Origin of the sequence: Rhizobium sp. Root491 (assembly GCF_001427205.1) — a bacterium.
Taxonomy (GTDB): Bacteria; Pseudomonadota; Alphaproteobacteria; order Rhizobiales; family Rhizobiaceae; genus Agrobacterium; species Agrobacterium tumefaciens.
In genome coordinates, this window is the sequence record NZ_LMFF01000015.1 from 284,930 (window position 1) to 339,504 (window position 54,575).

Annotated in this window: 57 protein-coding genes and 1 other RNA gene (2 of these 58 running past the window's edge); 31 read left to right on the forward strand and 27 right to left on the reverse strand. The window is 59.0% G+C overall.

Annotated elements, in window-relative coordinates; genetic code table 11:
* The 3 genes in view from gcvA to ASD46_RS18015 are tightly spaced (at most 46 nt apart) and all read left to right on the forward strand, a layout consistent with a single transcriptional unit that may run on beyond the window.
* Nucleotides 1-607 carry the 3' portion of a transcriptional regulator GcvA gene (gene gcvA / locus ASD46_RS18005; RefSeq protein ID WP_060642551.1) on the forward strand. Its footprint begins 296 nt before the window's first position, so only the last 607 of its 903 coding nucleotides appear in the window; its start codon lies off the left edge, out of view; it ends in the stop codon at nt 605-607.
* Between the two features lie 43 nt (nt 608-650).
* Nucleotides 651-1,259, forward strand: a complete 609-nt coding sequence (locus ASD46_RS18010) for a 3'-5' exonuclease (RefSeq protein WP_013636498.1) — start codon at nt 651-653, stop codon at nt 1,257-1,259.
* 46 nt (nt 1,260-1,305) lie between these two features.
* Complete coding sequence (locus tag ASD46_RS18015; RefSeq protein ID WP_003513184.1) at nt 1,306-1,797, forward strand: CreA family protein; 492 nt, start codon at nt 1,306-1,308, stop codon at nt 1,795-1,797.
* 213 nt (nt 1,798-2,010) lie between these two features.
* On the opposite strand, the gene ASD46_RS18020 is transcribed toward ASD46_RS18015, so the two are convergent.
* Nucleotides 2,011-2,478, reverse strand: a complete 468-nt coding sequence (locus ASD46_RS18020; RefSeq protein WP_003513183.1) for a chemotaxis protein CheW — start codon at nt 2,476-2,478, stop codon at nt 2,011-2,013.
* 85 nt (nt 2,479-2,563) lie between these two features.
* Between ASD46_RS18020 and ASD46_RS18025 the strand changes: the two genes are divergently transcribed.
* The 3 genes from ASD46_RS18025 (at nt 2,564) to ASD46_RS18035 (ending at nt 4,577) form a co-directional block, all read left to right on the forward strand.
* On the forward strand, nt 2,564-2,860 hold the full coding sequence (locus tag ASD46_RS18025) for a hypothetical protein (RefSeq protein WP_236742452.1): 297 nt from the start codon (nt 2,564-2,566) through the stop codon (nt 2,858-2,860).
* 143 nt (nt 2,861-3,003) lie between these two features.
* Complete coding sequence (gene sco / locus ASD46_RS18030; RefSeq protein ID WP_003513179.1) at nt 3,004-3,603, forward strand: cytochrome oxidase assembly protein Sco; 600 nt, start codon at nt 3,004-3,006, stop codon at nt 3,601-3,603.
* A gap of 95 nt (nt 3,604-3,698) precedes the next feature.
* A complete protein-coding gene (locus ASD46_RS18035) occupies nt 3,699-4,577 on the forward strand; it encodes a 50S ribosomal protein L11 methyltransferase (RefSeq protein ID WP_025594029.1) in 879 nt (292 codons plus the stop codon).
* A 150-nt stretch (nt 4,578-4,727) separates the two neighbouring features.
* Here ASD46_RS18035 and ASD46_RS27490 read toward each other — a convergent pair whose 3' ends face one another.
* Nucleotides 4,728-4,901, reverse strand: coding sequence for a hypothetical protein (locus tag ASD46_RS27490; protein ID WP_003513176.1), 174 nt, complete (start codon nt 4,899-4,901; stop codon nt 4,728-4,730).
* 338 nt (nt 4,902-5,239) lie between these two features.
* On the opposite strand from ASD46_RS27490, the gene ASD46_RS18045 reads away from it, so the two are divergent.
* Entirely contained in the window at nt 5,240-7,081 is a 1,842-nt protein-coding gene (locus tag ASD46_RS18045) for an aminopeptidase P family protein (protein WP_035198587.1), read from the forward strand.
* Here the strand turns inward: ASD46_RS18045 and ASD46_RS18050 are convergent.
* Both ASD46_RS18050 and ASD46_RS18055 read right to left on the reverse strand, forming a co-directional pair.
* Nucleotides 7,078-7,392, reverse strand: a complete 315-nt coding sequence (locus ASD46_RS18050; protein WP_025594027.1) for an AzlD family protein — start codon at nt 7,390-7,392, stop codon at nt 7,078-7,080. The genes ASD46_RS18045 and ASD46_RS18050 overlap by 4 nt on opposite strands.
* Nucleotides 7,389-8,108 (reverse strand): AzlC family ABC transporter permease, encoded by a 720-nt coding sequence (locus ASD46_RS18055; RefSeq protein ID WP_025594025.1) that lies wholly within the window; start codon nt 8,106-8,108, stop codon nt 7,389-7,391. Before ASD46_RS18055 ends, ASD46_RS18050 begins: the two co-directional genes overlap by 4 nt.
* A 181-nt stretch (nt 8,109-8,289) precedes the next feature.
* Between ASD46_RS18055 and ASD46_RS18060 the strand changes: the two genes are divergently transcribed.
* Nucleotides 8,290-8,526, forward strand: coding sequence for a DUF2164 domain-containing protein (locus ASD46_RS18060; protein ID WP_025594024.1), 237 nt, complete (start codon nt 8,290-8,292; stop codon nt 8,524-8,526).
* Between the two features lie 7 nt (nt 8,527-8,533).
* Here the strand turns inward: ASD46_RS18060 and pncA are convergent, their stop codons facing one another.
* On the reverse strand, nt 8,534-9,160 hold the full coding sequence (pncA, locus tag ASD46_RS18065) for a bifunctional nicotinamidase/pyrazinamidase (protein ID WP_013636493.1): 627 nt from the start codon (nt 9,158-9,160) through the stop codon (nt 8,534-8,536).
* Nucleotides 9,161-9,615: 455 nt separating this feature from the next.
* Between pncA and ASD46_RS18070 the strand changes: the two genes are divergently transcribed.
* A complete protein-coding gene (locus ASD46_RS18070; protein WP_025594022.1) occupies nt 9,616-10,902 on the forward strand; it encodes a DUF2778 domain-containing protein in 1,287 nt (428 codons plus the stop codon).
* A 52-nt stretch (nt 10,903-10,954) separates the two neighbouring features.
* Here ASD46_RS18070 and ASD46_RS18075 read toward each other — a convergent pair whose 3' ends face one another.
* The 4 genes from ASD46_RS18075 to ASD46_RS18090 all read right to left on the reverse strand — a co-directional run bounded on the left by ASD46_RS18075 (nt 10,955) and on the right by ASD46_RS18090 (nt 13,735).
* Complete coding sequence (locus ASD46_RS18075; RefSeq protein WP_003513163.1) at nt 10,955-11,380, reverse strand: DMT family transporter; 426 nt, start codon at nt 11,378-11,380, stop codon at nt 10,955-10,957.
* Nucleotides 11,377-11,859, reverse strand: a complete 483-nt coding sequence (locus ASD46_RS18080) for a DMT family transporter (RefSeq protein ID WP_003513161.1) — start codon at nt 11,857-11,859, stop codon at nt 11,377-11,379. The genes ASD46_RS18075 and ASD46_RS18080 overlap by 4 nt, the downstream gene beginning before the upstream one ends.
* 110 nt (nt 11,860-11,969) lie before the next feature.
* Nucleotides 11,970-12,800, reverse strand: coding sequence for an alpha/beta fold hydrolase (locus ASD46_RS18085; protein ID WP_025594021.1), 831 nt, complete (start codon nt 12,798-12,800; stop codon nt 11,970-11,972).
* Complete coding sequence (locus tag ASD46_RS18090) at nt 12,797-13,735, reverse strand: choline ABC transporter substrate-binding protein (protein ID WP_025594019.1); 939 nt, start codon at nt 13,733-13,735, stop codon at nt 12,797-12,799. Before ASD46_RS18090 ends, ASD46_RS18085 begins: the two co-directional genes overlap by 4 nt.
* Nucleotides 13,736-13,836: 101 nt before the next feature.
* On the opposite strand from ASD46_RS18090, the gene betI reads away from it, so the two are divergent.
* On the forward strand, nt 13,837-14,433 hold the full coding sequence (gene betI, locus ASD46_RS18095; protein ID WP_013636490.1) for a choline-responsive transcriptional repressor BetI: 597 nt from the start codon (nt 13,837-13,839) through the stop codon (nt 14,431-14,433).
* 163 nt (nt 14,434-14,596) lie between these two features.
* Here betI and ASD46_RS18100 read toward each other — a convergent pair whose 3' ends face one another.
* The 3 genes from ASD46_RS18100 to ASD46_RS18110 all read right to left on the reverse strand — a co-directional run bounded on the left by ASD46_RS18100 (nt 14,597) and on the right by ASD46_RS18110 (nt 18,499).
* On the reverse strand, nt 14,597-15,409 hold the full coding sequence (locus ASD46_RS18100) for a glycosyltransferase family 25 protein (RefSeq protein WP_025594018.1): 813 nt from the start codon (nt 15,407-15,409) through the stop codon (nt 14,597-14,599).
* Nucleotides 15,410-15,512: 103 nt separating this feature from the next.
* On the reverse strand, nt 15,513-17,987 hold the full coding sequence (locus ASD46_RS18105) for an ATP-dependent helicase (RefSeq protein ID WP_025594016.1): 2,475 nt from the start codon (nt 17,985-17,987) through the stop codon (nt 15,513-15,515).
* A gap of 101 nt (nt 17,988-18,088) precedes the next feature.
* Nucleotides 18,089-18,499 carry a carboxymuconolactone decarboxylase family protein gene (locus tag ASD46_RS18110; RefSeq protein WP_060642552.1) on the reverse strand — a complete coding sequence of 137 codons (411 nt, stop codon included), beginning with the start codon at nt 18,497-18,499 and terminating at the stop codon, nt 18,089-18,091.
* A 225-nt stretch (nt 18,500-18,724) separates the two neighbouring features.
* Here ASD46_RS18110 and ASD46_RS18115 point away from each other — a divergent pair, with 225 nt between their 5' ends.
* The 4 genes from ASD46_RS18115 (at nt 18,725) to ASD46_RS18130 (ending at nt 28,382) form a co-directional block, all read left to right on the forward strand.
* Nucleotides 18,725-19,891: an efflux RND transporter periplasmic adaptor subunit gene (locus ASD46_RS18115; protein ID WP_013636486.1), complete on the forward strand. Its 1,167-nt coding sequence runs from the start codon at nt 18,725-18,727 to the stop codon at nt 19,889-19,891.
* Nucleotides 19,888-23,037 (forward strand): efflux RND transporter permease subunit, encoded by a 3,150-nt coding sequence (locus ASD46_RS18120; protein ID WP_013636485.1) that lies wholly within the window; start codon nt 19,888-19,890, stop codon nt 23,035-23,037. Before ASD46_RS18115 ends, ASD46_RS18120 begins: the two co-directional genes overlap by 4 nt.
* A 130-nt stretch (nt 23,038-23,167) precedes the next feature.
* A complete protein-coding gene (locus tag ASD46_RS18125) occupies nt 23,168-24,580 on the forward strand; it encodes an FAD-binding oxidoreductase (protein WP_013636484.1) in 1,413 nt (470 codons plus the stop codon).
* Between the two features lie 91 nt (nt 24,581-24,671).
* Complete coding sequence (locus ASD46_RS18130; RefSeq protein WP_060642553.1) at nt 24,672-28,382, forward strand: AsmA-like C-terminal region-containing protein; 3,711 nt, start codon at nt 24,672-24,674, stop codon at nt 28,380-28,382.
* Between the two features lie 119 nt (nt 28,383-28,501).
* Here ASD46_RS18130 and ASD46_RS18135 read toward each other — a convergent pair whose 3' ends face one another.
* The 5 genes from ASD46_RS18135 to ssrA all read right to left on the reverse strand — a co-directional run bounded on the left by ASD46_RS18135 (nt 28,502) and on the right by ssrA (nt 30,755).
* Complete coding sequence (locus ASD46_RS18135) at nt 28,502-28,831, reverse strand: hypothetical protein (RefSeq protein ID WP_013636482.1); 330 nt, start codon at nt 28,829-28,831, stop codon at nt 28,502-28,504.
* Nucleotides 28,832-29,067: 236 nt separating this feature from the next.
* Nucleotides 29,068-29,277: a ribbon-helix-helix domain-containing protein gene (locus tag ASD46_RS18140; RefSeq protein ID WP_013636481.1), complete on the reverse strand. Its 210-nt coding sequence runs from the start codon at nt 29,275-29,277 to the stop codon at nt 29,068-29,070.
* 115 nt (nt 29,278-29,392) lie between these two features.
* Nucleotides 29,393-29,596, reverse strand: a complete 204-nt coding sequence (locus ASD46_RS26630; protein WP_025594009.1) for a DUF4169 family protein — start codon at nt 29,594-29,596, stop codon at nt 29,393-29,395.
* Between the two features lie 44 nt (nt 29,597-29,640).
* Nucleotides 29,641-30,153 carry an SspB family protein gene (locus tag ASD46_RS18150; protein ID WP_003513127.1) on the reverse strand — a complete coding sequence of 171 codons (513 nt, stop codon included), beginning with the start codon at nt 30,151-30,153 and terminating at the stop codon, nt 29,641-29,643.
* A 229-nt stretch (nt 30,154-30,382) separates the two neighbouring features.
* Nucleotides 30,383-30,755, reverse strand: a transfer-messenger RNA (tmRNA) gene (gene ssrA, locus ASD46_RS18155).
* A gap of 141 nt (nt 30,756-30,896) precedes the next feature.
* Between ssrA and ASD46_RS18160 the strand changes: the two genes are divergently transcribed.
* The 7 genes from ASD46_RS18160 (at nt 30,897) to ASD46_RS18190 (ending at nt 37,453) form a co-directional block, all read left to right on the forward strand.
* A complete protein-coding gene (locus ASD46_RS18160; RefSeq protein WP_025594008.1) occupies nt 30,897-31,205 on the forward strand; it encodes a DUF2853 family protein in 309 nt (102 codons plus the stop codon).
* 93 nt (nt 31,206-31,298) lie between these two features.
* Nucleotides 31,299-32,093 carry a thymidylate synthase gene (locus ASD46_RS18165; protein WP_013636479.1) on the forward strand — a complete coding sequence of 265 codons (795 nt, stop codon included), beginning with the start codon at nt 31,299-31,301 and terminating at the stop codon, nt 32,091-32,093.
* A complete protein-coding gene (locus tag ASD46_RS18170) occupies nt 32,090-32,617 on the forward strand; it encodes a dihydrofolate reductase (RefSeq protein WP_025594005.1) in 528 nt (175 codons plus the stop codon). The genes ASD46_RS18165 and ASD46_RS18170 overlap by 4 nt, the downstream gene beginning before the upstream one ends.
* Before the next feature lie 143 nt (nt 32,618-32,760).
* Nucleotides 32,761-33,882 carry an FtsH protease activity modulator HflK gene (gene hflK / locus ASD46_RS18175; protein WP_003513120.1) on the forward strand — a complete coding sequence of 374 codons (1,122 nt, stop codon included), beginning with the start codon at nt 32,761-32,763 and terminating at the stop codon, nt 33,880-33,882.
* A 1-nt stretch (nt 33,883) separates the two neighbouring features.
* Nucleotides 33,884-34,807 carry a protease modulator HflC gene (gene hflC / locus ASD46_RS18180; protein ID WP_003513118.1) on the forward strand — a complete coding sequence of 308 codons (924 nt, stop codon included), beginning with the start codon at nt 33,884-33,886 and terminating at the stop codon, nt 34,805-34,807.
* A gap of 262 nt (nt 34,808-35,069) precedes the next feature.
* The gene (locus tag ASD46_RS18185; RefSeq protein WP_003513113.1) at nt 35,070-36,614 is read left to right on the forward strand and encodes a Do family serine endopeptidase; all 1,545 of its coding nucleotides are present in this window, start codon (nt 35,070-35,072) and stop codon (nt 36,612-36,614) included.
* A gap of 89 nt (nt 36,615-36,703) precedes the next feature.
* Nucleotides 36,704-37,453: an SDR family oxidoreductase gene (locus ASD46_RS18190; protein ID WP_025594003.1), complete on the forward strand. Its 750-nt coding sequence runs from the start codon at nt 36,704-36,706 to the stop codon at nt 37,451-37,453.
* Between the two features lie 24 nt (nt 37,454-37,477).
* Here the strand turns inward: ASD46_RS18190 and ASD46_RS18195 are convergent, their stop codons facing one another.
* Nucleotides 37,478-38,050, reverse strand: coding sequence for a GNAT family N-acetyltransferase (locus tag ASD46_RS18195; RefSeq protein ID WP_025594002.1), 573 nt, complete (start codon nt 38,048-38,050; stop codon nt 37,478-37,480).
* On the reverse strand, nt 38,047-38,937 hold the full coding sequence (serB, locus tag ASD46_RS18200) for a phosphoserine phosphatase SerB (protein WP_003513107.1): 891 nt from the start codon (nt 38,935-38,937) through the stop codon (nt 38,047-38,049). Before serB ends, ASD46_RS18195 begins: the two co-directional genes overlap by 4 nt.
* On the opposite strand from serB, the gene miaA reads away from it, so the two are divergent.
* On the forward strand, nt 38,936-39,832 hold the full coding sequence (gene miaA, locus ASD46_RS18205; RefSeq protein ID WP_025593999.1) for a tRNA (adenosine(37)-N6)-dimethylallyltransferase MiaA: 897 nt from the start codon (nt 38,936-38,938) through the stop codon (nt 39,830-39,832). The genes serB and miaA overlap by 2 nt on opposite strands.
* 9 nt (nt 39,833-39,841) lie before the next feature.
* Here the strand turns inward: miaA and ASD46_RS18210 are convergent, their stop codons facing one another.
* On the reverse strand, nt 39,842-41,848 hold the full coding sequence (locus ASD46_RS18210) for an ATP-binding protein (RefSeq protein ID WP_013636475.1): 2,007 nt from the start codon (nt 41,846-41,848) through the stop codon (nt 39,842-39,844).
* 381 nt (nt 41,849-42,229) lie between these two features.
* On the opposite strand from ASD46_RS18210, the gene ASD46_RS18215 reads away from it, so the two are divergent.
* The 4 genes from ASD46_RS18215 (at nt 42,230) to ASD46_RS18230 (ending at nt 45,639) form a co-directional block, all read left to right on the forward strand.
* Nucleotides 42,230-44,023: an acetolactate synthase 3 large subunit gene (locus tag ASD46_RS18215; protein WP_013636474.1), complete on the forward strand. Its 1,794-nt coding sequence runs from the start codon at nt 42,230-42,232 to the stop codon at nt 44,021-44,023.
* 19 nt (nt 44,024-44,042) lie between these two features.
* The gene (gene ilvN / locus ASD46_RS18220) at nt 44,043-44,615 is read left to right on the forward strand and encodes an acetolactate synthase small subunit (protein ID WP_025593996.1); all 573 of its coding nucleotides are present in this window, start codon (nt 44,043-44,045) and stop codon (nt 44,613-44,615) included.
* 132 nt (nt 44,616-44,747) lie between these two features.
* Nucleotides 44,748-45,116 (forward strand): ArsR/SmtB family transcription factor, encoded by a 369-nt coding sequence (locus ASD46_RS18225; protein WP_003513097.1) that lies wholly within the window; start codon nt 44,748-44,750, stop codon nt 45,114-45,116.
* Nucleotides 45,109-45,639 carry an SRPBCC family protein gene (locus tag ASD46_RS18230; protein ID WP_003513094.1) on the forward strand — a complete coding sequence of 177 codons (531 nt, stop codon included), beginning with the start codon at nt 45,109-45,111 and terminating at the stop codon, nt 45,637-45,639. Before ASD46_RS18225 ends, ASD46_RS18230 begins: the two co-directional genes overlap by 8 nt.
* A 154-nt stretch (nt 45,640-45,793) precedes the next feature.
* Here ASD46_RS18230 and ASD46_RS18235 read toward each other — a convergent pair whose 3' ends face one another.
* On the reverse strand, nt 45,794-46,639 hold the full coding sequence (locus tag ASD46_RS18235) for an aldo/keto reductase (RefSeq protein ID WP_013636471.1): 846 nt from the start codon (nt 46,637-46,639) through the stop codon (nt 45,794-45,796).
* Between the two features lie 162 nt (nt 46,640-46,801).
* Here ASD46_RS18235 and ASD46_RS18240 point away from each other — a divergent pair, with 162 nt between their 5' ends.
* Nucleotides 46,802-47,395 carry a LysE family translocator gene (locus tag ASD46_RS18240; protein WP_025593995.1) on the forward strand — a complete coding sequence of 198 codons (594 nt, stop codon included), beginning with the start codon at nt 46,802-46,804 and terminating at the stop codon, nt 47,393-47,395.
* A 59-nt stretch (nt 47,396-47,454) separates the two neighbouring features.
* Here ASD46_RS18240 and ASD46_RS18245 read toward each other — a convergent pair whose 3' ends face one another.
* The 3 genes from ASD46_RS18245 to ASD46_RS18255 are packed head-to-tail and all read right to left on the reverse strand — an operon-like array spanning nt 47,455 to nt 49,161.
* Nucleotides 47,455-48,243 (reverse strand): anti-sigma factor family protein, encoded by a 789-nt coding sequence (locus ASD46_RS18245; protein WP_003513088.1) that lies wholly within the window; start codon nt 48,241-48,243, stop codon nt 47,455-47,457.
* Entirely contained in the window at nt 48,240-48,797 is a 558-nt protein-coding gene (locus tag ASD46_RS18250) for an RNA polymerase sigma factor (RefSeq protein WP_003513086.1), read from the reverse strand. Before ASD46_RS18250 ends, ASD46_RS18245 begins: the two co-directional genes overlap by 4 nt.
* Complete coding sequence (locus tag ASD46_RS18255) at nt 48,781-49,161, reverse strand: hypothetical protein (RefSeq protein WP_075807749.1); 381 nt, start codon at nt 49,159-49,161, stop codon at nt 48,781-48,783. The genes ASD46_RS18250 and ASD46_RS18255 overlap by 17 nt, the downstream gene beginning before the upstream one ends.
* Nucleotides 49,162-49,294: 133 nt before the next feature.
* Between ASD46_RS18255 and ASD46_RS18260 the strand changes: the two genes are divergently transcribed.
* Together ASD46_RS18260 and ASD46_RS18265 are read left to right on the forward strand one after the other, a co-directional pair.
* Nucleotides 49,295-49,654, forward strand: coding sequence for an ArsR/SmtB family transcription factor (locus ASD46_RS18260; RefSeq protein ID WP_025593992.1), 360 nt, complete (start codon nt 49,295-49,297; stop codon nt 49,652-49,654).
* Nucleotides 49,651-50,133, forward strand: coding sequence for an SRPBCC family protein (locus ASD46_RS18265; RefSeq protein WP_025593990.1), 483 nt, complete (start codon nt 49,651-49,653; stop codon nt 50,131-50,133). The genes ASD46_RS18260 and ASD46_RS18265 overlap by 4 nt, the downstream gene beginning before the upstream one ends.
* A gap of 6 nt (nt 50,134-50,139) precedes the next feature.
* Here the strand turns inward: ASD46_RS18265 and ASD46_RS18270 are convergent, their stop codons facing one another.
* Both ASD46_RS18270 and ASD46_RS18275 read right to left on the reverse strand, forming a co-directional pair.
* Nucleotides 50,140-50,622, reverse strand: coding sequence for a DUF2269 family protein (locus ASD46_RS18270; RefSeq protein WP_035198571.1), 483 nt, complete (start codon nt 50,620-50,622; stop codon nt 50,140-50,142).
* Complete coding sequence (locus ASD46_RS18275; RefSeq protein ID WP_025593989.1) at nt 50,622-51,908, reverse strand: SDR family oxidoreductase; 1,287 nt, start codon at nt 51,906-51,908, stop codon at nt 50,622-50,624. The genes ASD46_RS18270 and ASD46_RS18275 overlap by 1 nt, the downstream gene beginning before the upstream one ends.
* Before the next feature lie 124 nt (nt 51,909-52,032).
* On the opposite strand from ASD46_RS18275, the gene ASD46_RS18280 reads away from it, so the two are divergent.
* Nucleotides 52,033-53,160, forward strand: a complete 1,128-nt coding sequence (locus ASD46_RS18280) for an ATP-dependent DNA helicase (RefSeq protein WP_003513075.1) — start codon at nt 52,033-52,035, stop codon at nt 53,158-53,160.
* A 107-nt stretch (nt 53,161-53,267) separates the two neighbouring features.
* On the opposite strand, the gene ASD46_RS18285 is transcribed toward ASD46_RS18280, so the two are convergent.
* Nucleotides 53,268-53,963 (reverse strand): MerR family transcriptional regulator, encoded by a 696-nt coding sequence (locus tag ASD46_RS18285; RefSeq protein WP_003513073.1) that lies wholly within the window; start codon nt 53,961-53,963, stop codon nt 53,268-53,270.
* A 233-nt stretch (nt 53,964-54,196) separates the two neighbouring features.
* Between ASD46_RS18285 and ASD46_RS18290 the strand changes: the two genes are divergently transcribed.
* A protein-coding gene (locus ASD46_RS18290) for a pyridoxine 5'-phosphate synthase (RefSeq protein ID WP_003513071.1) crosses the window boundary here: on the forward strand, nt 54,197-54,575 show its 5' portion. It continues 377 nt past the right edge of the window; the window shows 379 of its 756 coding nt (coding positions 1-379); it begins with the start codon at nt 54,197-54,199; its stop codon lies beyond the right edge, outside the window.

A 54,575-nucleotide genomic window follows, 5' to 3' on the forward strand; every position in this document is an offset into this window, starting at 1 on the left:
CTGCACGCCAACTTTTGCGGTGCAATGGCTGATGCCGAGATTGCCCGGCTTTCAGCAACAACATCCGCAAGTGGATGTTCGTATCAGCGTGACGAACCGGCTGGTGGATTTCTCAAGGGACGATGTCGATCTGGCCGTGCGTCACGGTTTTGGTCGCTATGAAGGGCTGGAAAGCATCCGATTCATAGACGACAGCACCTTGCCGGTCTGCTCACCACAACTTTTTGAAAAATATGGCCCGCTTCGGGTGGCCGGTGATCTGCAATGCGTGCCGCTTCTGCACGATGAAAACCGCAACGAGTGGCGGCGCTGGCTGGAAACGGCGGGCGCTACAGAGGTCGATGCTTCCGGGGGCACCGTGTTCATCGACAGCAACGGCGCGCTGGACGCGGCCAAGGCCGGGCATGGTGTTGCGCTGACGCGGCGATCGCTTGTTTCCCGCGAACTTGCCGAGGGAGCGCTGATAGCTCCCTTCGGCACGGACATTGCAAGCACGCTTGCCTATTTCCTGGTTTATCCGCGGCGCATGCTTGATAATCCCGATCTTGTGAGGTTGCTTGACTGGATGCTTGCGGAAGCGGGATCTACCGAAGCCGGTTCTCTTTGACGCCAATCCGGTCTATGCCGGAATGAAACAACGGGAATCACTCTTGAAAACCATCGCCATCGATTTCGAGACCGCCAATGAGGAACGGGGTAGCGCCTGCTCCATCGGGCTTGCGTGGATAGAAGACGGTGAGATCGTTCGCGTCGAGGAACGGCTCATCCGGCCGAAGGACATGCGGTTCTCGCCCTTCAATATTGCCGTGCACGGTATTCGCCCTGCCGATGTAGAGGATGCGCCGGAATTCCCTGATGTGATGGAAGAATTTATCGACGATTTCCACGGCGCCACGATGATTGCCCACAATGCCGCCTTCGATTTCAGCGTCATGCGGGCATCCTTCGACAAATACCGGCAGTCCTATCCTGATCTTTCCTATCTGTGCAGCGTCAAGATTGCCCGCCATGTCTGGCCGCAGCTGGCGTCGCACAAGCTGAATGTGATTGCCCATCACCTCCAGCTGCGTTTCGTGCACCATAACGCCGCCGAAGATGCCGTCGTCTGCGCTGCGGCATCGATTGCGGCGGCCAGGGCGTTGCGCGTTGACCATATCCGCGACCTGCCGGAAAAGATCGGCATGGTTGCCGGCCGTCTCACTTCCACGGGCTATCAGCCTTGCAGCATGAAAAAACGTGTTGTCTCGCGGGTTGCGTAACCGTTCCCCACACCTATGTCTGAAGTAGCATAACGGAGAACATGCGATGACGATGAAAACGCTCTCGGGTTTGTTTGCAGGCTTTCTGGTGTTGTTTCCGGTGACGGTTGCGCATTCGGAGGTCGTCGGTAAGGTCGGTGTCGATTGGATCGGCAACGATATCGTCATCGAGGCTATTGCCGATCCCAAGATCAAGGGCGTGACCTGCCATGTCACTTATTTCGATCGTGGCGTCATCGATCGGCTGAAGAATGGCAATTGGTTTGAGGACCCTTCCAACAACGCCATTTCGTGCAGCCAGACGGGACCGGTCGAAATCGGCGACATCGATCTGTCGAAGGGCGGCGAAGAGGTGTTCCGGCAGGGCATGTCGCTGGTGTGGAAGAAGCTGGTCGTCAGTCGCGTTTACGACAAGGCGAATGACACGCTGATCTATCTGGTCCATGCGCGCGAGCTGAAGGATGGCTCGGCCAAGATGGCGATTTCGACGGTGCCTCTCTATAACCAGCAGGTGACGTGGGAAAAGGGCAAGCCTTGAGGCTTTGCCCTTGGCACTGCTGACACCGTAATTCACCCGCGACGTCATCCTCGGACCTGTCCCGAGGATACAATCACGTATCTCAAAATCGATAGGTTGTAGATGCTCGGAACAGGCCCGAGCATGACGGAGGAGAGGTTTCCGACCCTGCCGTGCCCCTCAGGGCAAGCTGTGGAACCTGCGCGTTATATTATCAAAACCTCACCGGCTCTATTAAGCCGCTTCGCGCGCCAGCTCGTCGGCAATCACGGTGTCGAGGTTGAGGAAGCACACCATGCTCTTTTCCAGCGCCACGATGCCGCGGCAGAAGTTGCGCTGTTCTTCGGGAATGATGTCGGGCGCGGGCTGCAGGTCTTCGGAGCGGATGGTCATCATGTCGGAAACCTGTTCCACCAGAAGTCCGACCAGCTTGCCGCCGATATCGGTGACGATGATGGCGGAGCGCTCGGAGGGTTCGGTCATTTTCATGCCGAGGCGGCCTGCCATGTCGATGACGGGGATGACGGCGCCGCGCAGGTTGATGAGGCCGAGAACATAAGGCGGCGTGTGCGGCATCGGGGTAACCGGCGCCCAGCCGCGGATTTCGCGGATCGCCATGATGTCGATGCAGAATTCCTGACCGCCGAGATGGAAGGAAACGATTTCGAGATATGCGCCGGATTGCTTGATGGCGTTGGACATGACGGCAGGTTTCCTCTGGCGGCTCTTAGGCAGGCCCATGCATGATTGAGCTTTATGCGGTGGCCGGAGTGGACCGGGAGACATCATGTCGGAACTTAAAAACCGCTATGGCCATATTGCACAGCAAGATTTTAAACTTTCCCTAACAATTGGCGGTGCCGCGCTCGCAAAACCCAGTATTTTGGCGGTTTTCGTGCTGGTGCAAACAGGTTATAACAGACGCATGAACGCAATCGTTGCCAATCCGCTGAAGTTTATTCTTGCAAGCCTTGCGGTAGCGGCCTCGCTTGCCGTCGTGCTTCTCGCCTTCGATGGCTGGGTGCGACACGGCACGGATATTTTCCTCTCCGCCGTGCAAAGCGGCATCGCCTGGTGTCTGTAATCTGCCGTCCCGTCCCGGCTTTGTGACAAATCAGCGCGGTTTACGCAAATACGCCCAGTTGATTTGCCGTCGCCACCGCTGTTCGTTATCAGACGGTGGAGGCCCACGTCATGCGGCCGGCCTTCGGGGGTAGGATTAGGACAATGAGAAATATTCGCATCGTATTGTGGGCCGTGGTGGTCGTTCTTGTCGGTGTCGTCAGCTGGTTGACGCTCGAAATGACGAAGACCCGTGAGGAAATGGTGGAAACGGCCTATGGCGTGCCGTTCGAACTCACGGCGCAGAACGGTCAGCCGATCACCGAAAAGGCGTTTCAGGGCAAGCCCACAGCGCTCTTTTTCGGTTTCACCCATTGCCCGGAAGTCTGCCCAACGACGTTGTTCGAGCTGAACGGCTGGATGGAGAAGGTAGACCCGGCCGGCGACAAGCTGCAGGCTTATTTCGTGTCCGTAGACCCCGAGCGCGATACGCCTGAGCTCATGCAGCAATATGTCTCCAACGTCTCGAAGCGGATCACCGGAATCACCGGTCCGGCCGACAAGATTGCCGAAACGCTGAAAGGCTATCGCATCTATGCCAAGAAGGTGCCGGTCGATGACAAGGATCCGAATGGTGACTACACCATGGATCACACGGCTTCCGTCATCCTGCTTGACGCCAATGGTCGTTTTTCCGGCACCATCGCCTATGGCGAGAACCCCGATGTTGCCGAGCAGAAGCTCCAGAATCTGCTGAAGGGTTGAACGAGACGGCATAATTGTGCCTGGCTTATTGGACTGGCGGAGGTTTTGTGGCAAATGCAAGCCTTAAGAACCTTAGCTAGAGAAAGCAGCCTGCCGTGAGCGAAATCCGACTTTACGTCACCACGACCGAAATCAAGGCCGGTGAAATCCTCGATCTCATGTCGGACTATTTCGGCGAGGAGGATGTCGCGATCGCCACCACCGAGGTGGATGAGAAACGCGACATCTGGGAAGCTTCGGTTTACCTGATGGCCGAGCAGGAAGACGAATTCCGCGAGCGCATCGACACCTTGCTGGCACCGGCCTTTCCTGGCCTCGCCATCGAAAAGGAGATCGTTCCCGACATCGACTGGATCGCCAAGTCGCTCGAGGGGCTGAAACCGGTACGGGCAGGGCGCTTCATCGTTCACGGCGCGCATGATCGCGATAAGATCAAGCCCAACGATCTGGCCATCGAGATAGAGGCTGGTCAGGCTTTCGGCACTGGCCATCATGGCACGACAGCGGGCTGCCTTGAGGTGATCGAGGATGTTCTGCGGGCGCGGACCGTGCGCAATGCGCTCGATCTCGGCACCGGCAGCGGTGTATTGGCAATTGCCGTGCGCAAGATGCGCCATATTCCGGTACTCGCAACGGACATTGATCCCATCGCGGTGCGCGTTGCCAGGGAGAATGTGCGGCTGAACGGCATCGTCTCCGGGCTGGCGCTTGAAACCGCTCCGGGTTTCCACTCCGACGCTTTCCGCAAATACGGCCCGTTCGATCTCATCATCGCCAATATTCTGGCGCGGCCGCTCATCAAGATGGCGCCGCAGCTTGTCACGCATCTGGCGCCCGGCGGCACCGTCATCCTGTCGGGAATTCTCGCATCGCAGCGCTGGAAGGTGCTTGCGGCCTATAATGGCGCGCGGCTCTCCCACGTCCGCACCATCTGGCGCAATGGCTGGGTCACGCTGCATCTGCGCAAGGACTGACGCTTCAGCAGCATCCGTTTCCGGACAAAGAAAAGGCGGCGCTTTCGCGCCGCCTGAAAACCCGCGAGCATATTGGAGGAGAATCGCTCAAGCGGGTCGACGTATTCCTGTTCCTGCGCGGTGGAGGGAGGATCGCCGCGCCCGAAGTGATCAGAATACGTAGCTGGACTTTGCGGTGCGGCGAAGTTCGGCGCGGTTCATGCCGAGCGCTTCGAGCGACTTGTCGTCGAGGTTGAGCAGGGCTGCGTTGACATGACGGCTGACCTGACGCTCGCGTGCTTCAATGACGCGATCGAAAGCGGTGCGGAGGAAAGATTTTGCCATTGCTTCAAATCCTTGTTTGCCAGGAGAGTGTGTCTCTCGCTGTGTTGGCTTGAAGATAAGCGATGTGTTTTTGTTTGGTTAGGGGTCCTGCCTCAAGGTAGGTATGCGTTTTTCACATGTCTGCGGCTTTTCAATATTACTTATTTAGGGAAAATTGCTCAATTTAGCGGCGTCTTTTCTCGGCCCTTGGGGTAAATGGCAGCGCACGTGCCTGTCGTAATGGTTGATGGCACATATGGCTTGAAACCGGGTTTGCCGGCATGGCATTGTCGTTGCGCGCCAATGATTTGACGGCGTTATCGACCAGCTTTCCTCATGACAGTTCCCGAAAGATGCCCATGTTCCAGACCTTTGAAAACAAATCCGCGCCGCAATTCGGCAAGGCCCGCGTCGAGGCGCTGCGTGCCAGTTTCGACGCCCTTGGTATCGATGGTTTCCTGGTGCCGCGTGCCGATGAATATCAGGGCGAATATGTACCTGAATCATCTGAGCGTCTGTCATGGCTGACCGGATTTACCGGCTCTGCGGGCATTGCGCTGGTAACGCGCGCAGAGGCGGTGGTGTTTGTCGATGGTCGCTATACCACGCAGTTGAAGTCGCAGGTCGATCAATCGGTGTTCAGCGGTGGTGATCTGGTCGGTGCCCCGCCTTCCGTCTGGTTGTCGGAGCACGGGGCTGCGGGCTTTCGGCTCGGGATCGATCCATGGCTGCATACCGGCGCTGAATTGAAGCGGTTGGAAAAGGCGCTTGCGGGGAAGGGCGGTTCCGTCGTCCTGCTCGAAAACAACCCACTCGATGCCCTGTGGCACGACCGCCCGTCCGAACCGCTGGAGCCTGTCGTCATTCAGCCGGAAGCCTTCACCGGCAAGCTGGCGAAGGAAAAGATCGCCTCGCTGGCGGAGACGGTGTCTACCAAGGGAGCCGATGCCCTGCTGGTGACAGATCCGTCTTCCATTGCCTGGATTTTCAATATTCGCGGCAACGATGTGCCGCACACGCCGCATCCGCTTGCCCGCGCCATCATCTATGCGGATGGCAAGGCTGATATTTTTCTCGACAAACGCAAGACCGGTATCGAGGCCGAGGCCTATCTGGCACAGCTGGCGACGCAATTGCCGCCATCGAATATCGCCGATCGTCTGCACGCCATTGCCAGCGCCAAGGGCCGCGTCATGGTGGACGCCGATCTGACGCCTGTGGCGCTGACAGGGGCGATTACAGCGGCGGGTGGCACCTTGATCGAGGAGGCCGATCCCGTCCGCTTGCCGCGCGCGTGCAAGAACGCGGCGGAGCTTGCCGGCTCGGCAGCGGCACATGTGCAGGACGGCGCGGCTATGGTTGAATATCTGTGCTGGCTGGATCGTCAGCAACCGGGCAGCGTTACCGAAATCGCGGCCGTGAAGGCGCTGGAGGCTGCGCGCGCCAAGGTGGGGCAGTCTCTCCAGAATCCTCTAAAGGACGTGTCTTTCGATACGATTTCAGGCGCTGGCGAACATGCCGCCATCATCCATTATCGCGTCACCACCGATACGGACCGGACACTTGGCGATGGTGAGATGTTCCTCGTCGATTCCGGCGCGCAATATGTCAACGGCACCACTGACATCACCCGCACCGTGGCAATCGGCAATGTGCCGGAAGATCAGCGGCGTTTCTTCACGCTGGTGCTGAAGGGCGTGATCGCCATCAGCGACGCACGGTTTCCCAAGGGAACGCGCGGTTGCGATCTCGATCCCCTGGCGCGTATCGCGTTGTGGAAGGCCGGTGCAGATTATGCTCATGGCACCGGCCACGGCGTCGGCTCCTATCTTTCGGTGCATGAGGGGCCGCAGCGTATTTCTCGGCTTTCGACGCAGGAACTTCTGCCGGGCATGATTCTGTCGAATGAGCCCGGTTATTACCGCCCCGGCGCTTTTGGCATCCGCATCGAAAACCTGATCTATGTGCGCGAGGCGGCGGAAGTCGCGGGCGGCGATCAGCCGATGTTGTCCTTTGAGACCCTGACCTGGTGCCCTATCGATCGCAGGCTGGTCGTCACGGCACTTTTGACCGACGACGAACTGGACTGGCTGAATGCCTATCACGCCGGCGTTCTGGAAAAGCTCTCGCCTTTGATCGCGGATGAAGAGGTGAAGGCGTGGCTTGTTGCGGCCACGCAGCCTCTGGCGCGGAACGCTTAAAGGATAGAAAAGTGCCTGATGGCGATAACGATCGCCCAGCCAATGGTCAGCATCGTCAGGCCGGGGAAACGCAGGCAGACCAGAAGAGCGGCCACCATCGCGATCTTCACCTCGTATCCGCCTTCAAAAAAGGCGGGTGCGACAAGGGTCGTCAAAACCGCTACGGGAACGGCGTTCAATCCCGCCTCCATGCGCGGCGGGATTGATTTCATCCGCGTCATCAGAACATAACCGCCGATGCGGGTAAGATAGGTGGCGACGGTGGCGAGCGCGATCAGGATCAGCGTGTCGGCGTGCAGCAGATCGCTCATGGCGTTTCCACCTTGCTTTCAGAATTGGCCTCGCCGGTTGGTTTCGGCGGATAGACGACTGCGACGAGAATGCCGGCAAGCGCGCCGAGGCTGACATGCCAGGGCGAGCCGACGATGTGATAGGCAACGGTTGCGCCAAGAGCGCTTGCCAGCATCACCGGGTAAAAATTCTCCCGCTGGCGGAAGCTCAAAACCATGCCCATGAAATAGATCGGCAAAAGGACATCAAGGCCGATGGCTTTCGGGTCGCCGACGAGATTGCCGAGCGATGCGCCGACAATGGTCATCACCAGCCACAGAATATAGATCGGCGTGGCGAAGCCCATGTACCAGGCGAAACCGACCACGCCGGTGTTTTCGTATTTCCTGACCGACTCGGCGAATTGTGGATCCACCAGCACGAAGAACCCGATGGCCTTTTGCAGGAAAGTCCAGTTGGTGATCATTCTGGCAATGGCGGCCGAATAGAGAATATGGCGAAAATTGACGGCAAACACCGATAGAACGATCAGCCAGGGGGCTACTTTCTGGCCGAATAATTCGATGCCGACCAGCTGGCTGGCACCGGCATAGACGGTGCCGCTCATGATCGTCGCTTCGGCGACGCTCAGCCCGTTATCGACCGCGACCGCGCCGAACAGCGCGCCAAAGGGAGCGGCGGAAAGGGCTATCGGAAAGCCGCTTTTGAGGCCTTCGCGGAAATCTGCATTAGACATTGTTCAGGAACTCCTTGCCCGCCGCTCTATCGCCGTCCCGGCCGGCTGGCAAACAAATTGCATGAATGGATCGATTGATTCCCTTGAAGCTTCCGTTACGGTAACGCCGATACGCGACGTCGGACGGAAGGCCTCACCCGGTTTTTGCTCCCCGCCCAAACGATTGAATAATGGAGGATCAATGCTGGAGAAGCAGGAAAGGGCAGTGCTGGCCGCGCGTGTTCGGGAGTATCTGGCCCGGGAGACCGAAACCGAGATCGGCTTGCTGCAGGCGGAAATCTTCGTCGACTTTCTGGCCGAAGAAGTCGGATATGTCTTTTACAATCAGGGGCTCAAGGATGCGCACGCCGCGATCCTGCGGCGTCTGGAGGATGCGGCAGGCGATATCGACGTGCTGGAGAAGCCGAGGCTGCGATGACCGGCCCTCAGTCGCGTAAAATGTCGCGGCTTTTGAGGATGGTGGCGCCTTTTTCCCGCATGGCCGCAATCGACGCCTGTATACCTTGGGGATCGATGCCGCGGCTGGCATCCTCGATGAAACGGACCTTGACGCCAGGCAGCATGTCGAGGGCATCGAGCACCGAGAAACTGACGCAATAATCGGTGGCGAGCCCGCATATGTCGAGCTGGGTTACGCCTTGGCGCGTCAGATAATCGGCAAGACCTGTCGTTGCCCCCTGATCGTTGTCGCGAAAGGCGGAATAGCTGTCGACGGCGGGATTTTCGCCTTTCTGCTGGATATAGTCGAAAGCCTCCGTCTTGAGGTCGGGATGGAATTCCGCATCCGGCGTGCCCTGCACGCAATGGTCCGGCCACATCATCTGCGGTTTGCCGGAGAGTTCACCCATATCGAACGGCTTCTTGCCGACATGCTGCGAGGCAAAGCTGCCGTGATTTTCCGGGTGCCAATCCTGCGAGGCGACGATCAGATCGTAACCGCCATTGTCGATCAGGGCATTGGCGACGGGCACGATCCGGTCGCCATCGGCGACAGCCAGATTACCGCCCGGACAAAAGCCGTTCTGGATATCGATGAGCAGCAGCGCCTTCATGATTTGCCTCCCTTATTTCCGGCAGGATGCCAAGCCGGCAGCAATGGATCAAGTGCCCTTACCAGCTTTGTATGTGCTTGACGGCTGATGGCATAGATTTGCTCCGTCGCAGTCCTGCCGCATTTACAGCAAATTTCCGGCAAAGTCGGAATTTACCTGACGATGCGGCGACGTAAACTTTAAAGGCCGATGACGCCCTGCGGGGCATTTTCCGGGAAAAGGCGATGCAGATGCATGCCCAGCCCGCGCAAGTCATTGTTTTGCCTTCGCCCGATAATGCGCAGACCTTAACGAATTATTTTTGCAGGGACTCGTAAACACTTTGGTTACCATAATTCGTCATGCTTCGAACCAGTCAGTTCCGAAATCGGCCGGGTGTCCACCCGCTGTTCGGATGCCCCAAAATCCCTCCGGCTTTGCCCGGGTGTGCGTGAACGGTTCGAGTAACGAGTATCATGGCGTATTCTGCTGCGGCTTATAATGGCGCCGGTCTTGCCGGTTCGTCTTGCCTCAAGAGAGGCAAATCCTTTTCTCTTGGCCGAATGTCCGCTCTGCTTGGCGGTGGTGCCTTTGCCGGTCTGTTCGCCTTCGCTGCCTTCGCCTCGCTTCACACGATGGCGGCCGCATCGCATGGTGTTGGGCAATTTGAGAAGACGCTGGTGGCGAGGCTGGAGTCTGGCGAGGCTGCGATTTCCGGCGCAGCCGCACGCGATATCCACGTCCGCAAATTTTCCCGTCTGAGCGACCACAGCCATGGCCCGCAGAAGGCGGTTCGCCTTGCCGGCATCATGCCCGAAATCGGCGAGAAGGAGTTCCGCGAGCGTTTTGGCGCGGCTGCGAACGCGAAGGGGCAGGCGACAGTCAAGGAACTTGCACCGCTGCGCCCCTCCGCCATTGTCGATTCGGCGCTTGGACGCACCACAGAGGTCGCCTATCAGAGCGCCGCATCGCAACATCCGGCATTTGAAGTGGCATTAGGGCGCCCGCAGATCGAGGAAGAGGCGAGCAGCCTTCTTCCGGACGACGTCCCTTTGCCAAGCTTCCGGCCCGAGGTTGCGGCTGCCGAAACGGTGGAGCCATCACCCCGCCCCGCCGTTCTAGCGAAGACCGATGAACACCCGGCAGCCGTTGCTTCCGCACCTGCTTTCGATGCGCCGGTGCCTGCGCGTGCACCCCAGCAGCCGCGGCAGGGCACGGCCGGCATGCTCGCCTTTGCAAAACCTGATAATCCGGTGCGTGAGCCGAGCAAGATGGATGCGGTTCCGTGGCCGGATCGCGGCAACGGCACGGCGATCTACGATATTTCCTCCGGCCTGGTTCATATGCCGAACGGCGAAAAGCTCGAGGCACATTCGGGCATCGGCAAGATGCGCGACAACCCGGACTATGTTCATGTGAGAATGCGCGGCTCGACGCCGCCCTCCAGCTATCGTCTGACGATGCGCGAGGCGCGGTTCCATGGCGTCGAAGCAATCCGTCTGACGCCGGAAAATGGCGTCAATCCGCATGGCCGCGACGGTCTTCTCGCCCACACCTACATGCTGGCGAAACGTGGTGAATCGAATGGCTGCGTTGTGTTCCGGGATTACTCCCGGTTCCTTGCGGCCTTCAAACGCGGTGAAGTCAAACGCATGGTCGTGGTGCCGAAGCTGAATGGTGGTCGCCCGACGCTCGCAAGCAGCGGTGGCAAGAGTGGCGGCAAGACCCTGCTCAGCATGTTCTCACGCGATAGCGATACCTGATTTACGCTTCCGCGGACGTAAAACCGCTGCACATTTTTACCGGAGAAATGCCTTAGCGGCCGCGTCGCTGGGTCAGCACCATGCCGGCGAGAATCAGCAGAATGCCGAGTGCGCTCGCCCAGAGTTTCGGCGGCTGATCGCTGAAAAAGTCGAGCACGACGCTTGAGACCATCTGGCCGCTGATGACGAGAAGTGCGGTATTGACCGCGCCGATGCGGGGGATGAGCCAGCTTCCCGAGGCGATGAAGACAACACCGATGGGGCCACCGATAAAGGCAAGCCACGGCGCGTCGGCCGCGCCCGGCGGAATGAGGCCGCCGACGATGAGGCCGATGACGGTCAATACCCCGAAACCGACGATATGGTTCCAGAACGAGGCGATCAGCGGTGAGTTCGACAGGCTGAGGCGGCCGTTGACCTGACGGCTCAGTGCCACAAAGACGCCGCCGGTAAACGCCATGGCTATCCAGACGATCATGCCGTTCTCCCGACAAGGATAATAAGTGCGCTGCCACAGAGAATCAGCGCCACCGCCGCCATGTCACGCAAATCCGGCCGCCGTTTGGGCAGGCCAAACAGGCCGAAGAAATCGGCCAGAAGGCTGAAAATCACCTGTCCGCCCAACCCGAGCGCGATGGTGCCGGAGAGGGCAAGCGGCGAATTGACGGCGGTGGAGGTGAGGATGACGATGGCCGCACCAATCACCCCACCGCAATAGGCCCAGAGCGGCGCCTTCGGTTTGGCTAGCGCACCCGCCTCCGTCTTCGGGCGCATGATCGCGAGATAGATCAGCGCCGCCACCGTGCCGGTGCCGTGTGCAGTCCAGGAGGAGAAAAGCGCGTTACCGTAGTGCGCAAGCTGGCCGTTGAAATGAACCATCAATGTCAGAAGACAACCGCTTGCGAAGGCGGCGGCAAGGTGCAACGGGTTCAGGCGGGGATGGGTCGTTTCTGTCATGGCCAGCCAAAATATGATTATTCAGCGAAGCGTTACAACATCGGCACCTGAATCGAAATCGATTTGTCAGTTGTTTCCAGAAACATGTGCAACCAGCGCACTCTACCTTCTTACTTAGCGCAGTCTGACATAACATCTGCGAAAAAATCGACGATCAGCGTGGATACGCCCTTCGGGTTTTCCCAATGCGGATTGTGGCCATGCCCATCGAGCGTAACGGTTTGAGCATCGGGAAAGGCGGCGGCCAATTTTCGACGATGCGACGCGCCGAAAAGGGGGTCTTCGAAACCGGCGAGGCACAGTACCGGTTTTTTTATTCTGGACGCGCTGTGATGCAGGTTTGTATCCGCAAAGCGCTCAACGACGCCATGCCAGATGGCAGCCGGCATGTTGGCGGCATCCTGTTTCATTTTCGACAAAAAATCATCGTCGACTGGCTGACTGCACGAATACCAGCCGCGCAGAAAGCCGCTATTGGGTCCGATCGGGTCCCGAAGTGCGAGAATATCTCTGGTCAACTGGCTTTCCGCGCCAAAATCCGGCTCAAGCGTTGCCGAGATTAGGGCAAGAGCCCGGATCGTGTCGCCTCGCCGGGCGGCAAGTTCGATAGTGGTCATCGCACCCATGGAGTGGCCGAGCAGAAACAGCCGTGAAATACCCAGGAGCGTCAGAAACCGATCGACCGTTTCGGCGAAATCAGCGACATGGAGGCTCTGTCCCGCCGAGGAAACCCCGTGTCCGGGCAGGTCAGGGACGATGAGCCTGTATTCGCTGAAAAACGGCTCAAGCATGGAGAAGCTGCGGCTGGTGTCCGAAAAACCATGCAGCATCAGCAGGACTGGGCCCGGACCGCCGGTGTCGATGAAAGCCAGCTGGCGACCGCGGGGCAATTCTACATATTGCTTCCGCTTCTCCCAATCATCCTGCAATATTGCCGTCACAGGCCGATCCCCGCCTTCACGGCAGTGAGACCATCCTGCCCGTCGAACGTCGATACGCCCTTCAGCCAGGCGTCCAGTCGTTGCGGCTCATCCTTGATCGCCTGTCTTGCCGCGTCTTCCGGGGACATTCCACCGTTCATGATATAGTCCATGCCCTTGTTCTCGTACTCCACGTCGAATGCGAGATTGTCGAGCAGCTTCGCCACATTCGGGCATTCCTGCAGGTAGCCTTTGCGTACCTGCGTATCGACTGTGGCAGCGCCGAAGTCGGGCCCGTAAAATTTATCGCCGCCCGTCAGGTACTTGATGTCGAATTTGCTGTTCATCGGGTGCGGCGCCCACCCCTGGAAAACAATGAAGGACTTGTTGCGGGCGAAACGGGTTACCTGCGAAAGCATGCCCTGTTCGCTGGATTCGACCACTTCCCAATTGTGCAGTCCCAGTGCCGGATCGTTGACGGCATCCAGCATCAATTGGTTGGAGCCCGGTTCGATGCCGTAGAGCTTGCTGTCGAACTTGTCCGCGAATTTTTGCAGGTCGGAGAAATCCCTGACGCCGGCATCCCAAACGTAGGTCGGAACCGCGAAAGTGTATTTGGCGCCTAAAAGATTGGTTCGGACTTTTTCGACCGATCCGTCTTCCTTGTAAGGCTTGTAGTAGTTCACCATTGCCGGGTTCCAATAGCCCAGAAAGACGTCGAGATCCTTGCTCTTCAGGCTCGTGTAGATGACGTCGATCCCAAGAAGCTGGCTTTGCGGCTCATATCCCAGTGATTTCAACAGCGACATGGCGATGCCGGTAGTGAAAGCAAGATCGTTCCAGCCGGGTTCGGCTAGTCGCACAACCTTGCAAGTTTCAGCATCCGATGCGAGCGCGGAAGTGCCGACGGTCGTCAAAACCATCGCGGCCGAAAAAACACATGCCCATTTTTTCATTGTTCCACCTTTTTTGTCTATTGGGTCATTAGATTGACCGGTGGGACAATAATTGATCTTTACGGAAAATTTGTCAATATTGCTCACGCAAGGAGACAAAGATGCGACTGACCAAGATAAGCGATATTCGCCGGGCGGAGCTGAGGCGGGCTGCATTCGAAGTTCTTCAGCGTGAGGGAATGGCGGGTGCCACGCTTGAAAGGGTGGCGGCACAGGCAGGCGCCTCGAAAGGCATCGTGCTGCATTATTTCGCCAACAAGCAGGAACTGTTCGAGCACGCGATGCGTGAAGCCAATGTGAAGCTGAAGGAGGCCGTGGTGGCGCGCCTCAATCGGGCGGTCAGTCCGCGTGAACGGCTCGATGCGATTATCGAGGCGAATTTCGACGAGAGCTTCTTTCAGCCCTCGATCTGCCACGCCTGGCTGTCGCTTTGCGCCGAGGTTCCGCGCGAGCCGCAGCTCGCCAGGATTCAGAAAGTGATCCATGCGCGGATGCGCTCCAATCTTTTGTCGGCTTTGGTGCATCTCGTGCCGAGGCAAGACTGCGCAACTGTCGCGCTTGGGATCACTTCGCTTATCGACGGCCTCTGGTTGCGCTCAGGATTGCAGTCCGGTGGTTTGACGCGCGACGAGGCAATGGAGCAGATGCGGGATTACCTGTCTTACAGGTTACCGCAGGCAAAAGCTGGCAATCCGTAGGGAACCAGTACGCGCGCTTCGCATTATTCCACCATGAAGAAAACGACGCGCAAACCCTTGAACCGGATGACGATTTTCGTCATTTCGATTTTCACTCTCGCAGCTGTGATCGCGGCGGTCTATCTGGTTGGGTTCACGCCCGGCGAAGTGTAGGCCAGCGCAGTCAATTGCCGGTGGGAACGGTCTTGCCCTTGCCGCGCTCCGGCGCAACGGTCAGCTTGGCAACGGCAAACCGGAGGCTGCGCATGAGGAAACGGCTGGTTTCCAGAAAAGCGCGGTAGGGCAGCACGGTGAAGTAGCGCCAGCGGGGCAGACGGTATATCCGCAGATTGTTCTGGATCTGGCTTTCCCCGTCCGCATCCTGCGTGGCGCAGAGTGGGTAAATGAAGGCTGCCTTCAGGCCAGCGAGATATTCCAGGTCGAAGGCAATATCGTAGGCAAGCCGCATGGGGATCAGCTTCGAGATCCATTTGCCGGCGCGGCGGTTGACGAGATATGCGCCCGAACCCTTTTCCCGCGTCAACGCAATTGCGAGTGAGCGCCCGCCAACGAGCTTGCGGAACGGAAACTTACGACCGTTGCTGACCGTGGTCAGCCGAAGCAGATCCCAGTCGCTCCCGTTCACTATCGCCTCGTCGATCGCTTCCAGGAAATCCTTTTCGAAGACGACATCGTCTTCAAGAATGAGCGCGATATCGGCATCGCTGCTTATGAACCTGTTGGCACAGGCGACATGGCTGAGATAGCAGCCGATTTCCGGCGGCGAGGTGCGGCGGCCATGCATGAGCATGTAGGAAAGCTCGCTGAATTCCGGGATAGGATAATTCAGTTCACGGCCATTGACGCCCGGGACCCGCTCTGCCGTCATGCCGATGGCGTCGAGGCGTGCGTTCATGTCCTCGAGGCGCTTGGTGGCGCTGTCCATATTGATCAGGAAAACGGCAAGCTTGCGCCCGCTTTTCGGTAAAATATGCAAAGCAGTCCTCGCCCGGTTTCTGCACCCTGTTGCAACTCCTTTATTGCAACGGCGTGACGCGGGCTACGGAAAAAGCTGCGTTCATGCACTCATAGTTGCCGAATCAAACCTTTTCCACAAATCCATCCAGCACACGCTTTTGTCCGGCGCGGTCAAAATCGATGGTCAATTTGTTACCCTCGATGGCGGAGATGTTGCCATTGCCGAATTTGATATGGAAAACGCGGTCTCCGACCACGAATTTCGACGGTGTGTCGGCAACCGATTTGGCCACCAGTTCGCCGTCGATCGTGCGGGCGCGGGGCCCGCTTTCGCCATAACCAATCCGCTCGACCGCATGGCCGGAGCGTGTGCCCCAGTTATCGCGGGTCGCGTCGGACTTGTTGGCCTGGGCACGTTTCCAGCCGGGGGTGGAGTAGTTGTTGGCGAAGGGCTCCGCCTTGTCGAAACGGGACTGGCCATAACCGCCGCGTCCGCCGTAACCACCGTAATTGCTGTCGGATGCCGCGACATCCACGTGCGCTGGCGGCAGTTCATCGAGAAAACGCGAGGGCAGGGTGGATTGCCACAGACCATGGATACGCCGGTTCGATACGAACCAGATATGGCATAGCTTCTTGGCGCGGGTGATGCCGACATAGGCTAGACGACGTTCTTCCTCCAGACCGGAGCGGCCGCCTTCGTCCAGCGCCCGCTGGTGCGGGAACAGACCTTCTTCCCAACCGGGAAGGAAGACGGTGTCGAATTCCAGCCCCTTGGCGGAATGCAGCGTCATGATGGAGACGGCATCGAGATTTTCGTTCTGCTCGGCATCCATGACGAGCGCGACATGCTCGAGGAAACCGCGCAGGCTCTCGAAGGCCTCCATCGAGCGGATGAGTTCCTTCAGGTTTTCCAGTCGGCCGGGCGCTTCCGCCGTCTTGTCGGCCTGCCACATGGCAGTATAGCCGCTTTCGTCCAGGATCTGCTCGGCAAGCGTGGTGTGTTCGGTGTTTTCCAGAAGCCCCTGCCAGCGGCGGAAATCCTGCACCACGTCGAACAGCGCCTTGCGCGCTTTCGGTTTCAGCTCGTCGGTCTCGATGATGTCGGTCGCTGCCGCCAGCATCGGAATGTCGCGCGCGCGGGCGTAATCATGCAGATTGCGGATGGTCGTGTCGCCCAGGCCGCGCTTGGGGGTGTTGACAATGCGCTCGAAGGCCAGATCGTCGGCCGGCTGGCAGACAAGGCGAAAATAGGCCATGGCATCGCGGATTTCGAGACGCTCGTAGAAGCGCGGACCGCCGATGACGCGGTAATTGAGGCCAAGCGTGACGAAACGGTCTTCGAACTCGCGCATCTGGAAGGAGGCGCGAACGAGAATGGCCATGTCGTTCAGCTTGTGGTTCTTGCGCTGAAGCTGCTCGATTTCTTCACCGACGGCGCGGGCTTCCTCTTCGGAATCCCAGGCCGCATGCACCACGACCTTCTCATCGTCGGGGCTGCTGCGCTCGGTGAACAGGGTCTTGCCGAGACGCCCTTCATTATGGGCGATCAGATGGCCGGCGGTGCCGAGAATATGCTCGGTGGAGCGGTAGTTGCGCTCCAGCTTGATGACCTTGGCACCGGGAAAATCCTTGTCGAAGCGCAGGATGTTGTCCACTTCGGCGCCGCGCCAGCCATAGATCGACTGGTCGTCGTCGCCGACGCAGCAGACGTTTTGCGGCTCGCCTTTGGGGCGCTGGGCAAGAAGCCTGAGCCACATATATTGCGCCGTATTGGTGTCCTGATACTCGTCCACCAGAATGTAGCGGAATTTCTGGTGGTACTCCTTCAGAATATCGGGATTGCGACGGAAGATGCTGATGGGGTGCAGCAGAAGATCGCCGAAATCGCAGGCGTTCAGCGTTTTCAGCCGGTTCTGATAGGCCGTGTAAAGTTCGCGGCCCTTGCCATTGGCAAAGGCGCGGGAATCGCCCTCGGGAATATCCGGCGGCGTCAGCCCCTTGTTCTTCCAGCCGTCAATCATGCCGGCGAATTGTTTGGCCGGCCAGCGCTTGTCATCAAGACCTTCGGCCTGGATAAGCTGTTTGATCAGCCGCACCACATCGTCGGTGTCGAGAATGGTGAAATCAGACTTCAGGCCGATGAGTTCGGCATGGCGACGCAAGAGCTTGACACCGATGGAGTGGAAGGTGCCGAGCCAGGGCATGCCCTCAACCGCGCCGCCGACCAGAACGCCAATACGTTCCTTCATCTCGCGCGCGGCCTTGTTGGTGAAGGTCACGGCCAGAATCTGGCTGGGATAGGCGCGTCCGGTCGCCAGAATATGGGCGATGCGGGTGGTGAGAACGCGGGTCTTGCCGGTGCCGGCGCCCGCAAGCACCAGAACCGCGCCGTCCAGTGTCTCCACGGCTTCGCGCTGTTCCGGGTTAAGACCGGACAGATAGTCGGGCGTGGGCCGGGCCTGATCGCGTGCCGCCATGGCGCGCGCGGCAATGCCAAGCCCGCCGGCGTTGCCTGCATCGGCATTGTTCGTCGCCTTGCGCGGCGCCTCAGGTTCTTCGTCGAAGAACGGCATATCGTCAAAACTGTTGCTCATGCGGCCCAATGTAGTGATTCGGGATATAAAGGCTAGAACCGTGTTCTGCTTTTATTCCGGTATCATCCGTCAAAACGCCTATTCCAAGACGTTTTTTCGTCTCAGGCCCGCCTGTCGGCATCAAAAGCCGCGTCCACCGGCAATTGCAGCGCCACGGCCAGTTGGTTGGCCTTGGCGGCAACGGCGATGACCCGCATGAGATCGGCATGCTGTTCGCCCGTCATGCCCTTGGCTTTTGCAGCCGCGGTATGGGAGTGGGCGCAGTAGGAGCAGCCATTGGTGACGGAAACGGCGATATAAAGCATTTCCTTCACCAGCGGATCGAGCGCTGAAGGTGTGGCCATCACCGCCTTGACCTCGGCCCAGGTCTTTTCCAGAAGATCGGGGTCGAAGGCGAGGTAGAGCCACATATTGTTGATGAAATCCGATTTCCGCGTTGTGCGGATATCGTCGAACACAGCCTTGACGCGCGGGTTTGCTTCAGGATTTTCGGCTTTCGTTACGGTGCTCATGCATTCCTCCGGTCATGGCTATTTCAGCTGCAGATTACCGGATTGGCGAATGTTTGCGACAGAAATGGCCGTCAGTGCGCTTTCGACGACAATTCATCACAAATTACAATTATGTAAGGAACGGATTTGTGCGTTGCCTTCGTTAAGGCATGCGGGAATACTTCTACCGTTCCGAAAAGCTCTTTTCGGGGCGGGTTTATGCTGTGCGGATAATCGGAGAATTGTATGCGGGTGTGGAAACAGGTGGGTGTCTGTCTTGCTGTGGCGGGAGCAGGACTCTGTCTTTGGGGGCTTTATTCACCCGAAGCGCGGAATCTGCTCGCGGGTATCGGCATCGGCAAAACACCTGTTGGCGCGGTCGAGGTTGCCGCATCCGGTGCCAGAACACCCGGTTCGTCATCCGGCCAAAATGCCGGCGCCGCACGCCGCGATGGCAATGCGACCCTGGTGGCGATGGCCCCGGTCAAGCAGGGCACGGTCAATGACAGGCTGAACGCCATCGGCAGTGGCGAGGCCATCCAGTCGGTCGTCGTCATGCCGCAGACATCAGGCACGCTTTCGGAAATCCGCATTTCATCCGGCGCCCGCGTCGTAAAGGGGCAGGTGCTCGCGCGGCTCGATGACGAGGAGCAGGTGATCGAGCGGGACAAGGCGCAGGTTGCGCTACGCAGCGCCGTCGAAAAATCGAGTTCCTACAGTAACCTGAAATCCGTATCCCGCCTTGATGTGCTGGATGCGCAGATTGCCGAGGAAGCCGCCAAGCTTGCACTGAGCACCGCCGAGCTGAACCTCAGGCGCCGCGACATCGTCGCACCGATTGAGGGTGTTGTCGGGATCGTGGCCGCCAATATCGGCGACAATGTCACCACGCAATCAACGATCGTCGGCATTGATGACCGTTCTCAAATTCTGGTCAATTTCTGGGCGCCGGAACGGTTCGTCACTGCAATTACCGTCGGAATGCCTGTAGAGGCCACCTCGATTTCACGCCCCGGCGAGACGTTCAAGGGTGAGGTCGAGGCCGTCGACAACCGTGTCGACGCCGCAAGCCGTACCATCCGCATCCGGGCACGGTTTGCTAACGACAAGGATGAGCTTCGGGCCGGTATGTCCTTCGGCGTTACCATGCGTTTTGCCGGAGAGACCTATGCCTCCGTCGATCCGCTGGCCGTGCAGTGGGATGCCGAAGGTTCCTATGTCTGGCGCGTGACCGACAATAAATCGGCCAAGGTGCGTGTGCAGATCGTGCAGCGTAACCCCGACGCCGTTCTCGTGAAAGCGGAACTGGCGGAAGGCGATCAGGTCGTGACCGAAGGATTGCAGCGGGTGCGGGAAGGTGGTGCCGTCCGTGTCGCAAGCCAGCCGAAGCCCGAGGAGGTTGCTAGCCAATGACGACTCAGTCGCCTTCGGGTCAGGATTCCAAGCTCGCCTTCACCGCACTGTTCGTTCGCCGGCCCATTCTGGCAGCGGTTCTCAATACGTTGCTTGTGGTTGCCGGCCTTGCCGCGCTGGTTGGCGTTGAGGTGCGCGAGTTGCCGGATGTGGACCGGCCGTCCATCAGCGTCAGGACAACCTATGAAGGCGCGGCGCCCGAAACCATCGATCAGGAAGTGACGCAGACCATCGAGGGAGCTGTTGCGCGCGTCAGTGGCGTCAAATCCATCTCCTCCAATTCGCAATTCGGCACCAGCCGCGTAACGATGGAATTCGGCGACAATGTCGATATGGCCGTCGCCGCAAATGATGTGCGCGATGCCATTGGCCGCGTAACCAACCAGTTGCCTGATGATGCTGACGAGCCGCAGATCATCAAGGCGGATTCCGACAGCCAGCCGATCATGCGTCTTGCCGTCACTTCGTCCACGCTCAGCATGGAAGATCTGACCAAGCTGGTGGATGACGAAGTCATCGACCGCCTTGCCGCCGTCGATGGCGTGGCGGATGTGGAGCTTTACGGCGATCAGGAAAAAGTCTTCCGCGTCGATCTCAATCAGGCCGCACTTGCCAGCCGTGGTCTGACGGTGACGGATATTTCCACCGCGCTGGCCAGTGCCGCGCTTGATGTGCCGGCGGGATCGCTGAAAAGTTCGACGCAGGACATCGTCGTGCGCGCGACCGCGAGCCTCACGAAGCCTGAGGATTTTTCCAACCTTCTGATCAAGGACAATATCCGCCTGCGCGATGTGGCAACCGTGATGCTGGGTGCGGATGACGAATCCACCTCGCTGCGGTCCAATGGTGTGCAGGGCGTGGGTCTCGGCGTCATCCGGCAGGCGCAGTCCAATACGCTCAATATCTCCACCGGCGTGAAGGCTGCCGTCGAGGCCATGTCGGCCAACCTGCCGCAGGGTACGCGCATCGTGGTGACCAGTGACGACGCCGTCTTCATTGAAGGCGCGTTGCACGAGGTGGAACTGGCGCTTGGTCTTTCCGCGCTCATCGTGGTTGTGGTGCTCTACCTGTTCCTGCGTGACTGGCGGGCAACCCTCATTCCGGCGATCACCATGCCGGTGGCTTTGATCGGCACGATCATCGCCATCTACATGGTCGGATTCTCGATCAACATCCTTACGCTGCTCGCCATCGTTCTGGCGACGGGTCTGGTGGTCGATGATGCGATCGTGGTGCTGGAAAATATCGTGCGCCGCCGTGCGGAGGGCATGGGGCCGCGCGCTGCCGCTGTTCTCGGTACGCAGGAAGTGTTCTTCGCGGTGATTGCGACGACGGCGACGCTTGCCGCAGTGTTCATTCCGCTCTCCTTCCTGCCGGGCCAGCTGGGTGGCCTTTTCCGTGAATTCGGTTTCGTTCTCGCCTTCGCTGTCGGTCTTTCCTCCATCGTGGCCCTGACGCTTTGTCCGATGCTCGCTTCGCGGATGCTGAAAGACGGATTGAAGGAACCCACGGGACCGCTGGCGTGGTTCGGCAATGTCTTTGCCTCCACCTACAAGAAGACGCTTTCCGCCTGCCTCAACAACCCGCTCATCGTCATCATCGTTGCGCTCGTCTTTTCGGGCCTGTCTTGGATTGCCTTCGGCATGATCCAGAACGAACTGACGCCGCGCGAGGACCGCGCCTCGGTGATGATGCGTGTGACGGCGCCGCAGGGTGTCAGCCTCGACTATACGCGCGACCAGTTGCAGCGGATCGAGGAAAATCTCCAGCCGCTGCGCGACAGTGGCGAAATCCGCAATATTTACTCCATCACCGGTATGAACGGTTCCTCCAACACCGGTTTTCTGGTGCTGACGCTGGCGCCGTGGGCTGATCGCGACCGCACGCAGAACCAGATTGCCGCCGATGTTACCGCTGCCGCCAACAAGGTGCCGGCGCTGCGCGGTAACGCCATGCAGCCGAACAGCCTGCGCATTCGCGGTGCGGGCAACGGCCTGCAGATGGCAATGGTCGGCAGCAACTATCAGGCACTGACGGCTGCAACGCAGAAACTACTGCTTTCCATGGAGGAAAGCGGCCTGTTCGAAACGCCGCGTTTGGACAACGAGCCCAACCAGGCGCAGCTATCCGTCTCCATCGACCGTGAGCGCGCCTCCGATCTCGGCATTGATATCACCGGCCTGTCACGCGCCATGCAATCGCTGCTGGAAGGACGTTCGGTTGTCGACGTCTTCGTGGATGGGGATGCAATCCCGGTCCGGCTGCTGTCCTCCACCCGGCCGATCAACGACCCGACCGATCTGGAAAACGTCTTCCTGAAAACGGGTGACGGCAAGATCGTGCCGATATCGGTCATTGCCACCCTGAAGGAAAATGCGGTGGCGCCGCAGCTGAACCGCGAGCAGCAGCTTCCCTCCGTCGGCTTTACCGCCAATCTCAAGGACGGCGTTTCGCTCGGTCAGGCTTTGGAAAAGGTGAACGAGCTCTCACAATCCCTCCTGCCGCCCGGCGCCCGCCTTCTGCCGCTCGGCGAGGCGGCGACGCTTGAGGAGAATTCGAGCGGCATGCTGCTGACCTTCGGTTTCGCCATCGCCATCATCTTCCTGGTCCTGGCCGCGCAGTTCGAAAGTGTCCTGAGTTCGATCATCATCATGTCGACGGTGCCGCTCGGTCTTGCCTGCGCCGTCATCGCGCTGCTCGTCACCGGATCGAGCCTCAACGTTTATAGCCAGATCGGCCTTGTGCTTCTGGTGGGCGTGATGGCGAAGAACGGTATCCTCATCGTGGAATTCGCCAACCATCTGCGTGACCAGGGCGCCACCGTGCGCGAGGCCATCGAAAAAGCCACCAGCATCCGCCTGCGCCCGGTGATGATGACAATGATCGCGACCATTTTGGGCGGCGTGCCGCTGGTGCTGGCACAGGGAGCAGGGGCGGAAGCACGCATCGCGCTCGGCTGGGTCATCGTTGGCGGTCTGGGTTTTGCGACGCTGGTGACGCTTTACATCACCCCGGTCTCCTACCTGCTGATTGCCCGTTTCGCCAAACCGCAAGCCGATGAGGAAATCCGCCTCCACCGCGAACTGGAACTTGCCGCGCGTCGGAAGGCGCTGGAGGAGGACAAGCAGCTGCTTGCGGCGGAATAAACGGTCCTCGCCAAGTGTGTCCCGCGCAATCGCGATGCTGGACAAAGCCTTAACCTTATCCCATACCACGCAACGGAATTTCGTAACGGATCGAGTCCGTTACGGCGGTATCTTGCGGTGGAGATGGACGATGGCGCTGAAAGATGTGGTCGCGGGAAAACGCAACGAGGAAGGCATCGCGTCGGTGCTTGCAGCGCTGAAGCAGCAGCTGGGTGACAAGCTCCAGACTGGGCAGGCGTTTCGCGAGCAGCATGGCCATACCACCACCTATCTGACCTTGCAGGCGCCTGATGGTGTCGTCTTTGCCGAAAACGCAGATGATGTGAAAGCTGTGGTGAAGGCTTGTGCGCAGTATAAGGTGCCGGTCATTCCCTTCGGAACTGGCTCTTCACTGGAAGGGCAGGTCAATGCGCCTGATGGCGGAATATGCATCGATTTCAGCCGGATGAATCGCATCATTGAGGTAAACGCCGAAGATCTTGACGTGACGGTGGAGCCGGGTGTGACGCGCGAGGACCTTAACGTCTATCTGCGTGATACCGGCCTGTTCTTTCCGATCGATCCGGGTGCCAATGCCTCTATCGGCGGCATGGCCTCGACGCGGGCCTCCGGCACCAATGCCGTGCGTTACGGCACAATGAAGGACAATGTGCTGGCCGTTACCGCCGTTGTTGCCAATGGTGAGGAAATCCGCACTGCTCGCCGCGCCCGCAAGTCGTCGGCCGGTTACGATCTGACGCGGCTTTTCGTCGGCGCCGAGGGCACGCTTGGGGTTCTGACCTCGGTTACGCTGCGGTTGCAGGGCATCCCGGAAAAGATCGCCGGTGGCGTCTGCACCTTCGACAGTATTCAGGCGGCCTGTGACGCCGTTATCATGACGATCCAGATGGGTGTTCCGGTTGCGCGCATCGAACTGCTTGATGAAGTGCAGGTGCGGGCCTGCAATGCCTATTCCGGCCTGAACTACGCGGAAAAACCGACGCTGTTCGTGGAGTTCCACGGCACCGAAGAGACGGCGGCCCTTCAATCGCAGCAATTTGCAGAGATCGCGGCGGAATGCGGTAGCGTCGATTTCCGCTGGACCAGCGATGCGGCCGAGCGCAACAAGCTGTGGAAGGCCCGACATGACGCTTATTGGGCCTCGCGGGCGCTCGCGCCGCATCTCGACGGTTTGTCCACCGATGTCTGCGTGCCGATTTCGCGGCTGGCGGACTGCGTGGTGGAAACGCAACGGGATATCAAGGAAAACGGCTTTCTGGCGCCGATCGTCGGTCATGCCGGCGACGGCAATTTCCATGTGCTTATCCTGTTCGACGGCAAGGATGCCGAAAGTGTCGCCAAAACCGAAGCTTTCGTTGCGCGTCTCAATCGCCGGGCTATCGCCATGGACGGCACCTGCACTGGAGAACACGGCATCGGCCAGGGCAAGATGAGTTTTCTGGCCGAAGAAGCGGGAAATGCGCTGAATGTGATGCGCGCCATCAAAACGTCTCTCGACCCCGATAACATCTTCAATCCAGGCAAACTGTTCCGTCTTGTCTGATCATTCTCACAATTGATTGGTACAAAAGGCTGCTTGCCGTTAAGGCAAATAAGAATAGGTTTGCAGCGTTCGCGAAGGGAGAAGCAGTTCAGTGCTCGGGCGTATTCTGGTTTTTCTGGGCGGACTGCTGGCCGTGGTGCTGTTTTCAGCGCTGCTCATTCCCTATTTCGTTGACTGGACGGATTTCCGCCGCGATTTCGAAGATCAGGCAAGCCGCATTCTGGGCAAGAAGGTGGTGGTGCACGGTCGCGTCGAAGCCCGGCTTCTCCCTTTCCCTTCGGTGACGCTGCATGACGTGCGCGCAGGAACGGATGCGGACGGATCGCCGCTCATTCAGGTGGCGCGTTTTTCCATGGATGCCGAGCTTGCGCCTTTCCTTTCCGGTGAAGCGCGTATCTTCGACATGCGCATCGAGGAACCCAAGGCCAAGATCCGGCTTTTGAAAGACGGCACTCTGGACTGGATGCGCGGCAGCCGGGCGGAAATTCCAGCCCGCACCGTGGTTCTGGAAAGTGTGCAGATCGAAGGCGGGCAGATCGAATTCATCGACGAGCAATCCGGCCGCAACCGTGTTGTGACGGGTCTTAACGCCGACATGTCCGCCAATTCGCTGGCCGGACCATGGAAGGCGGAAGGGCGTGCTGCCGTTGACGGGCATCCAGGCTCGTTCTCGCTGTCGAGCAGCGAGCCGGATTACGCCAATGGGCGCATGGGCCTGCGGATTCGCGTGGTGCCGGATGAACATCCGGTCGAGGTCGATCTGGACGGTGCGATTGCCGCGACTGCGGGAAAGCCCGCCTATAGCGGTTCCTTCGCCTTCAGTTTCCGTGAAGACCAAAAACAGAAGCAGCAGGCCGGGCAATCGCTGTTCTCGTCGCCGCGCACCCGCGGCAGCTTCGAACTGACGAATGAAAGCGTGCGCATACCGAGCTACCGCATGGAGCTCGGTGGCAACGAAAATCCTTACGTCGTGACCGGCGAGGCAACGCTGGATACCGGGGCCAAGCCGGAATTCCTGCTGACGGCGGATGGCCAGCAGATCGACGTCAATCGCTTCGCACCGCCCGTCGTGCAGACCGGCAAGACCTCGCGCCAGCCCACCGCCTCCGTGCGCCAGCGCATCGAGGCATTTGCCGCCATGGTCGCCCGCATTCCGGTTCCGCCGGTCCCGGGCAAGGCCAGTATCAGCCTACCGGCGCTGGTTTCCGACGACACGACAATTCGTGACATCCGGCTGGACGTGCGCCCTGATGGCAGCGGCTGGCAGGTGGTTAACGCCGTGGCAACGCTGCCCGGCAGGACGCAGCTGGAAGCCAAAGGTTCCCTGACGCTGCTGGATGGTCCCGCTTTCAACGGCAATCTGCTCGTTGCCTCCAACCAGCCATCCGGGCTGGCAAACTGGCTTTCCGGTTCTGTCGATCCGGCGATCCGCCAGCTCAATGCCGCCGGTTTTTCCGCCGACGTCTCGTTGACGACGCTGAACCAGCGTTTCGACAATCTCGAGCTTGCCATTGGCGACGCCTCTCTGAAGGGAAAGCTCGAACGGCGCTCTGACGGCAAGGCCTCCAATCTTTCGATCGATCTTGCCGGTAACGAGATCGATCTCGACGCCCTGAAGGCGCTTGGCAGCCTGGCGCTCGGCGATCAGGTCGGAAGTTCTGTTCTCGACCATCGCATCGACGCCAAGTTCAAGGCCGACCGGTTCAATATGGCCGGTGTGACTGCAAATCATGTGGAAACCGCCTTCACCATGGCGGGCGGCGTTCTCTCGCTTGAAAAGATGACGGCTGGCGATATCGCCGGTGCCGAAGTCAAGGCGAAAGGGCAGTTGCAGGGGTCGTTGCTGAAATATGCGGGCAAGGGCACGGTGAACCTGCATGCGACAGATATGCAGCCGTTCTTCGCCATGCTGCAGCAGAAATTGCCTGGTCATCCGTTCCTCAGCCGTCTGGCGGCGAGTTCTCCGTGGTACGCCAATTCCGACCTTGCCATGGATGTTTCGGTCAACAGCGAAAATGGCGGCGCCAATGTCGCCGTTTCCGGCACAGTCAACGGCAGCCGTCTGTCGGCCGTGGCCAAGATGCCGGATTTCCTGTCCATCACCGACGATACGGCGATGTCGCTGGAAGGGGTTTTGAAAAACCAGTCGACGGCGATTCTGTTTGGGCAGGCAGGGCTTGATCCCCTGCCGTTCGATGCCGACGGGGAAGGGCTGCTTTCCGTCAAGCTCAACGGCACGCTCGGTTCTCCCGTCCAGACCGATATCCGTTTCTCGACGGAGCGCACGCATTTCTCGATGATCGGGTCCTTTGCCGTTGCCGCCGCCAATTTCGGCGAGGGTAGTGCGGATCTGGCGCTCGAAAGCGCTGATATCGAGCCCTATCTCATCATGAACGCGGTTGGCCTGCCGCAGCTTGGTGGTGGCATGGCGCTGAAGGCGAACGGAAAAATGGCGGTGGATGCGCAGAAGATTGCGTTTTCGGCCCTCGGCGGCCAGGCGGGCGGCAACCCTTTCTCGGGCAGTCTGGCGTTCCAGCGCGCGGCCCCCCATTCCGTCACCGGTGATCTTGCCCTTCGGACCGTCGATCTTGCCTGGCTCGGAGATGCGATCTACGGACCGGTGATCGACCCGGAGACGGGCACGCTCAACGCCAAGCCGCTGGCCATGCCGGCTTTCCCGCAACTCAAGGCCTCGCTGTCGCTGAAAGCGGAAAGTCTCGAGGCCGGTCCCTTCGGTACGGTCACGGGTCTGTCGACCAAGGTCACGCATGATGATGGCAATCTCGCGCTTGATGATATCGCCGGCACCTTCATGGGCGGAAAGCTGACCGGGCGGATTGCCATGTCCACAGGCGAGGGAGCGGGGATTTTCCGCACCAAGATTGCGGTGAACGACGCCAATCCCGAGTCGATATTGTGGGCGAATGCCGACGGCCCGGTCGCGACGGGCCGGGTGGCGATCGATCTGACCGCCGAATCGACGGGCAAAAGCGTTGGTGAAATTTTGAAATCGGCAGGTGGCTCGGGGGAAGTGCGCGCCAGCGGGCTTGTGCTCAAAGGGCTTAATCCCGGCGCCTTTCCGCCGATCCTGCAGGCGGCTGAAGGCTTGCAGCAGCCGATCGACGCGCCAAAGGTTCGGCCGCTGGTGGATCAGAGCCTGTGGCAGGGCGAAATACCGCTCGGCAACGTAGCCCTGCCATTCTCCCTGAATGGCGGCGCGCTGCACTTCCAGAATTTGCGCGCCGGGATCGATCCGGTGACGCTTACCGGAGATGCGACGGTCGATATTGCAGCATCGACCGTGAATGGCGATCTCGATCTTATCTTCAATCCCGGCACCGAAGCGGTTGCTGGCGCCGAACCGTCGCTGCGTCTCAACTATAACGGTCCGCTCGCCGCACCGGCTTTGACGACCGATGTTTCGGCGCTCGGCAATTATCTGTCACTCCGGGCTTTCGAAAAGGAACGCCGTCGCGTCGAGGCCATGCAGGCCAGCGTTCTCGAAAAGCAGCGCCTGCGTCGTGAAACGGCGCTTTATCGTTCTCAGGCGGCTGAACGTCAGGCTGAAAAGGAACGGGTGGAGGCGGAAGCCAAGGCCAAGGCCGAAGAGGAGGCGCGCCTTAAGGCGGCGGCAGAGGAGCGTCTGCGGCAGGAAAAGGAACAGCAGGAGCGGTTGCAGCAACAGCAGCAGCAGCAGCAGCAACCTGTTCCCGAGCGGCAATCAACGCCGGCTCTGACGGTGCCTCCAACGGAAGATGCGATCAGGCAACTGGCGCCCGAAAACGCTCCGGCCAATCCGTAAGTTTGCGGCGACGACGGCGCGTTTTGGGGAGAGGTTAGAGCCCGTGTCTCAGGGCGAATTTTGACGCGGTCCGGACAGCTGCCGCTTCGACCACTTTGCCAAAATTATCCGTTAGCCTGTTAAATCCAGGCTTCACGCTCGCCGAAGGGCGTGTCGGCATCAAAATTTTTGGTGCCGATCCTGCTGCTTTCCCCCGACAGGCTGGGCTTGTCCGCGCTGTTGCTTGAGGAAGCCGATTTGTCGGAGCTGTTTTCGAGTGCCTCGAGCTGCGCTTGCAGTGATGCAATAGTACTCTTCAGTTCTTCCTGTGCTTTCGCTTCGGAGGTCTGGGCGAGTTCTGACTGCTTTTCGGCAATCTGCGATTTCAGTTCGGCAACGCTTGAAGACGAGGTGGATGAAGAGGAGAGGACGGAAACAGCGATGCTCGTTCCCGAAGCGGCGGAAACCATGGGTCGCCTCGTGGCGTGCGGATGAAAAGGAAAAGCTTGAAATACAAATCTGGAAGCAAGGCTACGCAGTACTGAAGCGCCTTGCAGTACAAATTAGCGCGCTAATGTTTAATGAATGCTTTCACGACATTATGAGTTTTCGGCAAGAATGTTTGTAGTCGGAGAATGGCTGGATATGAGCCGGCGCATATGCGCGCCGCTGCAGTGTCATCTTTCGATGCCACCTTGCAGCAAGCTCACTTGCTCTTCAGCCAATTCAGTACATGGACCCGAAGGGATGAGGACAGATTGCTGTCGGCTGGCCGGTTGTCGTCTATTTCCGCAAGCAGGGCGGCGAAACTGATCTTGCGCTTTTCGGCGATGATTTTAAGCTCGTCCCAGAAGGCATCCTCGAGTGAAATGCTGGTGCGGTGGCCGTGCAATGTAGTGGAGTGCTTGCGGATCATCAGATCAATCTCTCCGGCTGGTCCGGTTGGGAATCTGAATCATGTCGTGCCTGCAAGCCTCTGTTTAGCGGTGTTTTTTCCGGTCTTCCGAAAGCTTGCCGGGCAGGCCGGCTCTTCAATCCCTGTCGGTCCTGTCATCGTCCCTTTCAAGCCGCCCCTGATCGAGTGCCTTTTCGGCTTTTTCGTTAAGGGCCGATGTGAGGTTTTTTTCCGACTTGGTGCGACCGAAAAACAGGCGGTTCTGATCCGCCTGTTTTTCTTTTTCGCTACGGGCTTTCTGCTTCCGGAACTGACGCAGATTGACGATATCGGCGGCCATGCGGATATGTCTCCTTGAGCTTCGCGCGATCGGGCAAAAAGCCGTTATTGCTTCTTGCGGAAGGCATCCAGAGAAACGACGGAGCCTTCCTTCTTTTCCTCACCGGACTTGGGCGTCTCGGACGTTGTAGCCGGCTTTGCCTCATGGGAAACGGGATAGGCTGTGATTTCGGCCTCTTCCAGCTCTTCCTCGTCTGCCAGGGGCACATCGAACTCAAGCTCGAAATTGACGGAAGGATCGTAGAAACCTCTGATGGCGTTATAGGGAACAACCAGCTTTTCCGGCGTATCCGAGAAGGACAGGCCGATTTCAAAGCCGATCTCCGTCACTTTCAGGTCCCAGAACTGATGCTGGATGACGATGGTCATCTGCTCGGCATATTTGGACTTGAGGTGCTGCGAAATCCGCACACCGGGCGCGCCGGTCAGAAATGTTATAAAGAAATGATGGTCGCCGGGCAGGCGGCCGGTTGCGGCCACTTCACCCAAAACTTTGCGAATAACGCCGCGAAGGGCATCCTGTGCGAGAATGTCGTAACGGATATGATCCTGCCCCATGCGGTCCTGTCTTTCCCTTATTCGAACGTCTTTTAAAGCGCTGCGCACCAAGTGCGCCAAGGACGCTGTAACACTTTGAATCTTTGCGTAATCCGCAAGCCGGTATCAATTTCGATCCTGGCGGCTACGCATTACCCAAGTATACGCAATGTCCTGAACGGCAGCAACGGAAAAGCCGATGCTGTGTGCAAGTCAGCTATCATATAACCAATTCAGGCAAAATGGAGAAGGTGGAGGTTTCTGTTGCCAGGTACCTCCGAACCCCGCCTCACGGGGCTAACCGTGAGGACTTTAGAGCGGAATTCCCGCACCGCCATTAGGCAGCGAGAGCGTATTCCTTAGCGTTGTTGTCATTTGCAACTACACTTGTGACCCGATAACGGCGGTATCATGCCGAGCAAAAGTTCGATCTTTACGCCCTTGTCGATCCTATTTCGCCCCCATCAAAAGCCGGCCTTCATCTTCAAAAGCCGCCGGTTTTTGGTGGAGGCGCCGGGTACCGCCCCCGGGTCCAATAGGTTTATTACACCGACCGTTTATCGCCATAGCCGGGTTGCCCCGGCAAGGTTCATATAGGCGTTTCCCTTGGCCGAGAAAAGGGGCCGATGACAATTCCATGAAAAGATTTCGTGTTTGCCGCCCACAATTTAGACAATTCTTGACGACGAGGGATTGCTGACACATTCTCCCTACAACCGGTCACCACAAGCAACACCGGGCCGGGGACACACGAAGGAGTGGACATGACTGACTATCTCGCAGATGTGAAGAAATACGACGCAGCAGCCGACGAAGCGATTGTCGGCAAGATCGTCAAACATCTCGGCATTGCCCTGCGCAACCGGGATTCATCGCTGGTGTCCGCTTCCGATCCGGAAGAGCTTGCACGTGTGAAGGCGAACTGGTGCGGCAAGAAGCTTGGCGTGACCGATGAGAGCGCCGACAAGGCGATCGATGCAACTGCCAAGGCCATGGCCGCAGACCGCTCCAAGTCGCGTGTGACCTTTTATTATCTGGTTGCCAAGGAACTGGGCAAACTCCAGTCGCTCTGATTTTTTCGCGGGGATAAGCGACCCGCTGGTGATTGGTTCTGTCGCCCTGTGTTATTATATGCCCTTGATATCAGGGAATCGGCGGCAGAACACATGAAACAATATCTCGATCTTCTCCGGCATGTGATGGACACCGGCTCCGACCGCGGAGATCGCACCGGCACGGGTACGCGTTCGGTCTTCGGTTATCAGATGCGTTTCGATCTTGCGGAAGGTTTTCCGGTTCTCACCACCAAGAAGCTGCATCTGCGCTCGATCATCCATGAACTCCTGTGGTTCCTGAAGGGCGATACCAATATCGCCTATCTCAAGGAAAACGGCGTTTCCATATGGGACGAATGGGCCGATGAAAATGGTGATCTGGGTCCGGTTTACGGAGCACAGTGGCGTTCCTGGCCGGCGCCCGACGGCCGCCACATCGACCAGATCGCGCTTTTGATCGAGGCCCTCAAAACCAATCCCAATTCCCGCCGCCACATCGTTTCGGCCTGGAACCCGGCGCTGGTGGACGAGATGGCGCTGCCGCCCTGCCATTGCCTGTTCCAGTTCTATGTTTCGGATGGAAAGCTGTCCTGCCAGCTTTACCAGCGCTCGGCCGATATTTTCCTCGGCGTGCCTTTCAATATTGCTTCCTACGCACTTCTGACGCTGATGGTGGCGCAGGTCACGGGGCTGAAGCCCGGCGATTTCGTCCATACGCTTGGTGACGCGCATATCTACGCCAACCATTTCGAGCAGGCGAAATTGCAGATGACGCGGACCCCCAAGGCCCTGCCGACGATGCGCCTCAACCCGGATGTGCGAGATCTCTTCTCCTTTAAGTTCGAAGACTTTACGCTGGAAAACTACGAGGCGGATTCAACCATCAAGGCACCGATCGCGGTATGAGCGAGCCGCGCATCACCATCATCGTCGCGGTGTCGGAAAACGGCGTTATCGGCCGCGACCTCGATATGCCTTGGAAGCTTTCCACTGACCTCAAGCGCTTCAAGGCGATGACGATGGGCAAACCGCTCATCATGGGCAGGAAGACATTTCTCTCGGTGGGCGAGCGTCCTTTGCCGGGCCGGCCGCACATCATCGTCAGCCGCAATGCCGATTACAGGCCCGATGGCGTGGATGTCGTGTCGTCGCTTGAATATGCCCTCGCGCTTGGCAAAAGCAAGGCTGCGGAACTGGGCGTGGACGAGGTTTTCGTGGCCGGTGGCGGGGAAATCTACCGTCAGGCCATGCCGTTTGCCGATCAACTTTCCGTCACCCATGTGGCCGTAAAGCTTGATGGCGACACTTTTTTTCCGGAAATCGATCCCGCCGTGTTTGAAAAAATCGAGGAAAATGCCGTTCCCGCCGGGGAAAAGGACAATTATCCGGTTCTGTTCACCACTTATTTGCGCAGAGCCGCGTCAAAGTGAACTATTTACCCTGATTGGGTATTTAGTTACCACCTCTGCGTTGAAACGCACGCTTCTCCTTCTTATAACGGGTCCATATTCCCGCCGCACGCGAGCAATCGCTTTCGAACGGGATCGGGAGAGGCTTTTATAAAGAGGTATTGATGCCCTGGAGCAATCAGAATGGCGGCGGCGGCCCTTGGGGCGGCGGCGGTGGTGGCGGAAACAACCAGGGCGGCGGTGGCGGCCCATGGGGGCAGGGACCTAACCGGCCTCGCGGCGGTGGCGGCGGCAATGGCGGCCCGCCCGATCTGGAAGAGATCATCCGGCGCAGCCAGGACCGCTTCAAGAATGTCCTGCCGGGCGGGTTTAATGGCGGCGCGATTGCGATCGTCGCTCTCGTCGTTCTGGTTTTCCTCGGCATTCAGTCCATCTACACCGTCCAGCCGGACGAGCGCGGCGTGGAGCTGCGTTTCGGGCGTCCGAAGGATGAGATTTCGATGCCCGGCCTGCATTTCCATCTGTGGCCGATCGAGACGGTTGAAATCGTCAAGGTGACCGAACAGCAGCAGAATATCGGTTCGCGCGCTTCGTCTTCTTCCGCGAACGGCGTGATGCTGACCGGTGACCAGAATATCGTCAACGTGCAGTTCTCGGTGCTCTATACGGTTTCCGATCCGAAATCCTACCTGTTCAACGTCGACAGCCCGGCTGAGACCTTGCAGCAGGTTTCCGAAAGCGCGATGCGCGAAATCGTCGGCCGTCGTCCCGCACAGGACATTTTCCGTGATAACCGTCAGGCGATCGCGGCGGATGTGCGCACCATCATCCAGTCCACCATGGACGGATACGGGGCCGGCATCTCCATCAATGCTGTCGCCATCGAAGACGCGGCGCCGCCGCGCGAAGTGGCCGACGCCTTCGATGAAGTGCAGCGTGCCGAGCAGGACGAGGACCGCTTCGTGCAGGAAGCCAACCAGTACGCCAACCAGAAGCTGGGTGCCGCACGTGGTCAGGCAGCGCAGATCATCGAAGAGGCGAACGCCTACAAATCTCGTGTCGTCAACGAGGCAGAGGGTGAGGCACAGCGCTTCATTTCCATCTACGATCAATATCGCACGGCACCTGACGTGACCCGCCAGCGCATGTTCCTGGAAACGATGGAACAGGTCCTCAAGGGTTCCAACAAGGTCATCATCGACGAAAAACAGGGTGTGGTGCCTTATCTGCCTCTGAACGAGATCATGCGCGGCAATCCGGGCGCGGCACAGCAGGGAGGCAACTGATATGAGCAACCGTCTTACGGCCGTTCTCGTCGGTCTCGCCGCCGTGCTTTTCCTGGCCTATTCGTCGATCTTCGTCGTCACCGAGCGCCAGCAGGCCATCGTTGTGCGCTTCGGTCAGATCCAGGACGTGAAAACGGCGCCGGGCCTCTATTTCAAGCTGCCCTTTGCCTTCATGGATGCCGATCGGGTGCAATATATCGAGAACCGGGCGCTGCGCTTCGATCACGACAACATCCGTGTTCAGGTTTCCGGCGGCAAGTTCTACGAGGTTGATGCCTTCGTGGTCTATCGCATCACGGATGCCCGCCGCTTCCGGCAGACGGTCTCCGGTGACCAGATGTCGGCGGAATCGCGTCTACGCACTCGTCTCGACGCGTCGTTGCGCCGGGTCTACGGTCTTCGCGGCTTCGAATCGGCGCTTTCGGATGCGCGCGCATCGATGATGCAGGAAGTACGTGACGATCTGCGTCCCGATGCGGAATCGCTTGGCGTCAGCATCGTGGATGTTCGTATCCGCCGCACCGATCTCACGCAGGAAGTCTCGCAGCAGACCTTCGAGCGTATGAAGTCGGAACGTCTGGCCGAAGCCGAACTGATCCGCGCCCGCGGTAACGAGGCGGCACAGCGTCGTCGCGCTATTGCCGACCGTCAGGTCGTGGAATTCGAATCCGACGCCCAGCGTCAGTCCGAAGTCCTGCGCGGTGAAGGCGATGCGGAGCGTAACCGGGTCTTCGGCGAAGCTTTCCAGCGCGACCCGAGCTTCTTCGAGTTCTATCGTTCCATGGCGGCCTATTCCAGCGCGCTGTCTGGAACCGGCACTACGCTGGTCCTGTCTCCCGACTCGACCTTCTTCCGTTATTTCAACGACATCAACGGTGCTCCATCCACGGCTCCGGCCGCACCTGCCGCACCGCCGGCAAATTGATAACGGATCGAATGATTTTGGAGGGGCCGGTTTTAACCGGCCCTTTCTTTTTGAGCGAATGGCTGAGTGGCAGCAAAACGAAAAGGGGACAAAATCCTGTTGTCTCGCGCCCGGAAAGGGATATCCGTTTTCGCGCCGATGCTGTAGGCAGTGAGCAAGGCAGCCGGTGCTGTTCACGAAAAGGTATTTTTACACTTCATCATTCCGCCTTATGCTTTGACGATATATGCAGGGAATGACGATTTGAAACGCGAGGACGCTTATGGCCGTGACCCTTCTTTCGCCTTTTCGCAGCAGCATTGCCGCAGTCGCGGGCTTCGCACTTGTGGCGGGTAGCCTTTCGGCACCGGTTGCGGCATGGGCGCAGAGCCATGGGCCGGCATCGGTCGCCGATCTTGCCGCACCCCTTCTTGATGCGGTGGTGAATATTTCGACGTCGCAGAACGTCAAGACCGAGGGCAAAGGGCCTGTGCCGCCGAAACTGCCGGAAGGTTCGCCTTTCCAGGAGTTCTTCAAGGATTATTTCGACAACCAGAAACCGGAAGGCGGCGACAAGGTCAGTTCGCTGGGATCCGGCTTCGTTATCGATCCGGCTGGCTACATCGTCACCAACAATCACGTCATTGAGGGTGCAGACGCCATCGAGGTGATTTTCCCGAATGGTTCGAAGCTGAAGGCAACGCTGGTCGGCACTGATACCAAAACCGATCTTTCCGTTTTGAAGGTAGAGCCGAAGGCTCCGCTGAAGGCAGTCAAGTTCGGCGATTCGCGCAGCATGCGCATCGGTGACTGGGTCATGGCCGTTGGCAATCCCTTCGGCCTTGGTGGATCGCTGACCGTCGGCGTCGTTTCCGCGCGCGGGCGCAACATCAATGCCGGCCCCTATGACAACTTCATCCAGACGGATGCTGCAATCAACAAGGGTAATTCCGGCGGTCCGCTCTTCAACATGAAGGGTGAGGTGATCGGCATCAATACGGCGATCATTTCGCCGAGCGGCGGTTCGATTGGCATCGGTTTCGCGGTTCCGACGGAACTCGCCCAGAATATCGTCGAGCAGCTCATCCAATTCGGCGAAACCCGCCGTGGCTGGCTCGGCGTGCGCGTCCAGCCGGTTACCGACGACGTGGCCGCAAGCCTTGGCATGGAAGCGGCAAAGGGTGCCTTGATTTCCGGCGTGGCCAAGGGTGGCCCGGTGGAAAACGGCCCGATCCAGGCCGGCGATATCGTACTGAAATTCGACGGCAAGGATATTCACGAGATGCGTGACCTCTTGAGGATCGTGGCGGAAAGCCCGGTCGGCAAGGAAGTCGATGTCGTGGTCTTCCGTGACGGCAAGGAAGAGACCGTCAAGGTAAAGCTTGGCCAGTTGCAGGATGCGCCCGATGAAAAGGCCGCAACCGACGATCCGCAGGCCGAGGACGGTGACGGCGGCATGGTCGTGCCTGATGACAAGGGCGGTTCCGACGATCAGGCGCAGGACCAGACGCCGGAGGTGCGCGAAGCGCCGCAGCGCGTGCTCGGCATGAACCTCGTAGTGCTGAGCAACGAGTTGCGGACGGAGAAGGGCATTGCCGAAAGTGTCGAAGGCGTGCTTGTCGCCAGTGTTGATCAGGGTTCGCCTGCCGAACAGAAGGGCATGAAGGCGGGTGATGTCATCGTCGAGGTTGGACAGGACTTCATGGAGGTTCCGGGCGACGTGCTTGTGCGTGTCAACGGCCTGAAATCCGAGGGTCGCAAGAATGCGCATATGATGGTTGCCGATGCACAGGGCAATCTGCGCGTCGTGGCGCTGCCGCTGGAGTAAAGCTTCTTTCGCCCGGTTCGGCAGGAATCGGGTGGCTGTGGTTCGGCTTGCTCTCTATTCCTCGGTCTCCCCCAAAGGAGGCCAAGGATATGAAATTATTAGAAAACAAGGTTGCGATCATCACTGGCGCGTCATCCGGCATCGGCCGGGCGACAGCAAGGCTGTTTGCCGAACAGGGCGCGGCCGTCATTATCAACGCGCGTGGTGCCGAGGCACTCGAGGACGTGGCTTCCGCCATTCGCCAGGCCGGCGGTCGCGTTCACCCCGTGGCGGGTGACGTCACAGTTGCGGAAACCCATGCCCGTCTGACGGATGCGGCCATGACCGTCTTTGGCGGTCTCGATATCGCCGTCAACAATGCCGGTGCCGTTGGAGCAACAAAACCGCTTGCGGAGATTTCGGTAGAGGAATGGGATCACGTGATCACCGCCAACCTCACTTCCGCATTTCTCGGCGTGCGCAGCCAGATCCCTGCGATGTTGAAGCGGGGAGGCGGTTCGGTCGTCTTCATCTCCAGCTTCGTCGGCACCAGCGCCGGCATACCCGGCATGGCAGCCTATGGCACCTCCAAGGCGGCGCTGATGGGGCTGGTGAAAGGCATTACTGCCGACTACGCCTTCAAGGGAATTCGCGCCAATGCGCTGCTTCCCGGCGGAGTCGATACGCCGATGGCGGGAGATGCGGCCCAGAAGGAGTGGGCTGCAGGGCTGCATGCGATGAAGCGCATTGCGGAACCGGAGGAACTGGCGCAGGCCGCCCTTTTCCTCTCCAGCCCGATGTCGAGCTTTGTTGCCGGATCGGCCCTGTTTGCCGACGGCGGAAATGCGGCTGTGAAATAATTGCCGAACTGGCGGGCGAGGGCGCTACTGCGCCCGTCGTTCCCGCCACTCCGCGAGCGTCAGCGCATAGGTCACATGCGGGCGCAGATGCGGATGGGTGTCTTCCGGGACGCGCGGGTGGTCGAAGTCTCGTGACGGGTCACGCTTGAGGCCGATACGTTCCATCACCCGCGTCGAACGCTGGTTGTCATGGACGGCAAAGGAGACGATTTCCGGCGTTTCCTTTTCGTCAAAAGCCATGACGAGCAGCGATTGCGCGGCCTCGGTGACATAGCCGTGACCCCAGAAGCGGCTGGCGAGCCGCCAGCCGATTTCCATGGTTCCGAGCGGAAAGGGCGGATCGAGGTTCATGACCGGCGATATGCCGCAAAATCCCATAACCTCACCGGTTTCGCGCAGTTCCATGGCGTAGAAGCCGTAACCGCTGCCGCGGATCATGCCGTTGATGGTTTCGAGAACCGCATCCGCTTCCGCATGGCTGCGGCGGAAGGGAAAAAATTCCATGACCTTTTCGTCGGCGTTGATTTCGCGGAACAGATTGCGGTCGCTCTCCTTCCACTCGCGCAGAATGAGCCTTGATGTTTCACGGATGATCATGGAACGACAAAATCCGTCTTGCGGTAACCCTGAATATAAAGGAGTGCGGTCAGGTCGCCATGGTCGATGCGCATCTGCGCCTCGGCGGCGACGGCGGGCTTGGCGTGCAGGGCAACGCCTGCGCCGGCCAGATGCAGCATGCCGAGATCGTTAGCGCCATCGCCGACCGCCATTGCCTCGTCCGGCGAGATGCCGAGCTTTGCGGCGATATCGTTCAGCGCATCCACCTTGGCCTGTTTGCCGAGGATCGGTTCGGCAACGGTGCCATCCAACTGGCCATCGGCCTCGCCGAGAAGATTGGCGCGGTTCTCATCAAACCCCAGCATCGCAGCCACCCGGCCGGTGAAGACCGTGAAACCGCCGGAAACGAGGGCGGTATAGTAGCCTTTAGCCTTCATGGTGGCGATCAGCTCCTTGCCGCCTGATGTCAGCGTGATGCGCTTTTCAATGACGTCATCGATGACGGAGACCGGCAGGCCCTTCAGCAGCGCCACGCGCTCGCGGAGCGCCGGCTCAAAAGCGATTTCGCCATTCATGGCGCGAGCGGTAATCGTGGAAACCTTGTCCTTCAATCCTACTTCGGCGGCCAGTTCGTCGATGCATTCCTGACCGATCATGGTCGAATCCATATCGGCGATCAGAAGCTTCTTGCGGCGCTTGTCCTGTTCCTGAACGACGATATCGATCGGCTGGCCCGAAAGCACGTCGGCAATCGCGTCACGTGCCTGTTCGGCATCGGTGCCAGAGGGCAGGGCAATATCGCAGGCGATGCCATCGGCCAGCCAGTAGAGACCGGATGCGTTTACGGCATTGGCGGCCGCTTCGCCGAGGGCCGGTGTCAGAACAGGATTTGACGGATTGGCGATAAGCGTGGCAACGAAAGCCATGATGAAAAACCTTGATGAGAATTTTGATGCGATCCTGATAACCGGCCCGACGGCAAGCGGCAAGTCCGCGCTTGCGCTTCGTATGGCGCGGGAGCGGAACGGTGTCGTGATCAATGCCGACAGCATGCAGGTTTATGACACGCTGCGGGTGCTGACCGCCCGGCCATCCGAGGAAGAAATGGCAGGCGTGCCACATCTGCTATACGGCCATGTGCCGGCAAGCAGTTCCTATTCAACGGGTGAATGGCTGCGGGACATTTCCGCCCTGCTTGTGGATTTGCGCAGGCAGCAGCGTTTTCCGGTCATCGTTGGCGGTACGGGGCTTTATTTCAAGGCACTGACGGGCGGCTTGTCCGATATGCCAGCCATTCCTGACGACATACGCGAGAGGTTGCGCGCCCGGCTGATCGAAGAGGGGTCAACGGTCCTGCACGCGGAGCTGTCGCGGTGCGATCCCTTGATGGCGCAGGGGCTTCAGCCGGGGGACGGCCAGCGGATCGTCCGGGCGCTGGAAGTCATGGAAGCGACGGGAAAGTCGATCATGGAGTTCCAAAAAGCCAGTGGTCCGATGATAGTTGATCCGGACAGAGCGGAGAAATTTGTGGTCCTGCCGGAACGGCCCGTGCTGCACGACCGCATCAATCGGCGGTTCGAAACCATGATGGAGAGTGGTGCTGTGGAAGAGGTGAAGGCTCTTCTCGCCCTGAACCTTGCGCCTGACGCCACAGCTATGAAGGCGATCGGCGTTTCCCAGATCGCCGATATGCTGGCTGGCGGTATGAGTGAGGCAGAGGTCATCGAAAAATCGGCGGCCGCGACCCGCCAATATGCCAAGCGGCAGATGACCTGGTTCCGCAACCAGATGGGGCCGGACTGGGCACGTATCCAGCCGTAAGGGCCGCGCTCAGTCCTTGCGGTAAAGGCTGCCTAGCGGCTTTTTCATCAGGCTCTCCCGCAGCGAAGGGCGTGCCTCTGATGGAGGCGGGCCACTCTGTGCCTGCATCTGGAAGCCGACTTTGCGCAATTCGTTGACAGCGCTGGTATCCGTTACCGTTGCGGGCGACTGCGGCGCAAGGGTTGTACGTCCGGGCAGCATGTCGGGGCGGTAAGGTTCGTATCCCTCTGTCGCCGCCGTCCCCAGTTCGCGTTTCCAGCGATCGACGTCGTCCGCTTCCCTGGGAGCTGACATCGGTTCCTGCATATCGGAGAAGGCCGCTTCGACGCTTTGCTGGAAGCCGGTGATGACCGGTTTAGCTACCGCGCGCATGCGGCTGACGATGGTGTTCAGATCGACTGTATCGGGCGTTTCGTGGGGCGTATGGCTGACTGCGCCGTTCGCCTTCGGCAATTTTGCCGTGGAGACGCGGTCGAAGCGCATGCGCATCGGTACGCCCACCGCCTCGCCAAAGGCGATTGCCTCGCCATTGCCGATGGACGAGAGGAAACTGGTGGTCGAGGTTGAGGCGTTCGGTACGGCGGACAGAATGATCTTCTGGTCGATCTCGTTCGTCAGCCGCATGGCAAAAACGGTCGAGCACTGCGACAGGATGGTCTGGTCCAGCTCACTCGGACGCTGGCTGATGACGCCAAGCGAAATACCGTATTTGCGGCCTTCCTTGGCGATCTGCGCGATCGCCTGCCGGGTCGGGAAAAATCCGCGCTCAGGGTCTGCCGGAACATAACGGTGCGCTTCTTCGCAGACGACAAGCATATGCAGCGAGCCGCGCGCCAGCACCGCGAGTTCGAAGGACATGCGGCAAAGGACGGAGACGACCGAGTTCACCACTTCCGAGGGGATGCCGGACAGCTGGAAAACCGAAATCGGCTTACCTTCTCCTGGAATACGGAAGATATGCGCCACCGTTTCCAGAATGGTGTCGCTGATCGTATTGCTGGAGAACATGAAGTTATAGCGCGTATCATTGATGGCCGAGAGGATGCGGCCCTTGAGGGATCGCAGGGTCGGCTTTTCGCCGCGCCCTTCCAGCCGCCCGATGCGCTCGTCGATGAGGGCGAGAATATCGGCCATGCGGTAAGGCACCGGCGTGTCGGGCGTGATCGCGCTCTTGTCGGACGTGCGGCGAACGGCGGAGCCATCTGTGCCGCGAAATGCCTTTTTCGCCTCCGGAATGATGTCGCGAAGGACATCCATCTCTTCCGGTACGGGCTTGCGTCCGCGGAAAATCACTTCCGCGAATTCTTCAAGGCGCATCAGCCAGAAGGGAAGGTCGAGCGTGTCGGTGTCGATGACGACAGAATGATCGGGAAAGGCGGCCGCAAATTCATTGTGCGGATCGAGAATGAGGACACGCAGCTTCGGGTCCGTCTCGATCGCCTTGTTCAGAAGAAGGGAGACGGCGGTGGTTTTGCCCACGCCCGTCGAGCCGACGACGGCGAAATGTTTCGCCAGCATCTGCTGGATGTTGATGGCCGCGCCAATCGTGTCGTCCTGCGTCAGCTTGCCAATGACGCATGTGTCTCGCTTGCCGCTGTCATAGATCTTGGAAAGGTCTCCCGTGCGGATGCGATGCGCGACCGCGCCCAGGTAGGGGTAACGGGAAATGCCGGTGGAAAAACGTTCGCTGCCATCTTCGGTGCGGTAGACTTCGCCAACGAGTTCCACGTCGATCAGCAGCCGGTTCGGCTTGTCCGACGACCAGTGTTCTTCGCCCGTGCGCATGGCGTATACCAGTGCGGCGACGCGGCTCGTTCCCATTTCGATCGAGATCAGGCGTCCGACGGACCAGAGCTGCGCGACATCGGTTGAGCCGATTTCCGTTTCTGCGGCGATTGTCGCATGGGCGCCATCACAGGCGATAACGCGGCCGAGCATGCGGTTAGCCGGCTGCTGGCCGGATCGCCGTTCGTTTTCGTCCATGCGGGACGCTCTATGAAACTCGTCACTATTCACGTCTTATCCCGGTACATGCGGATGATCGCGGTGGTTCGGGCATTATCTGCATACTTGATTGTAAAAGATTATATTTAACAACCTGTGTATCTGTTGCGTTCGAAAATTTCGTCCATGGCGCCTTACGGGTAATAAAAGAAGCCGACGCCGATTTTTTCCGCAATATGCGTTGACGACTGGCGCTTTTCTGGCTAACACTCCGGCCCATGAAAAATCTTAACGTACTTATCGTGGTGGGACGGCGCATGGGCAGGATGGTGTAACCATCCGGCGAAAGCACCCATGCGCTGAACGAGGCTCCTCTAGGGGCCTTTTTTTATGTCTTCAAACAGGCCCTCGGGCTCCTCGATATCCAAAGCCAAAGCGGGATGGAAACAGGCAATGACGGATAAGGATAATACGGAAAACAGCAATAGCATGACAGGTGCGGAGATTGTTCTGAAGGCGCTGAAGGACAACGGCGTCGAGCATATCTTCGGTTATCCTGGTGGTGCCGTGCTTCCGATCTACGACGAGATTTTCCAGCAGGAAGACATTCAGCATATTCTCGTACGTCACGAGCAGGGTGCCGGCCATGCTGCCGAAGGTTATGCCCGCTCCACCGGCAAGGTCGGTGTCATGCTCGTTACCTCCGGTCCCGGCGCCACCAATGCGGTCACCCCGCTGCAGGATGCGCTGATGGATTCCATTCCGCTCGTCTGCCTTTCCGGCCAGGTTCCGACATCGCTGATCGGCTCCGACGCATTTCAGGAATGCGATACCGTCGGCATTACGCGCCCCTGCACCAAGCACAACTGGCTGGTAAAGGACGTCAACGAACTGGCGGGCATCATCCATGAGGCCTTCCGCATCGCACAGACTGGTCGTCCCGGCCCCGTCGTCGTCGATATTCCGAAGGACATCCAGTTCGCCACCGGCACTTATACGCCGCCTTCCGCCGCCATTCAGCAGAAGAGCTACAAGCCGAAGGTTCAGGGCGATCTCAACGCCATTCACGCGGCCATCGAATTGATGTCTAAGGCAAAGAAGCCGGTTTTCTACACCGGTGGCGGTGTCATCAACTCCGGCCCGGAAGCGACACGGCTGCTGCGCGAACTGGTAGAGCTGACCGGTTTCCCGATCACCTCGACGCTGATGGGTCTCGGCGCCTATCCGGCTTCCGGCAAGAACTGGCTCGGCATGCTGGGCATGCACGGTTCATACGAAGCCAATATGACAATGCATGATTGCGACGTGCTGGTCTGCATCGGCGCACGTTTCGACGACCGTATTACCGGACGCCTGAATGCGTTTTCGCCGAATTCCAAGAAGATTCACGTCGATATCGATCCGTCCTCGATCAACAAGACCGTGCGCGTCGACGTTCCGATCATTGGCGACGTCAGCCATGTTCTGGAAGATATGGTTCGCCTGTGGCGCGCTTTGCCGAAGAAGCCGGAAAAAGCGCAGACCGCGGACTGGTGGCTGCAGATCGAGCGCTGGCGCGCCCGCAACTCCTTTGCCTACAAAAATTCCAACGATGTCATCATGCCGCAATATGCATTGCAGCGTCTTTACGAGGCATCGAAGGGGCGCGAGACTTTCATCACCACCGAAGTTGGTCAGCACCAGATGTGGGCGGCGCAGTTCTTCGGCTTCGAGGAGCCGAACCACTGGATGACCTCGGGCGGTCTCGGTACCATGGGATACGGCCTGCCGGCAGCTATCGGCGTTCAGGTCGCGCATCCGGAAGCGCTGGTTATCGACATTGCCGGTGATGCCTCGATCCAGATGTGCATTCAGGAAATGTCCTGCGCCATCCAGTACGGTCTGCCCGTGAAGATTTTCATCCTCAACAACCAGTATATGGGCATGGTGCGGCAGTGGCAGCAGTTGCTGCACGGCAACCGCCTGTCCAACTCCTATACCGAAGCCATGCCTGACTTCGTCAAACTGGCGGAAGCCTATGGCGCGGTTGGCATGTATTGCGACGATCCGAAGGAACTGGACGACAAGATCGCCGAGATGATTGCGGTCAACAGGCCGGTCATCTTCGATTGCCGCGTTGCCAATCTCGCCAATTGCTTCCCGATGATCCCATCTGGTAAAGCCCATAACGAGATGCTGTTGCCGGACGAGGCGACGGATGAAGCTGTTGCCAACGCCATCGATGCCAAGGGCCGTCAGCTAGTCTGAGCCGGGAGAGGAAAAGGACATGAACGCACACCTACAACCCACCGGCTCCGCCTATTTCATCCAGAAGGAAACGGCTGCCGTCGAAAATCACACGCTGTCGGTTCTCGTCAGCAACGAGCCGGGCGTTCTCGCCCGGGTCATCGGCCTGTTTTCCGGCCGGGGTTACAACATCGAAAGCCTGACGGTTTCGGAAACCGAGCATGAGGCGCATCTGTCGCGCATCACGATCGTGACGCGCGGCACGCCGATCGTGCTGGAGCAGATCAAGGCGCAGCTGGAACGCATCGTTCCTGTGCACCGGGTGCTCGATCTCACAGTTCGCGCCCGCGAACTCGGGCAGGAACGGCCGATCGAGCGTGAAGTAGCGCTGATCAAGGTCGTCGGTTCGGGTGAAGCCCGCGCCGAGACGCTGCGTCTTGCGGATGCGTTTCAGGCCAAGGTGGTGGACGCGACAGTCGAGCATTTCATCTTCGAAATCACCGGCAAGTCGTCCAAGATCGACCAGTTCGTGGCCATCATCAAACCGCTCGGCCTGATCGAGATCTGCCGCACGGGTATTGCAGCCATGAACCGCGGTTCGCAGGGGATGTGATCCTCCGCCTTTCGAATATCCTTGTAATACCAAGCCCGCGGTTCGCCGCGGGTTTTTTATGGGCTGCGCTCCGGTGAATTGATATTCAACCATATGGTTGACTTTTTAGTCTGGCGGCCTATATTCAACAACATGGTTGAATTATCTGTTCCACATCTCGACACTGTCTTTCATGCCCTTGGCGATGCGACGCGGCGCACGATGCTGCGCGATCTATCCCGTGGCGAGCGAACGGTGAGCCAGCTGGCCGAGCCGTTCGACATATCGCTGGCTGCGGCATCCAAGCACATCAAGGCGCTGGAAAACGCCGGGCTTATCCGCCGTGAGGTAAGGGGGCGTACCCATGTCTGCCGCCTTGCGCCGGAACGGTTGGCAGAGGCGCATGAATGGCTGGATTTCTACCGGCAGTTCTGGAACAGCCGCCTCGATATTCTTGAGCAGATGCTCAGGGAGGATGATCAGGGAAAATCCCCTGCAGATGGAGGAAATGACAATGGCTGATATTGCAATGCCTGACGCCTATGGCCGGCTCGTCGAGCCGACAACCCTGAAGATAGAACGGCTCCTGCCGGGACCAATCGAGCGGGTCTGGGCCTATCTGACACAGAGCGAACTTCGCCGCCGGTGGCTGGCGTCCGGCGAGATGCGGCTTGCGCCCGACGCACCATTTGAACTCGTCTGGCGCAACGACGAGCTTTCCGACCCGCCGGGCAGCCGCCCGGAAGGTTTTTCCGAAGAGAACAGGATGACCTCACGCATCATCACCGTCGTTGCACCGCACCGCCTCGTCTTCACCTGGGGTGAGAGCGCAGAAGTGTCGATCGAGCTTCAGGCTCTGGGCAAGGATGTGCTTCTGACACTGGTTCACCGCCGGCTTGCGGATCGCACGACCAAGCTCAATGTCAGCGCCGGCTGGCATGCGCATCTCGACATTCTCGCCGCCCGTCTTCAGGAAAAGGAGCCGGGGCCTTTCTGGGATAGCTGGCTGGGGCTTAAAGAGGAATATGAGCGCCGCATACCGTAACTGGGTGCAGCATGTCTGGCAGACTGACGGCGCGGTTCGCTGCGCCGTTATTGAATTAAAATGTTGCAGCCCAAAGCATCAGTTCGCAGGGCTCACATTTCGATTCAATTGCTTGAGTGCCTGATTCCGAAAAACATCTTAATGCTTTGTTAAATCAAAGCATTTCCAGCGCCGTCTTGCGTGTCGGTGGAGGGAAAGCGGCATCCAGCGCGGCCCAGTCCTCATCGGTGATTTCGAGATCGGTGGCACCTCGGTTCTCCTCCACGCGTGCGGCGCTGGCGGATTTTGGAATGGCGATGACGCCTTCTCTTTCCAGAAGAAAGGCCAGTGCCAGTTGCGCAGGCGTAGCCTGATAGGCCTTGGCGATGCGGATGAGTTCGTGGTTGTTGAGGATGCGCCCCTGTTCGATTGGCGAATAGGCCATTAGCGGCACGCTGTGCCACTGACACCAGGGCAGAAGCGAAAATTCCGGTCCGCGCCGGGAGAGATTGTAGAGCACCTGATTGGCGGCGCAATTCTTACCGTCGGGAACAGCGAAAAGCTCCTCCATGTCGTCGGTGTCGAAATTCGAGACGCCCCAGTCGCCGATCTTGCCTGCTTTTTTAAGCTTTTCGAAAGCGGCCACCGTTTCTTCCAGCGGGTGATCACCACGCCAATGCAGCAGATAGAGATCGAGGCGGTCGGTGCCGAGCCTTGCGAGGCTGCGCTCGCAGGCCTCAATCGTGCCTCGGGCGCTGGCGTTCCAGGGATAGACCTTGCTGACCAGAAACACCTCGTCGCGCCGGCCGGCAATCGCCGTGCCCACCACCTCTTCGGATCGGCCGTCTGCATACATTTCGGCCGTGTCGATCAGCGTCATGCCGAGATCGATCGCCTTGCGAATGCTCTCGACTTCCTGCGGAGCCGATGATCTCATCTCGCCCATGTTCCAGGTGCCGAGGCCAAGGGCTGGTATCTCTTTTCCGGATGGCAGGGTGACGGAAGGAATGTCGTCATACATCGGTTCGCTCCAGCGGTTGTTGACGGAGAATAGCCCTTTGTTCCGACTTCTCAAACCCGGCATGGAAAGGATCGATCCATCAAAAAATTTGACTACGCCTATCGGTTGATCGGACTGGTTTGATGGTGGTTCGGCGGATAGTGTCTTTTCACAGGAGAGATCATGACTGTCGAAACCCTCGTTGCGCTGGTGCTGTTTGCCTTCACAACCTCCATCACGCCCGGCCCGAACAATATGATGCTTTTTGCCTCCGGCGTGAATTTCGGTTTCCGCCGCACGATCCCGCATATGCTGGGCATCGGGGCGGGGTTCCTGTCATTGCTGATCGGCGTCGGATTTGGGCTTGGCGCGCTGCTGCACTCCGTGCCCTTGCTCTATACCGTGCTGAAATTCGCGGGCGGACTTTATCTCGTCTGGATCGCGTGGAAGATCGGCACGTCCCGCAGCCTGAACGAGGGTGCTGCCGCATCGGTGCCGATGAGCTTTCTTGCCGCCGCAACCTTTCAGTGGGTCAATCCCAAGGCTTGGGTAATGGCCGTGACCGCGATGGCGACCTATACGGATGAGGGGCAATATCTCGTCACCGTTTTGATCGTCGGTGTGGTTTTCGCCGCCGTCAATCTTCCCAGCGTTTCGACCTGGGCGGGCTTCGGCTCGGCCCTGCGCGACTGGCTTTCCGTTCCCGTGCGGCTCAAATGGTTCAACATCACCATGGCCGTCCTTCTCGTCGTCAGCCTCTGGCCGATGTTGAAATAGGGGGTCTCCCTTCATCCCTGTGCCTGTCGCATGGATGTGGGGTGGGGGTATAGGTTATTCTACGCAGGGAACTGGCGGTAACATTCCTCGGCGATCTTCTGCACCTCGGCGCGCGTCAGTTCGGCAGAAACCGCATAGCCCAGTTCGTTGTCGATCCAGTAAAAGGTCTCGACGCCATCGGCGCTCGCCATGCGGAAGCTGGTGGTGCGGTTTTCCTCGTTGTGGCCGACCAGCACCGTTACCCGGCGGCCGGTCTTGTCCTGATACATCAGCATCGCCCCGGGCTTGCCGCTGACGGGGATCAGGCGCCCGCCGACGAGATCATATCCGATCTTGGAAAGATCGGGGATAGCGAAGGGATAACCGAGCCTTTTGCCGAGCCATGTTGCAAGGTGCTGCTGCTGTTCGGCTCCAACTTCAACGGGGTGGCGCACCTCGCTTGCATAGATGAGATAGGCCGATTTCGCCTGCGCGGGAATGTCAGTCGTCAACGATGCCAGAACCACGTCCTGCGGCGTGGCGAGTGGCGACGGCACAAGCCTGCCGGCTGCCGCACCCGCCGCGAAGATCAGCAACACAGCTGCCGTTCGCAGAAGAACCGGTTTCAGCCGCCACGCGGGTGCCTGTTTTCTTTCGGCAAGCATCGCGGTGTCGTGCGGATGTTCGGCGGCATAGGCGGCGAATGCGGCTCGCAGGGTTTCAGCCTGTTTTTTCCAGTCTTCCACACGCTCCCGCTCCTGCGGCCTTTCGGTCAGCCAGGCCTCGACAGCCGCGCGGTCGTCGTCGGACAAAAGCCCATCGACATAAGCGTGCAGATCGTCTTCGGTAATGGCATCGGGCCTTTTCATCGTGGTCTCCGCAGGGGAATGATATTGTCCGCCGCCAGGTGCTGGCGCAGGGTTTCGCGGGCGCGGGAAAGTCTGGACATGACGGTACCCACCGGGATCGACAATGTCTCGGCTGCCTCCTGATAGCTGTAGCCTTCCACCGTCACCAGCATCAGCACCGCCCGCATCTCTGGCGAAAGCAGCCCGAGCGCGACGTGCAGCCTATCGTTTTCCAGCGTGTCGCCGAGTGTGTCGGCAACGGCCAAGCTTTCATGGCCGTCGAGACTTTCGGACGGGTGACGTTTCGCGGCGCGGTGGCGGTTGCGATAAAGATTCGTCATTATCGCGTAAGCCCATGATTTCAAAGCCGTTCCGTGCCATTGCCTCTTGTTGGTCAGCGCCTTTTCCACGCAGTCCTGCAAAAGGTCCTCGCCATCGGCGTCGGAGCGGGAAAGGCTGCGGGAATAACGCCGCAGCATGGGTATCAGCGCCAGCATCTCCGCCTCGAAGGAGCCGGCTGCGGGGGAGAGGCTCCCCCGCGTCTTGCCATTCATGCCATCATGGTTTTGCGGCATCCCATACACCGTTCATACCGTCGCCGGTTGCATCGCCTTTTTTCATGTCCTTGGCCCAGTAGTAGAGCGGCATGCCGTCTTTTGCCCACTGCATCTTGCCGTCCTTGCGCGTCACGAGAGAATAGGCGCCTTCGGCCTTGTCGCCAGTGGCCGCGAAGAACGGCGGCCAGTTGGTGGCGCACTTGTCATAACAATTGGATACGCCCTTCTTGTCGTTCTTGAAAGTGTAGAGCGTCATGCCTTTTTCGCCCGCAAGCACATTGCCTTTGGCGGTCTTGACCGTTTCGACCGCGGGTGCCGCATAGGCCGTTCCGGCAAATGCCAGAACGAGGGCGGGAACGATAAAGCGGATTTTCATGGACATATCCTCCTTGGTTCGGGCGGCTTCTGCCGCCGGCACATCAAAAGACACCGCAGGTCACTGCTTTATTCCCTCCGCCGGTGCGATTTTTAAACTTATCCGTTGAGCTAAGTTTTTCGCTGTGATAGTTAGTCTTATGGATAACTATTCAGTGCCACTTGACGATATCTTCCAGTCCCTTGCCGATCCGACACGACGGGCCGTGCTTTTGCGGTTGGGCAGCGGGGATGCGAGCGTCGGCACGCTTGCCGAACCTTTCGCCATGGCCCTGCCGTCGTTCATGAAACATATCCGCCAGCTGGAAGGAGCGGGGTTGATCGTGACGCGCAAGCAGGGCCGGGTGCGGTTCTGCTCGCTGGAGAAACAACGGTTTTCGATGATTGAGGGCTGGCTTTCGCAACAGCATGCCATCTGGGAAGGCCGTACGGACCGGCTTGAACAGTTCGTCATGGCGCAACAGGACAGAACCTCCGATAAAGGGGAGAATGACAAATGACCGACACTTTCAATCCCGATCTCGACCTGAAGATTTCAAGGATCATCAGGGCGCCGCGCCGGCTCGTCTGGAACGCCTGGGTCGACAAAAACAGCCTCGAACAGTGGTGGGTGCCGCATCCCGGCCAATGCCGTGTCGAGAAAATGGAGCTTTTCCCCGGCGGCGCTTTCGAGACCCGCTACAGCGAAGACGGGAAGGCATTTGGCGATCACATAAGCGGATGTTTCCTGGCGGTGGATCATGAGGAGCGTCTGGTCTTCACCGATGCGCTGACTTCAGGCTTTCGCCCGTCCGCGCGCCCATTCCTCACCGCGGTGATGAGTTTTCGCGATCATCCTGAAGGAATGGAGTATGTGGCCTATGCCATGCACAGAAACCCTGAAGATCGCGACAGGCACGCGGAGATGGGCTTTTTCGACGGCTGGAACACGGTCGCCGAGCAACTGGCGCAGCTTGTCGAAAGACAGGCGGTCAATTGAGGCGCATCAACCGAACAGGGCAATATCCGGCTTGGTCAGCATCAGCCAGATGATGCCGAGAACCGCGAAGAAAGCCGGAAAACCGCAGGCAAACCAGATGCGGTAGAGACGGAACCATTGCGGCGGCAGGGGCTCGTCCGCAGCGACACAATCGCGGGCGATGTCGCGCAGTTTGATCTGGATCCACACCACCGGCAGCCAGAAAATGCCGGTGAAGACATAAAGGCAGAGCGAAAGCGCGATCCAGCCTTCGCTCAGCGGCCAGCCGATGATGCGGGCGAGGAAGTAGCCGGTGACCGGCTGGATGATCGCCGCCGTGGCGGTAAAGATGGTGTCGGCGATGACGACCGTGCCCGAAACATGGGCGATCAGCGCTGGGTTTGCCGTCCGCCGCGCCATCACCATGAAAAACGCTATGCCAGCCCCGGTGCCGAACAGCACGGTTGCGCCGATGACATGGGCGAGCCGCAGAAGGTCTTCAGGTGTCATCAGCGTTCATCCAATGTGGCAAGGGCGACAAGTGTAAGGGCGATGGAGGGCAGGACCTTGACGAGGGGGCCGAGCGGATCGAGCCACAGACCCGGCTCCAGCAGACTGCCACCAGTCAGATAGGCGGCGGTGACCAGGAGCATGGCGATGAGTGCTTTTCTGGCAAGCGGTCTTATCAGGACGGTGACGCCCAGGGCGATATCGATGAGGCAGGTGGCGAGTGTGAGGGCGACGGCCGGCACTTGCGGCATGAAGGGCAGGAAATGCGCCGCCGAGCTGTCGATATCAAGCAGCGGGACGAGGCCGGACAATAGCCAGAACAGCGACAGGCAGAGAATGAGGACGGGTTTGAGCAGATATGATCTGGCAAACCACAGGTCCTGCACGCCGGAAGGGTGAGCTGCCAGCGTGTCCCTCAAGCTCTTGAGCGACGTCGTCGCTTTTGGCGCGCTGTTCTCCGTCACGATACCTTCCGACATCACCGTCATTGCGGTTGAGCGCAACGGCGACCGCCAGCCGAGTTTTCCCGCAATATCCGCCGTGATGGCGACGGGGCGCATGAAGGCAGCCGGAAGATTTAGCGCGGGAGCAGGGGCGAGGCCGAGCCATTGCCGGTGCGCAGCGACCACGCCTTGCAATGTCATCGTTTCGTTTGCTGCCAGCTCGATATCGCTACCTGACGGGATTTCGCCATCTATTGCCGCGCTGACTGCCAACGCGACATCTTCGACTGCGACGGTCTGTACAGGCATCTTGCCGTTTACGAGCGGCACAGCGAAAGGGAAGCTTGCAAGCGCGCGCACGAGTGCTGTGCCGCCATGGGCGTTGCGGCCGACAACCAGTGCGGGGCGGAGAATGACAAAGCGCAGACCGCTTGCGGCAAGTGCCACATCGGCGCGGCGTTTGGTTGCGAGGAAGGGCAGTTGGGAAGCGGCTCCGGAAGTGCGGGCCGATATCTGGATCACCAGTTTGCCGCCCGCATTTACCGCTGCTGGATAGAGCGCCAGCATCGCTTTTTCCTGCGTCGCAGCAAGATCATCCGACAGGCCGTCCTGAAGCGCACCTGCGCAATTGACGATGGCGTCATGGTCGCTAACGAGTGCCGCCCAGTCGGCAGCGCTGGTCATACGCGAGAGATCGGCCGGAACCCAGCTGGCGAAAGGCCATTTATCTTTGGCGCGCGCAATGGTGCGAGCCAGCCCAGTAACGGTGTGACCTTTGCCGTGAAGGCTGCGGATCACTTCGGAACCGATGAAACCCGTTGCGCCCAGAATCAATATCTTCATGCGCGGCATGATACCCGCCATGGTTTAAAAACCAGCCGTGTTTTATTGCCGCATTCTGATGGTGTGATTCATCTTTCGTTCTTTTTCTGTTGCGCACGGTGCTCGAATCCTGCGATGAGGGCGCATGTTATTTTCACCGCAACAGGACGAAGCGCTCAAGGCTGTTTCCCGCTGGCTGAAGGAAGGCCGGACGCCGGTTTTTCGGTTGTTCGGTTATGCCGGAACCGGCAAGACGACGCTTGCAAAACATTTCGCGGAAAATGTCGATGGCGAAGTGCTGTTTGCGGCCTTCACCGGCAAGGCGGCGCAGGTGCTGCGCTCGCGCGGGGCGACCAATGCCCGCACCATCCATTCGCTGATCTACCGCCCGCGCGGCGAAGAGACCGTGGAAGACGAGGAAACCGGCAAGACCTCGGTCGCACCGATGTTTTCCATCAACCGCCAGAGCCCGCTCGCCAAGGCGGCACTCATCATCATCGATGAATGTTCGATGGTGGATGAGCAGCTCGGCAAGGATCTGATGAGCTTCGGCACGCCTATCCTGGTGCTCGGCGATCCCGGGCAGTTGCCGCCGGTTTCAGGCGGTGGCTTCTTCACGGAGCAGGAGCCTGATTACCTGCTCTCCGAAATTCATCGGCAGGCCAAGGACAATCCCATCATCCACCTTGCCATGGATGTGCGGGAAGGCCGCGAGATCATGCGTGGCGATTACGGTGCCGCGCAGGTGATTTCCAAGTCCGAGGTGACACAGTCGCTCGTGCTCGATGCCGATCAGGTGCTCGTCGGCACAAATCGCACGCGCCGCCGTTATAACCAGCGGCTTCGCGAGCTGAAGGGCTTTACGGCCGATTATCCGCAATCCGGCGACAAGCTGGTTTGCTTGAGGAACGATCCGGCCAAGGGCCTGCTGAACGGCTCTCTCTGGCAGGTCATGAGTTCGTCGCGCGAGACGGTGAAACCCGGCATCAACCTGATGATCCGGCCTGAAGACGACGATATGGATCGCGGCGCGGCCAAGATCAAATTGCTGAAGGCGGCTTTCGAGGATGTGGAAACGGAAATTCCGTGGACCACCCGCAAGCGTTATGACGAGTTCGATTTCGGCTATGCGCTGACCGTGCACAAGGCGCAGGGTTCGCAGTGGAACAATGTGGTTCTCTTTGACGAGAGCTATGCCTTCCGCGATTCGCGCGAGCGGTGGCTTTACACCGCCATCACCCGCGCCGCAGAAACACTCACAATCGTTCGCTGAGATAGAGCATTTCCGGTGAATAGCGGGACACCTTCAATGCTCCAATTCTTTTGTCTGTGCATTGTCCGGACGGAAAACCGCTGTGCAGTTTTCGTGGAAATGCTTTGTCAGGCGCGGATGACGCCCAGCAGAACCGCTTTGGCAACCGCCTGAAAGCGGTTGCTGGCACTGAACTTGCCGATGATCTTCGCCTCCAGTTCGTTGAGGTCGTTACCTGAAAGGCCGAGAGCGCGCGCGAGCCTTACCGGGGCGTACCCCTCCGCCATCAATTCCAGGCATTTTCGCTCGTTGTCTGTCAGCGCGATATCCTTGCCCGGTCCCCGCTCAGCCGCGTCGAGGCCATCAGTATCGTTATCGGTGGCGAGCAGTTCCTCGATCTGCTGGGCCTGGCGCTGAAGCGTGGAGCGTTCCGCGGTCAGTTCTCTTTTTCGCTGCCGCAGCGCGGAGTGGAATATCTCGTCCGCTTCTTCCTGCGAGAGAGAGCGGGCAAGTTTTTCCATGATGTCTGTAATGGCTGCGACGGAAATGCCGACTTCGCGACAGACATTTATCACCGCCATGCGTTGCACGTTGCGGTGGGAATAAACGCGCATCTGGCCGATGCGTTTTGAGGTCAGCAGCGCCTTTTCTTCGTAAAAATGCAGGGTCCGGTGCGTTACGCCGAAAATGTTGGCCATGTCGGCGATGGGAACCGGTTCGGCGGGCAGGGAGGAGGGCAGGCTTATATCCGGTAAAAAGCTGCTGATCCTTAGATTGGGTTTGTCCTCGTCGCCGTGTTCAAACGGCATCCTGCCATTCTGCATCGTTTCCCCCTTCGCGCGTTTTGACAGTGTGCCTGCTTTTTATGGCATTCGTTACTTGTTCCCCACCGCAGACCTGTCTTCTGATCAAGACATTTTGCCGATGCTGCATGAGAACCGTAACCTGTATTGCCTGCTTTCGTTCCCGTATCCTTAAAAAATTTTATCGGCCTCCTTGCGGTCGGCGTCAACCTGCGTGAAACAGGATGTCAATTCCGAACCGGAGCCTCGATGTCATGCCCGCAAAACTTTCCGTCAATCTGAACGCAATTGCCATGCTGCGCAACCGTCGCGATCTCCCATGGCCGGATGTCGCGCATTTCGGGCATATTGCACTCGCTGCGGGTGCTAGCGGGCTGACTGTACACCCTCGGCCGGACCAGCGCCATATCCGCTTTTCGGACCTGCCGGTGCTGCGTGCGCTTATCGATGACAGTTTCCCAAGCGCGGAATTCAACATCGAAGGTTATCCGACGGAGGATTTTCTCGTTCTGTGCGAACAGACCCAGCCTGAGCAGGTGACGCTGGTGCCCGACGATCCGTCGCAGGCGACATCAGACCATGGCTGGGATTTCCGCAAGCACGCGGTTTTCCTGAGAGAAGCCGTTGGGCGCC

Excerpts from the sequence above, each read along its gene's own strand:
- ASD46_RS18015 (WP_003513184.1), top strand. The coding sequence starts at position 1,306 with ATGACGATGAAAACGCTCTCGGGTTTGTTTGCAGGCTTTCTGGTGTTG.
- ASD46_RS18020 (WP_003513183.1), bottom strand. The coding sequence starts at position 2,478 with ATGTCCAACGCCATCAAGCAATCCGGCGCATATCTCGAAATCGTTTCC.
- ASD46_RS18025 (WP_236742452.1), top strand. The coding sequence starts at position 2,564 with ATGTCGGAACTTAAAAACCGCTATGGCCATATTGCACAGCAAGATTTT.
- sco (WP_003513179.1), top strand. The coding sequence starts at position 3,004 with ATGAGAAATATTCGCATCGTATTGTGGGCCGTGGTGGTCGTTCTTGTC.
- ASD46_RS27490 (WP_003513176.1), bottom strand. The coding sequence starts at position 4,901 with ATGGCAAAATCTTTCCTCCGCACCGCTTTCGATCGCGTCATTGAAGCA.
- ASD46_RS18045 (WP_035198587.1), top strand. The coding sequence starts at position 5,240 with ATGTTCCAGACCTTTGAAAACAAATCCGCGCCGCAATTCGGCAAGGCC.
- ASD46_RS18050 (WP_025594027.1), bottom strand. The coding sequence starts at position 7,392 with ATGAGCGATCTGCTGCACGCCGACACGCTGATCCTGATCGCGCTCGCC.
- ASD46_RS18055 (WP_025594025.1), bottom strand. The coding sequence starts at position 8,108 with ATGTCTAATGCAGATTTCCGCGAAGGCCTCAAAAGCGGCTTTCCGATA.
- ASD46_RS18060 (WP_025594024.1), top strand. The coding sequence starts at position 8,290 with ATGCTGGAGAAGCAGGAAAGGGCAGTGCTGGCCGCGCGTGTTCGGGAG.
- pncA (WP_013636493.1), bottom strand. The coding sequence starts at position 9,160 with ATGAAGGCGCTGCTGCTCATCGATATCCAGAACGGCTTTTGTCCGGGC.
- ASD46_RS18070 (WP_025594022.1), top strand. The coding sequence starts at position 9,616 with ATGGCGTATTCTGCTGCGGCTTATAATGGCGCCGGTCTTGCCGGTTCG.
- ASD46_RS18075 (WP_003513163.1), bottom strand. The coding sequence starts at position 11,380 with ATGATCGTCTGGATAGCCATGGCGTTTACCGGCGGCGTCTTTGTGGCA.
- ASD46_RS18080 (WP_003513161.1), bottom strand. The coding sequence starts at position 11,859 with ATGACAGAAACGACCCATCCCCGCCTGAACCCGTTGCACCTTGCCGCC.
- ASD46_RS18090 (WP_025594019.1), bottom strand. The coding sequence starts at position 13,735 with ATGAAAAAATGGGCATGTGTTTTTTCGGCCGCGATGGTTTTGACGACC.
- betI (WP_013636490.1), top strand. The coding sequence starts at position 13,837 with ATGCGACTGACCAAGATAAGCGATATTCGCCGGGCGGAGCTGAGGCGG.
- ASD46_RS18105 (WP_025594016.1), bottom strand. The coding sequence starts at position 17,987 with ATGAGCAACAGTTTTGACGATATGCCGTTCTTCGACGAAGAACCTGAG.
- ASD46_RS18110 (WP_060642552.1), bottom strand. The coding sequence starts at position 18,499 with ATGAGCACCGTAACGAAAGCCGAAAATCCTGAAGCAAACCCGCGCGTC.
- ASD46_RS18115 (WP_013636486.1), top strand. The coding sequence starts at position 18,725 with ATGCGGGTGTGGAAACAGGTGGGTGTCTGTCTTGCTGTGGCGGGAGCA.
- ASD46_RS18120 (WP_013636485.1), top strand. The coding sequence starts at position 19,888 with ATGACGACTCAGTCGCCTTCGGGTCAGGATTCCAAGCTCGCCTTCACC.
- ASD46_RS18125 (WP_013636484.1), top strand. The coding sequence starts at position 23,168 with ATGGCGCTGAAAGATGTGGTCGCGGGAAAACGCAACGAGGAAGGCATC.
- ASD46_RS18135 (WP_013636482.1), bottom strand. The coding sequence starts at position 28,831 with ATGGTTTCCGCCGCTTCGGGAACGAGCATCGCTGTTTCCGTCCTCTCC.
- ASD46_RS18140 (WP_013636481.1), bottom strand. The coding sequence starts at position 29,277 with ATGATCCGCAAGCACTCCACTACATTGCACGGCCACCGCACCAGCATT.
- ASD46_RS26630 (WP_025594009.1), bottom strand. The coding sequence starts at position 29,596 with ATGGCCGCCGATATCGTCAATCTGCGTCAGTTCCGGAAGCAGAAAGCC.
- ASD46_RS18150 (WP_003513127.1), bottom strand. The coding sequence starts at position 30,153 with ATGGGGCAGGATCATATCCGTTACGACATTCTCGCACAGGATGCCCTT.
- ASD46_RS18160 (WP_025594008.1), top strand. The coding sequence starts at position 30,897 with ATGACTGACTATCTCGCAGATGTGAAGAAATACGACGCAGCAGCCGAC.
- ASD46_RS18165 (WP_013636479.1), top strand. The coding sequence starts at position 31,299 with ATGAAACAATATCTCGATCTTCTCCGGCATGTGATGGACACCGGCTCC.
- ASD46_RS18170 (WP_025594005.1), top strand. The coding sequence starts at position 32,090 with ATGAGCGAGCCGCGCATCACCATCATCGTCGCGGTGTCGGAAAACGGC.
- hflK (WP_003513120.1), top strand. The coding sequence starts at position 32,761 with ATGCCCTGGAGCAATCAGAATGGCGGCGGCGGCCCTTGGGGCGGCGGC.
- hflC (WP_003513118.1), top strand. The coding sequence starts at position 33,884 with ATGAGCAACCGTCTTACGGCCGTTCTCGTCGGTCTCGCCGCCGTGCTT.
- ASD46_RS18185 (WP_003513113.1), top strand. The coding sequence starts at position 35,070 with ATGGCCGTGACCCTTCTTTCGCCTTTTCGCAGCAGCATTGCCGCAGTC.
- ASD46_RS18190 (WP_025594003.1), top strand. The coding sequence starts at position 36,704 with ATGAAATTATTAGAAAACAAGGTTGCGATCATCACTGGCGCGTCATCC.
- ASD46_RS18195 (WP_025594002.1), bottom strand. The coding sequence starts at position 38,050 with ATGATCATCCGTGAAACATCAAGGCTCATTCTGCGCGAGTGGAAGGAG.
- miaA (WP_025593999.1), top strand. The coding sequence starts at position 38,936 with ATGATGAAAAACCTTGATGAGAATTTTGATGCGATCCTGATAACCGGC.
- serB (WP_003513107.1), bottom strand. The coding sequence starts at position 38,937 with ATGGCTTTCGTTGCCACGCTTATCGCCAATCCGTCAAATCCTGTTCTG.
- ASD46_RS18215 (WP_013636474.1), top strand. The coding sequence starts at position 42,230 with ATGACGGATAAGGATAATACGGAAAACAGCAATAGCATGACAGGTGCG.
- ilvN (WP_025593996.1), top strand. The coding sequence starts at position 44,043 with ATGAACGCACACCTACAACCCACCGGCTCCGCCTATTTCATCCAGAAG.
- ASD46_RS18225 (WP_003513097.1), top strand. The coding sequence starts at position 44,748 with ATGGTTGAATTATCTGTTCCACATCTCGACACTGTCTTTCATGCCCTT.
- ASD46_RS18230 (WP_003513094.1), top strand. The coding sequence starts at position 45,109 with ATGGCTGATATTGCAATGCCTGACGCCTATGGCCGGCTCGTCGAGCCG.
- ASD46_RS18235 (WP_013636471.1), bottom strand. The coding sequence starts at position 46,639 with ATGTATGACGACATTCCTTCCGTCACCCTGCCATCCGGAAAAGAGATA.
- ASD46_RS18240 (WP_025593995.1), top strand. The coding sequence starts at position 46,802 with ATGACTGTCGAAACCCTCGTTGCGCTGGTGCTGTTTGCCTTCACAACC.
- ASD46_RS18245 (WP_003513088.1), bottom strand. The coding sequence starts at position 48,243 with ATGAAAAGGCCCGATGCCATTACCGAAGACGATCTGCACGCTTATGTC.
- ASD46_RS18250 (WP_003513086.1), bottom strand. The coding sequence starts at position 48,797 with ATGCCGCAAAACCATGATGGCATGAATGGCAAGACGCGGGGGAGCCTC.
- ASD46_RS18255 (WP_075807749.1), bottom strand. The coding sequence starts at position 49,161 with ATGTCCATGAAAATCCGCTTTATCGTTCCCGCCCTCGTTCTGGCATTT.
- ASD46_RS18260 (WP_025593992.1), top strand. The coding sequence starts at position 49,295 with ATGGATAACTATTCAGTGCCACTTGACGATATCTTCCAGTCCCTTGCC.
- ASD46_RS18265 (WP_025593990.1), top strand. The coding sequence starts at position 49,651 with ATGACCGACACTTTCAATCCCGATCTCGACCTGAAGATTTCAAGGATC.
- ASD46_RS18270 (WP_035198571.1), bottom strand. The coding sequence starts at position 50,622 with ATGACACCTGAAGACCTTCTGCGGCTCGCCCATGTCATCGGCGCAACC.
- ASD46_RS18275 (WP_025593989.1), bottom strand. The coding sequence starts at position 51,908 with ATGAAGATATTGATTCTGGGCGCAACGGGTTTCATCGGTTCCGAAGTG.
- ASD46_RS18280 (WP_003513075.1), top strand. The coding sequence starts at position 52,033 with ATGTTATTTTCACCGCAACAGGACGAAGCGCTCAAGGCTGTTTCCCGC.
- ASD46_RS18285 (WP_003513073.1), bottom strand. The coding sequence starts at position 53,963 with ATGCAGAATGGCAGGATGCCGTTTGAACACGGCGACGAGGACAAACCC.